The organism is Dyella silvatica (genome assembly GCF_026283955.1).
GTDB classification, from domain to species: Bacteria; Pseudomonadota; Gammaproteobacteria; order Xanthomonadales; family Rhodanobacteraceae; genus Dyella_C; species Dyella_C silvatica.
The window spans coordinates 1-47,603 of record NZ_JAPDPE010000025.1 but is presented as its reverse complement, the minus strand read 5'-3'; the positions used below and the strand labels follow the sequence as shown (position 1 = coordinate 47,603).

General features: G+C 61.2%; 47 protein-coding genes. 27 read left to right on the top strand and 20 right to left on the bottom strand.

The window, feature by feature from the left end; translation table 11 throughout:
* Positions 1–107 precede the first annotated feature (107 nt).
* Positions 108–911, top strand: a complete 804-nt coding sequence (locus OUZ52_RS07215; RefSeq protein ID WP_266157705.1) for an inositol monophosphatase family protein — start codon at positions 108–110, stop codon at positions 909–911.
* Positions 912–1,134: 223 nt separating this feature from the next.
* Here OUZ52_RS07215 and OUZ52_RS07210 read toward each other — a convergent pair whose 3' ends face one another.
* The 6 genes from OUZ52_RS07210 to OUZ52_RS07185 all read right to left on the bottom strand — a co-directional run bounded on the left by OUZ52_RS07210 (position 1,135) and on the right by OUZ52_RS07185 (position 8,089).
* Positions 1,135–3,333: a hypothetical protein gene (locus OUZ52_RS07210; protein WP_266157704.1), complete on the bottom strand. Its 2,199-nt coding sequence runs from the start codon at positions 3,331–3,333 to the stop codon at positions 1,135–1,137.
* Between the two features lie 592 nt (positions 3,334–3,925).
* A complete protein-coding gene (locus OUZ52_RS07205; RefSeq protein WP_266157703.1) occupies positions 3,926–4,420 on the bottom strand; it encodes a hypothetical protein in 495 nt (164 codons plus the stop codon).
* 99 nt (positions 4,421–4,519) lie between these two features.
* Positions 4,520–4,933, bottom strand: a complete 414-nt coding sequence (locus OUZ52_RS07200) for a VOC family protein (RefSeq protein WP_266157702.1) — start codon at positions 4,931–4,933, stop codon at positions 4,520–4,522.
* 55 nt (positions 4,934–4,988) lie between these two features.
* Positions 4,989–5,687 (bottom strand): DnaA regulatory inactivator Hda, encoded by a 699-nt coding sequence (gene hda, locus OUZ52_RS07195; RefSeq protein ID WP_266157701.1) that lies wholly within the window; start codon positions 5,685–5,687, stop codon positions 4,989–4,991.
* Positions 5,684–6,862, bottom strand: coding sequence for an AI-2E family transporter (locus tag OUZ52_RS07190; RefSeq protein ID WP_266157700.1), 1,179 nt, complete (start codon positions 6,860–6,862; stop codon positions 5,684–5,686). Before OUZ52_RS07190 ends, hda begins: the two co-directional genes overlap by 4 nt.
* A 210-nt stretch (positions 6,863–7,072) precedes the next feature.
* Positions 7,073–8,089, bottom strand: coding sequence for a DUF2066 domain-containing protein (locus OUZ52_RS07185; protein ID WP_266157699.1), 1,017 nt, complete (start codon positions 8,087–8,089; stop codon positions 7,073–7,075).
* Between the two features lie 335 nt (positions 8,090–8,424).
* Between OUZ52_RS07185 and purM the strand changes: the two genes are divergently transcribed.
* From purM to OUZ52_RS07170, 3 genes are all read left to right on the top strand, one after another.
* A complete protein-coding gene (gene purM, locus OUZ52_RS07180) occupies positions 8,425–9,453 on the top strand; it encodes a phosphoribosylformylglycinamidine cyclo-ligase (protein WP_266157698.1) in 1,029 nt (342 codons plus the stop codon).
* Between the two features lie 18 nt (positions 9,454–9,471).
* Positions 9,472–10,137, top strand: a complete 666-nt coding sequence (gene purN, locus OUZ52_RS07175; RefSeq protein ID WP_266157697.1) for a phosphoribosylglycinamide formyltransferase — start codon at positions 9,472–9,474, stop codon at positions 10,135–10,137.
* A gap of 146 nt (positions 10,138–10,283) precedes the next feature.
* Complete coding sequence (locus tag OUZ52_RS07170) at positions 10,284–11,003, top strand: DUF3108 domain-containing protein (RefSeq protein WP_266157696.1); 720 nt, start codon at positions 10,284–10,286, stop codon at positions 11,001–11,003.
* A gap of 100 nt (positions 11,004–11,103) precedes the next feature.
* On the opposite strand, the gene murA is transcribed toward OUZ52_RS07170, so the two are convergent.
* Positions 11,104–12,363: a UDP-N-acetylglucosamine 1-carboxyvinyltransferase gene (gene murA / locus OUZ52_RS07165; RefSeq protein WP_266157695.1), complete on the bottom strand. Its 1,260-nt coding sequence runs from the start codon at positions 12,361–12,363 to the stop codon at positions 11,104–11,106.
* Between the two features lie 50 nt (positions 12,364–12,413).
* Positions 12,414–12,653 (bottom strand): BolA family protein, encoded by a 240-nt coding sequence (locus OUZ52_RS07160; protein ID WP_266157694.1) that lies wholly within the window; start codon positions 12,651–12,653, stop codon positions 12,414–12,416.
* Positions 12,654–12,942: 289 nt separating this feature from the next.
* On the opposite strand from OUZ52_RS07160, the gene OUZ52_RS07155 reads away from it, so the two are divergent.
* The 12 genes from OUZ52_RS07155 to ptsP all read left to right on the top strand — a co-directional run bounded on the left by OUZ52_RS07155 (position 12,943) and on the right by ptsP (position 23,334).
* A complete protein-coding gene (locus tag OUZ52_RS07155; protein WP_266157693.1) occupies positions 12,943–13,971 on the top strand; it encodes a KpsF/GutQ family sugar-phosphate isomerase in 1,029 nt (342 codons plus the stop codon).
* 56 nt (positions 13,972–14,027) lie between these two features.
* Positions 14,028–14,579: a KdsC family phosphatase gene (locus OUZ52_RS07150; RefSeq protein WP_266157692.1), complete on the top strand. Its 552-nt coding sequence runs from the start codon at positions 14,028–14,030 to the stop codon at positions 14,577–14,579.
* A complete protein-coding gene (lptC, locus tag OUZ52_RS07145; RefSeq protein WP_266157691.1) occupies positions 14,576–15,178 on the top strand; it encodes an LPS export ABC transporter periplasmic protein LptC in 603 nt (200 codons plus the stop codon). The genes OUZ52_RS07150 and lptC overlap by 4 nt, the downstream gene beginning before the upstream one ends.
* A complete protein-coding gene (gene lptA, locus OUZ52_RS07140; RefSeq protein ID WP_266157690.1) occupies positions 15,135–15,773 on the top strand; it encodes a lipopolysaccharide transport periplasmic protein LptA in 639 nt (212 codons plus the stop codon). The genes lptC and lptA overlap by 44 nt, the downstream gene beginning before the upstream one ends.
* A gap of 3 nt (positions 15,774–15,776) precedes the next feature.
* Positions 15,777–16,496 carry an LPS export ABC transporter ATP-binding protein gene (gene lptB, locus OUZ52_RS07135; RefSeq protein WP_266157689.1) on the top strand — a complete coding sequence of 240 codons (720 nt, stop codon included), beginning with the start codon at positions 15,777–15,779 and terminating at the stop codon, positions 16,494–16,496.
* Between the two features lie 177 nt (positions 16,497–16,673).
* Positions 16,674–18,149 carry an RNA polymerase factor sigma-54 gene (locus OUZ52_RS07130; RefSeq protein WP_266157688.1) on the top strand — a complete coding sequence of 492 codons (1,476 nt, stop codon included), beginning with the start codon at positions 16,674–16,676 and terminating at the stop codon, positions 18,147–18,149.
* Between the two features lie 202 nt (positions 18,150–18,351).
* On the top strand, positions 18,352–18,675 hold the full coding sequence (hpf, locus tag OUZ52_RS07125; protein WP_266157687.1) for a ribosome hibernation-promoting factor, HPF/YfiA family: 324 nt from the start codon (positions 18,352–18,354) through the stop codon (positions 18,673–18,675).
* A gap of 179 nt (positions 18,676–18,854) precedes the next feature.
* Positions 18,855–19,805 (top strand): HPr(Ser) kinase/phosphatase, encoded by a 951-nt coding sequence (gene hprK, locus OUZ52_RS07120; protein ID WP_266157708.1) that lies wholly within the window; start codon positions 18,855–18,857, stop codon positions 19,803–19,805.
* Positions 19,806–19,815: 10 nt separating this feature from the next.
* Positions 19,816–20,724 (top strand): RNase adapter RapZ, encoded by a 909-nt coding sequence (rapZ, locus tag OUZ52_RS07115; protein ID WP_266157707.1) that lies wholly within the window; start codon positions 19,816–19,818, stop codon positions 20,722–20,724.
* A 43-nt stretch (positions 20,725–20,767) separates the two neighbouring features.
* The gene (locus tag OUZ52_RS07110; RefSeq protein ID WP_266157686.1) at positions 20,768–21,160 is read left to right on the top strand and encodes a PTS sugar transporter subunit IIA; all 393 of its coding nucleotides are present in this window, start codon (positions 20,768–20,770) and stop codon (positions 21,158–21,160) included.
* Positions 21,153–21,422, top strand: a complete 270-nt coding sequence (locus OUZ52_RS07105) for an HPr family phosphocarrier protein (protein ID WP_266157685.1) — start codon at positions 21,153–21,155, stop codon at positions 21,420–21,422. The genes OUZ52_RS07110 and OUZ52_RS07105 overlap by 8 nt, the downstream gene beginning before the upstream one ends.
* A 169-nt stretch (positions 21,423–21,591) precedes the next feature.
* Positions 21,592–23,334, top strand: coding sequence for a phosphoenolpyruvate--protein phosphotransferase (gene ptsP / locus OUZ52_RS07100; RefSeq protein WP_266157684.1), 1,743 nt, complete (start codon positions 21,592–21,594; stop codon positions 23,332–23,334).
* On the opposite strand, the gene OUZ52_RS07095 is transcribed toward ptsP, so the two are convergent.
* Positions 23,324–24,262, bottom strand: a complete 939-nt coding sequence (locus tag OUZ52_RS07095; RefSeq protein ID WP_266157683.1) for a LysR family transcriptional regulator — start codon at positions 24,260–24,262, stop codon at positions 23,324–23,326. The genes ptsP and OUZ52_RS07095 overlap by 11 nt on opposite strands.
* Positions 24,263–24,382: 120 nt before the next feature.
* On the opposite strand from OUZ52_RS07095, the gene OUZ52_RS07090 reads away from it, so the two are divergent.
* On the top strand, positions 24,383–25,420 hold the full coding sequence (locus OUZ52_RS07090; RefSeq protein WP_266157682.1) for a YeiH family protein: 1,038 nt from the start codon (positions 24,383–24,385) through the stop codon (positions 25,418–25,420).
* Between the two features lie 101 nt (positions 25,421–25,521).
* Here the strand turns inward: OUZ52_RS07090 and tsaB are convergent, their stop codons facing one another.
* Positions 25,522–26,199, bottom strand: a complete 678-nt coding sequence (gene tsaB, locus OUZ52_RS07085) for a tRNA (adenosine(37)-N6)-threonylcarbamoyltransferase complex dimerization subunit type 1 TsaB (protein WP_266157681.1) — start codon at positions 26,197–26,199, stop codon at positions 25,522–25,524.
* Positions 26,196–27,554, bottom strand: coding sequence for a cell envelope integrity protein CreD (creD, locus tag OUZ52_RS07080; protein ID WP_266157680.1), 1,359 nt, complete (start codon positions 27,552–27,554; stop codon positions 26,196–26,198). The genes tsaB and creD overlap by 4 nt, the downstream gene beginning before the upstream one ends.
* Positions 27,555–27,819: 265 nt before the next feature.
* On the opposite strand from creD, the gene OUZ52_RS07075 reads away from it, so the two are divergent.
* From OUZ52_RS07075 to OUZ52_RS07060, 4 genes are all read left to right on the top strand, one after another.
* Complete coding sequence (locus tag OUZ52_RS07075) at positions 27,820–28,188, top strand: nuclear transport factor 2 family protein (protein WP_266157679.1); 369 nt, start codon at positions 27,820–27,822, stop codon at positions 28,186–28,188.
* An 89-nt stretch (positions 28,189–28,277) separates the two neighbouring features.
* Complete coding sequence (locus tag OUZ52_RS07070) at positions 28,278–28,535, top strand: alpha/beta fold hydrolase (protein WP_266157678.1); 258 nt, start codon at positions 28,278–28,280, stop codon at positions 28,533–28,535.
* Positions 28,536–28,588: 53 nt separating this feature from the next.
* A complete protein-coding gene (locus tag OUZ52_RS07065) occupies positions 28,589–29,389 on the top strand; it encodes a helix-turn-helix domain-containing protein (protein ID WP_266157677.1) in 801 nt (266 codons plus the stop codon).
* Between the two features lie 255 nt (positions 29,390–29,644).
* On the top strand, positions 29,645–30,337 hold the full coding sequence (locus OUZ52_RS07060; protein WP_266157676.1) for an aspartyl/asparaginyl beta-hydroxylase domain-containing protein: 693 nt from the start codon (positions 29,645–29,647) through the stop codon (positions 30,335–30,337).
* Between the two features lie 52 nt (positions 30,338–30,389).
* Here the strand turns inward: OUZ52_RS07060 and yoaA are convergent, their stop codons facing one another.
* The gene (yoaA, locus tag OUZ52_RS07055; RefSeq protein WP_266157675.1) at positions 30,390–32,333 is read right to left on the bottom strand and encodes a DNA repair helicase YoaA; all 1,944 of its coding nucleotides are present in this window, start codon (positions 32,331–32,333) and stop codon (positions 30,390–30,392) included.
* A 54-nt stretch (positions 32,334–32,387) separates the two neighbouring features.
* Complete coding sequence (locus OUZ52_RS07050; protein WP_266157674.1) at positions 32,388–34,097, bottom strand: MFS transporter; 1,710 nt, start codon at positions 34,095–34,097, stop codon at positions 32,388–32,390.
* 139 nt (positions 34,098–34,236) lie between these two features.
* Between OUZ52_RS07050 and OUZ52_RS07045 the strand changes: the two genes are divergently transcribed.
* On the top strand, positions 34,237–35,118 hold the full coding sequence (locus OUZ52_RS07045) for a LysR family transcriptional regulator (RefSeq protein ID WP_266157673.1): 882 nt from the start codon (positions 34,237–34,239) through the stop codon (positions 35,116–35,118).
* Here the strand turns inward: OUZ52_RS07045 and OUZ52_RS07040 are convergent.
* The 5 genes from OUZ52_RS07040 to OUZ52_RS07020 form a co-directional block, all read right to left on the bottom strand.
* Entirely contained in the window at positions 35,105–36,496 is a 1,392-nt protein-coding gene (locus tag OUZ52_RS07040; RefSeq protein ID WP_266157672.1) for a sensor histidine kinase, read from the bottom strand. The genes OUZ52_RS07045 and OUZ52_RS07040 overlap by 14 nt on opposite strands.
* Entirely contained in the window at positions 36,493–37,158 is a 666-nt protein-coding gene (locus OUZ52_RS07035; protein ID WP_266157671.1) for a response regulator, read from the bottom strand. Before OUZ52_RS07035 ends, OUZ52_RS07040 begins: the two co-directional genes overlap by 4 nt.
* Before the next feature lie 151 nt (positions 37,159–37,309).
* The gene (locus tag OUZ52_RS07030; RefSeq protein ID WP_266157670.1) at positions 37,310–38,071 is read right to left on the bottom strand and encodes a phosphatase PAP2 family protein; all 762 of its coding nucleotides are present in this window, start codon (positions 38,069–38,071) and stop codon (positions 37,310–37,312) included.
* Between the two features lie 22 nt (positions 38,072–38,093).
* Positions 38,094–40,406 (bottom strand): TonB-dependent receptor, encoded by a 2,313-nt coding sequence (locus tag OUZ52_RS07025; protein ID WP_266157669.1) that lies wholly within the window; start codon positions 40,404–40,406, stop codon positions 38,094–38,096.
* A gap of 287 nt (positions 40,407–40,693) precedes the next feature.
* A complete protein-coding gene (locus OUZ52_RS07020) occupies positions 40,694–41,203 on the bottom strand; it encodes a MarR family winged helix-turn-helix transcriptional regulator (RefSeq protein WP_266157668.1) in 510 nt (169 codons plus the stop codon).
* Positions 41,204–41,349: 146 nt separating this feature from the next.
* Here OUZ52_RS07020 and OUZ52_RS07015 point away from each other — a divergent pair, with 146 nt between their 5' ends.
* The 5 genes from OUZ52_RS07015 to OUZ52_RS06995 all read left to right on the top strand — a co-directional run bounded on the left by OUZ52_RS07015 (position 41,350) and on the right by OUZ52_RS06995 (position 46,327).
* Complete coding sequence (locus OUZ52_RS07015) at positions 41,350–43,317, top strand: S9 family peptidase (protein WP_266157667.1); 1,968 nt, start codon at positions 41,350–41,352, stop codon at positions 43,315–43,317.
* 196 nt (positions 43,318–43,513) lie between these two features.
* Positions 43,514–44,446 carry a DUF6662 family protein gene (locus OUZ52_RS07010; protein ID WP_266157666.1) on the top strand — a complete coding sequence of 311 codons (933 nt, stop codon included), beginning with the start codon at positions 43,514–43,516 and terminating at the stop codon, positions 44,444–44,446.
* 9 nt (positions 44,447–44,455) lie between these two features.
* Complete coding sequence (locus tag OUZ52_RS07005) at positions 44,456–44,986, top strand: FMN-binding protein (protein WP_266157665.1); 531 nt, start codon at positions 44,456–44,458, stop codon at positions 44,984–44,986.
* Positions 44,877–45,833: an FAD:protein FMN transferase gene (locus OUZ52_RS07000; protein WP_323135322.1), complete on the top strand. Its 957-nt coding sequence runs from the start codon at positions 44,877–44,879 to the stop codon at positions 45,831–45,833. The genes OUZ52_RS07005 and OUZ52_RS07000 overlap by 110 nt, the downstream gene beginning before the upstream one ends.
* A complete protein-coding gene (locus tag OUZ52_RS06995) occupies positions 45,830–46,327 on the top strand; it encodes a hypothetical protein (protein WP_266157664.1) in 498 nt (165 codons plus the stop codon). Before OUZ52_RS07000 ends, OUZ52_RS06995 begins: the two co-directional genes overlap by 4 nt.
* On the opposite strand, the gene OUZ52_RS06990 is transcribed toward OUZ52_RS06995, so the two are convergent.
* Together OUZ52_RS06990 and OUZ52_RS06985 are read right to left on the bottom strand one after the other, a co-directional pair.
* Positions 46,319–47,080, bottom strand: coding sequence for an anti-sigma factor family protein (locus OUZ52_RS06990; protein WP_266157663.1), 762 nt, complete (start codon positions 47,078–47,080; stop codon positions 46,319–46,321). The two genes, OUZ52_RS06995 and OUZ52_RS06990, sit on opposite strands and share 9 nt — an antisense overlap.
* Positions 47,070–47,603, bottom strand: a 534-nt coding sequence (locus OUZ52_RS06985; RefSeq protein ID WP_266157662.1) for a sigma-70 family RNA polymerase sigma factor, incomplete at its 5' end; no start/stop codon positions are given. The genes OUZ52_RS06985 and OUZ52_RS06990, both read right to left, overlap by 11 nt.

Sequence of the window (47,603 nt, the reverse complement as noted above, 5' to 3'; positions counted from 1 at the left end):
GCATGGAGCTTCACGCACCCTCTTTCCCTATTCCCCGTTCCCCGCCGGACCCCTCCCCTGCTAGAATCGCCGGCCGAAACCCCCGTTCTTTTTACAAAGCCGAAGCCATGCCAAGACCCGCCGTCAATGTCGCGGTGCGCGCCGCGCGCTCCGCAGGAAACATCATCCTGCGCTACATGAACCGTATCGACGGACTCAATGTCGTCGAGAAGCAACGCATGGACTTCGCCTCTGAAGTGGACAAACTGGCTGAAGCCGAGATTGTCAAAGAACTCCGTCGCGCCTATCCCACCCATGCTTTTCTCGCTGAAGAAAGCGGTGCCACCGGCAAAGGCCCGCTGACCTGGGTTATCGACCCCCTCGACGGCACCCACAATTACCTGCGTGGTATTCCGCATTTCTGCGTGTCGATCGCCATGCTCGACCGCGGCGAGCCGGTGTATGCGGTGATCTTCGACCCGCTGCGAGATGAGCTCTTCACCGCCAGCAAAGGCGATGGCGCTTACCTCAATGACCGCCGCCTGCGAGTGAGCAAACGCGAGAATCTGGGTGGCGCAATGATCGCCACTGGCTTCCCTTACCGTCAGCGCGCCCACCTCGACTCGCAGCTGGACATGACCCGCGCCCTGCTCGGCCAGGCGGAAGATCTCCGCCGCTCGGGCTCTGCCGCGCTGGATCTGGCCTATACCGCCGCCGGTCGCTATGACGGTTATTTCGAGATTGGCCTCAAGCCCTGGGATCTCGCCGCCGGCGTGCTGCTGGTGCGGGAAGCAGGCGGCCGCTATTGCGATTTTGCCGGTCGCGATGGCATTCCCGAGAGCGGCAATATCATCGCCGGCAACTTGAATGTGGCCCAAGCCATGGTCGACGCCATTGGCCAGCAAGCTACGCCAGGGCTATTGAAGGCGTAGTCCCTGAGGCGTATCCGACTTCAGGTCTAGCTGGTCTGGCATACGCTAGGTAAGCCCTAACGCCACTCGAAGATGGATTGCACAAGCAAAAAAGGCGCTCCGAAGAGCGCCTTTTTTTGTTGCAAGAACAGAAGCCGCGATAGCGTCTCGTGCCGCAAAAATCGCCTGCCGCAGCATGCCGGTCACCGCGCCAGTGCTTCTGTGCGCGGTGACCAAGCCACGATCAAGGTGTGCCGAGGTAAGGCGTAGCCTGAACGTAGGTGCCTTGGCCGAGCTGCAAATTGAGAATCAGGCTAAGTACCGAACTCATGGTGAAGCGTAAACGCCGGTTGGTAAGCGTCAGCGGCGTGTTGACCGGGAAGCTCACCGTTTGCGAACCCAGGCAAAGCAGCGGCTGGCCCGTCTGCCCAAGCACTTGCACGTCATTGCCATTGGCATCGGTGCTATCAAGCTCATAGGTGCCGAGCTTCAGGCCGAGCAAGCAAGGCAAGGTGAACTGGAATGACGCCCCTTGTGGAAAGCTGCCGTTGAGAACATCAGCGGTATACCACTGTGGCGCATCGAGCAGATTCAATGCCAGCAGTTGTGAGGTAGCGGCCTGCTGGCTCATCACAAACGTACCGGGAACGATCGGCGGCAAGTCCGTGCCGTGCAGGTAATAGGTCAGGGTATGCGGTGGCGGGCTTACCGCGGTAATCGCCGCACTGGCCGTGTTATTGCTGGGGTTGGGATCGTTGGTCAGGCTCTGCGCCGAGGCAGTATTGACCAGCGTGGTGCCTGCGGGCGTATTGGCCGCCAATAGAACGGTCAAAGTGACGGTACCGCTGCTACCCGCCGCAAGATTGGCAAAACTGGCCTGGAAGCTATTGCCATTGGCGCCACAGGTGCCACCGGAGGCATTACATGAAATAAAGCTCAGTGACGATGGCAAGGCATCGTTAATCACCACGCCTTGCGCCACCTGCGGGCCGTTATTGGTAACGGTCAAGGTATAGCTAAAGGGCGTGCCCGCGGTAATCGTGGAAGCCGAAGCGGTTTTGCTCAGCGACAAATCTGCCTGATCGCCAAGATAACGGGCCAGCGCGAAGTTGCTGGCACTGCCGGCAGCATTGTTTGACCAACCCGCAGCGACGATCTTGCCGTCAGACTGCAAGGCCAGCGCACTGATGCCATCGACGCCGCCAGAGAAATCCGTCTGCACCGCACCGCCGCTAAAGCTTGAATCCACACTACCGTCGAGGTTGTAGCGAGCCAGGATAAAATCACTCTTGCCGTTGACATCCGTGCCACCAGAACCGCCGGCCACCAATCTTCCATCGCGCAGTGCAATCACGCTGTTGGCGGCACTTGTCGAGGCACCGAAGACGGTGGAGACATAGCCCACACCACCGCCAAAACTTGTGTCCAGGCTGCCGTTAGGCTTGTAGGCAAGCACCAACACATTGCCCTGAGCCGAACCATCCCCGCCGGCCGCCGCAATATCGCCATTGGCCTCGATCGCCAGGCTATTGATGCTGGCATTGGGCGTGACGGTGGTGATGACTTTGCCGCCCGTACCGAAGCTCGCATCCAGGCTGCCATCGGTATTGAGGCGAGCCAACGCCGCACCGACACCGGGGGCGGCGCCGCCCACCACAATCTTGCCATCGGACTGAAGCACCAGCGCTTTCGCGTTATCGGTACTCGACCCGGCATCGATCGTCGTAATACCGCCGTTACCGAAGCTGGTATCCAACGAGCCATCGGGATTCATGCGGGCAACCACCAAATCATAGTTGGTGCCGCTTTGCGGAAAAATTAGCAACGCACTTGCCACGATTTTGCCGTCGCTTTGCAAGGCCATCGCAGAAAAACCATAAGTGGCGCTGGTATAGGGGAGTGCCACTCTGACCCAGCCGTTACCGCCACCAAAACTCGTGTCCACGCTACCATCGGCGTTGAAGCGCGACAAAAAACCAAATCCTGTGGCCGGATTGATTCGATTAAATCCACCTACCAATAGCTTGCCACCTGGCAATACGAGCACGGCGGTACCGACGGAATTGGCGATACCAACGACTTCGCCACCATTTCCAAAGCCAGCATCTACACTGCCATCGGCATTTTGCCGCGCCAGCGCCAGGTACTTTAGTCCAGCATTCGATGCGTACCCGGTCGTCACGACTTTTCCGTCGGCCTGCACCGCAACGCCGCGACCGACATTGGGGTTATAGCCAGGGAGATTAAGCACCACTTTGCCGGTGCCATTGAAACTTGAATCGAGACTACCTGGCAATCCATTGGACTGGGTTTGAGCTGACGCGCCGGATGTCGATATCGCAAGCATCAACAACGAAGACGAAAGCACGGCAAGCGCAGATGGGGCAGCACGGCGGGCGGAACCCTTTTGCCATACCCGTAACAGCGATGTTTTCACACTCATTACACACTTCTCCTCATTCCTTTATTGACCTGCGACGGGCAACGCCTACCCCACACGCGTAACCATCCCGGGTGATTCGGGTAAGTCGCGTTGCATGATTCAGCGGGAAAAGTCTTATTAACTACGGATGTGACAAACGAATAGCCATGCAAGACAGGCACCACAACAAACGGGCGTGCATTGGTACGCCCATCAAAATCTGACTGAATAGCCGAAAAAATACATGGAAAAACATCTTCGTCAGATCAAATTTGTATTATTAATTCATTAATTTTAAAAATAATAATAATTCACACATCACACACAATCCAAAAACGATCATCACGCAGATAACCATTATCTTAAAAACCACCAGTAATGCCCCAGAAAAAGCGACTAAAAGATCGCCACAAACAGTCGTGCGCCTGACACGCAAAGCGATCTGCAAAGCAGACCTAAGAAAACACCCGCGATTTCATCAAAGACACTGCGCTACGGCTGGCGCCTGCCGCCACAGAGCACTTGGCCCCCATTAAAAGGGCATAGAGACGTCTTCTATGGAAACATTGCCCGGCGCTGAAGAGATAAAGATCTCGTCACCGCGCCACCGTGATCACTCGACCTGCACCAGCACCGTCATCAATGTTTGTTCGGCCAGCTTCACCACGCATCGATGTGCCACTACAGCGGTAAGCCGCTGCACCGCCGGTTCGCGCGCCTTGTCGGTGGCGAGATGCCGCTCGGACTGAAAGCCCTTGCCCGGCATAGTCATCATGCCGCCACGACCGTCCGCCGCACGGCTGACAGGTGTGCAAAGCATACTCAGCGGCCGGCCCTCGTAACTGCCGGAAAGGCCTTTCTCGGCCAGATCATCGGCGCCAGACAGCACTTTCGATTCGGCCACACCAAAGCTATAGACGTCGTGTTCGGCGTCCTCGCCGCTGACACATAGAGAGCCTTTGACGGTTTTGCCCGCGACGATCACCCCATGCGACTGACATACCGTACGGCCCGGCGCCACGGTGAGGGCAGAAATTCTCTCGGCCTCATCCACCGATGCATGGACGTTCTGCATCATCGCCCAGAGCACGAGAACAGAACCGATCATAGACAACCTCATAGGGCTCCTTGGTGTGATGGAAAGCCAGTCGCCGAACGATACAAAGCGGGTACAGCCTTGGTCGAAAACCATCCGCTCATAGACCGCTCAGCTATCGTAGATATCGCCGCGATAGACGATGTGAATCTTGTTGCCATCCGGATCGCGCAGATAAGCGCCGTAATAACCCACCCCGTAATGAGGCCGTGGCCCGGGCGCCCCCTCATCCGCCCCACCCTTGGCCATGCCCGCGGCATAGGCGGTATCGACCGCCTTGGCCGACAATGCCGCAAACGCGACCATGACACCGTTACCCGCCTGGGCGGCCCTGCCATCGAAGGGCACGTAGACGTAAAACCTCGGCAAAGGATGCCCGGGCTCGACCCAGCAAGCGGCCTGCGGACCACCGTCGGGTATGACGACTCGGCGCTGCAGCCCTAGTGGCATCAGCACAGCATCATAGAAGGCCGCCGCCTGTTCGAGATCGTGACACCCCACGGTAACGTGGCTAAACATGGCCATGGAACCCTCACGCCAGAGTTGAAACGGGAACCGTCATGCCGACAGCGGACAAGGACTAGGCGTTCCCTTCGCGCAGCAAGTTGCGCAAAAAATGTACGGTCACGCGACGCTGCGCGGCGAGCGAGGCCTGATCCAGCCGGTCGAGCAGATCGAGCAATGCGCCAAGGTCGCGCGCATAACGGGCGAATAGCCAGTCCAGCACGGTTTCGTCCAGCTCGATGCCACGAACCGCCGCCTGATTTTTCAGCACGGTACGCCGCTCGGCATCGTCCAGCGGCTTCAGCAGCACTTGCTGGCAAGCACCAAGACGCGAGCGCAAATCGGGCAAGCCCAGGCCTAGCGATGCCGGCAGCGCCTCAGCGGCGAACAGCATCGCCGCACCTTCGGCCTTGGTCTGGTTGTAGAGATCGAACAAGGCATGCTCGGCTTCGCGATCGCCGGCAATGGCGCCAAGATCATCCAGCGCCAAAAGTTCGCTGCCGGCCACGCCACGAATCGCCGCCGCCTTATCGCGCAGGCTGGCGAGCGGCAGATATTGCACTGTGCGACCCGTTTCATTGGCGGCCTGACAGGTCGCCATCAAAAGATGGCTTTTACCACTGCCACTGGGGCCGCTCAGATATAGCCAGGGTGAGCCGGGTTCGCGCGCCAGCGACTCCACCGCAGCCAGAGTAACGGCGTTGGCGCCAGCATAGAAATGTTCAAAACGCTGGCGGCGTGGCCAGCGCAAGGCAAGCGGTAATTGCGGAATCATCGTGGTGTGCGTGCGCCGTCGTCGCTTGCCGAAGTCACGACGGTTTCGGTCGCGACGCGGCCATGGGCGGTCTCCACGGTTACCTCGACGTCGGCGATCACCGGATCGGTCGGCCCCTCTTCGGTGTAGAGCTGGCTATGCCGATAGCGATCAGCCAGATAGCGCAACAGCACCATGATGACCGAGGCTGCGGGCAGCGCCAGGAGTACGCCGAGAAAACCAAATAGATAGCCACCCGCCAACACGGCAAAAATCACCGCCACCGGATGCAGGCCGATCTTCTCGCCCACCAGGCGCGGAACCAGCACATAACCCTCCAGCAGCTGGCCGACGACAAAGATGCCGATCACAATCAATACATGGGTCCAGTCGCCGTATTGCACCAGCACGGCGATCAAGGCCGAGCCAAAGCCGACAATAAAACCCAGGTAAGGCACGAAGCTGAGCAAGCCAGCGACCATGCCGATCAACGGCCCCACGGAAAGACCGGCAATGGACAGCGCGGCACCGTAGAAAATGCCCAACGCCAACATCACCAACAGCTGGCCGCGAACAAACGCGCCCAGCACTTTGTCGGCCTCGCGCGCCAGATGCGCAATGGTCGGCTCGATCGAACGCGGCAGAATGCCATCGATCCACGCCACCAGACGATCCCAGTCGCGCAGCAAATAAAACGCCACGACCGGGATCAGCACCAGATTGGTCAGCCACATCACCACGCCAAGACTGGAGCGCGAGATCTGCCCCAGCACCGTCGATGCCACCTCGCCGATTGAACCGATGTGCTCCTTGATCGCCGCCACCAGGCGACTGGAATCGAATGCATGTGCATCCAGGTGCAATTTGGCTTCCACCCATGGCAACGCGGTTTTATGCACCCAATCGGCGTAGCGCGGCAGATTTTGCACCAGGTTATCGACCTGCCCGGAAATCAGCGGGATCAATAACAACAACGCGCCCACCGCCACCAACACCAGCACGATGAATACGATGCTTACCGCCAGCGTGCGCCCCATGCCGAGCCGTTCGAGACGATCGGCCAATGGATCGCCCAGGTAGGCCATCATGCCGGCGAATGCAAAGGGCATCAGCACCGGCGACAACAGCCAAAGCACGTAGAAGATGCCCGCGGCAATCGCAAGCATTTGCCAGCGGCGAGAGGAGTCGTGGCTCATGGATGGCAGCGGATTCATCGGCGAAAAGGTCTCGGTGAGTAGCGGAGCCGGTCCGCAAGTGTCGCCTATGTCGCCGCGGCTGTCAGCGCATGCTGCGCTGAGCCAATAGCCATGCGAATCCACAAGGGCGAGGCCGGCGATGTCCGCTACCGCGCGTCGGCCCGCGCGGCCTAAGCCTGAACCGCCTATGGCAAGGCAACCTACGGCCGGTTAGTGAACCCAGCGCAGGCTGATGTCCGCGCCGCTATGTGCATCGGCCTGCAATAACCGGCCATCGGCCGTGAGATTGGCCGCGAGAGAGGTCATCGGCAGCCCAGCCTTTACGCCAAGCAACATGCCATCGCCTTGCGCGCTCAGCGTCACCACCTGATGCACCATCGGGTCGGCGCGCAACGCCGCCAGCAAGTTTGCGTAGTCCATCGCCGAACGCACGTCCGACACCCACACCTTGCCGTCGATATTGCCTGCGCCGATGACATTAAGTTGTTTGCCTAGACGGTCGGCCAGCGCATTGCCCGCATCGGAGAGCAGCGCCATATTGTCGGCTGCATTGCTGGTCCAGCGTTGCTGTGGGCCACCCGAGACCAGGTTCCAGTCCGCCGTATTGCTGCGCAACTGACCCAGCAGGATCAAGCCGGTTTTGTATTGACGCGCCAGCGTTACCAGTTCTTCGGGATCAGCATTGCTTACCGTCGGCGTATCGGCGACCTTGGACGGATCAGCCAGCACCACGCTGTATCCGCGAGTGGCCGCAGTCTGCGCCAGCGCGCCCAGCGCATCGCGGGTCAAGACGCTGCCGTCCTGGTCGCGCACCAGCAATAGCACCGGCGGCTTGCTTGCCGAGTTGCTGGCAACCCCCATCTGCGACACCGCCCGCTGCACCGCGCCCTGGTCGAAAATCACCTGCAGGTTGATGCCCCCCTGCGCCGGGCTACCGCGCTGGTAGTGGTATTGCTGCACCATGCCCGGGGCATTTTTCAGCGCGTCGGCGTAACCGGCCTTGCTGCGCAAATCCTGGCCGCCGGCGACCCGCACCATGACCTGGCTTAAAGCGACGCCAAACGCCTCATCGCGCTGCGCTTCACTGGTGTCCTTGACCGGCACGATCACCGTATACGGCGAAACCTGGCCCTGGGCATGCCCCACCCGCGGTGCGGCGAAGAACCCCAGCCCCAGCAGGCCCAGGCATAAGCTGACGATGAGCAGACGTGGCAAGCGCATAAGCATAAGTACATCCATGGAAACTGCCGGGAGTCTGCCCAATCCAGGCGGCAGCGTCCATCCGGGCGGGGAACGGGGAACGGGGAACGGGGAACGGGGAACGGGGAACGGGGAACGGGGAACGGGGAAAAGCGTAAAAAGCAGGAGCTAAAAAGCAAGAGAAAAAAGCAAAAAAGACAAAAAGATCAAAAAGAGCGCTGCACCATCACCACCACTCGACCTTCGTGTTCCCCGCCCCCCATTCCCTGTTCCCCGCCTTCGACTCCATTCCCCGCTCTTAACCTCCAAGCCCTACCCCACATCCTGCTATCATTCGTCGTTTCTTCACGCCCGGTTCCGCTATGTCCGACGCCCTTACCTACCGCGCCGCTGGCGTCAACATCGACGCGGGCAATGCTGTGGTCGAACGCATCAAGCCCTTGGTCAAGCGCACATTTCGCCCGGAGGTTATGGGTGGGCTGGGTGGCTTCGGCGGATTGTTCGATCTAAGCGGCCGTTATAAAGAGCCCGTCCTGGTCTCCGGCACCGATGGCGTGGGCACCAAGCTCAAGCTGGCGCAGCAACTGGGCCGCCACGACACCATCGGCATCGACCTGGTCGGCATGTGCGTCAACGATGTGCTGGTGCAAGGCGCCGAACCTTTGTTCTTCCTCGATTATTTCGCCACCGGCAAGCTGGACGTGGACACCACGGTCGCGGTGGTCGGTGGCATCGCCAAAGGCTGCGAACTGGCCGGTTGCGCACTGATCGGCGGTGAAACCGCCGAAATGCCGGATATGTATCCGCCGGGCGAGTACGACCTGGCCGGGTTTACGGTCGGCGCAGTGGAGAAGTCGGCCCTGCTCAGTGGCGAGGCGATTGTCAGCGGCGATGTCATTCTCGGCGTGGCTTCGTCCGGCCCGCATTCCAATGGCTATTCGTTGATCCGCAAGATTGTCGACCGTGCCGGCCGCCCACTGGACCTCGACCTAGGCGGCGTGACCCTGGCCGATGCGCTGATGGCGCCGACCACGATTTACGTCAAAGCGATGCTGGATCTGCTCAAGAGCCAGCCCGTGCATGGCATGGCGCATATCACCGGCGGCGGACTGAAAGAAAACATCATCCGCGTGGTTCCGCAAAACCTCGGCGTGGCCCTGGATGCTTCCAGCATCGTGCTACCGCCGGTGTTCGAGTGGCTGATGCGTGAAGGCAACGTCGCTCGCGAAGAGATGTGGCGCACCTTCAATTGCGGTATCGGCTTCACGGTAATTCTGTCGCGCGAGAACGCTGCCGCCGCCAGCGCCCTGCTGAGCAAGCACGGCCTGGATAGCCGGGTGATCGGTGAAATCGTGCCAGCCCAGGGCGATGAACGCGTGCATATCGGCTGACCGACTGCAGCCCCGCGCATGTCCTCGCCACTTCGTATCGCCGTACTCGCCTCCGGGCGCGGCAGCAATCTGGCCGCCTTGCTCGCCGCGCATGAACGCGGCGAGTTGCCGGTCGAGTTTGTGCTGGTCGCCAGCGACAAGGCCAACGCGGGCGCACTTCGCCTGGCGGAAGCGGCGGGCATTCCTACCTTGGTGCTCAACCCGCGCGCCTATGCAGACCGTCTTGCGTTTGACCTGGATCTGTTTGCCCGGCTCGATGGCTGCGGCGCCGATGTGCTGGTGCTCGCCGGCTTTATGCGCATCATCGACGGCCAGGCACTCAAGCCCTGGGTCGGCCGCATGATCAATATCCATCCCTCCCTACTGCCCAAATATCGCGGCCTGCACACGCACCGTCGCGCACTGGAAGCAGGCGACGCCGAGCACGGAGTCAGCGTGCACTATGTCACCGCCGAGCTGGATGGCGGCCCGGTGATTGCCCAGGCACGCCTGGCCATACAGCCCGGCGATGACGAGCACACCCTGGCGCAACGCTTGCTGCCTTATGAACACCGCCTATTGCCCGCCGTGCTCAAGCTGATCGCCGACAAGCGCCTGCAGCTGGCTTCGCCCGATGGCGTTGCATTCGATGGTCGGCAGCTGTCAGCTCCTTTGCGTTTGCAAGGCGATCAACTCATCGGTTGATGGCTGCAGGTCATCGGTCAGCGACGCGAACTCCATCAATTCGCATCGCTCAATTTGCATCGGCGATGCTGGGGTCACGACGCACACCAGCAACCTGCGTTGTGCTCCATCACACGTTCAGCTGTGCAGCGTAGACTGCGGTCCTCATGACGACCCTCACATCACCCCGCAAACTCGCCGGCCTGGTGCTGGCCCTCTCAACCAGCGCAGCCTTCGCTGCCACCGCCCCCTCCACACCAACACCCTTCACCGCGACCTATCAGGTGTTACAGGGTGGCGAGGCGATTGGCGAAGCTACCTTGCATCTGACCTCCAGCGGCGACAACCACTGGGAATACAGCAACCAGACGCAAGGCACCTCGGGCATGGCAGCCGCGCTGGGTGCGAGCTCGAATGAAACCACACATTTTCGCTGGAACCAGGGCAGCGCGGAAACGGAAAGCTACGACTACCGTTTGAACGCTGCGATCAAAAACAAACAACGACACATCAAGGTCGACTGGACCACCAACCAGGTCAGCGTGGACGAAGGCAAGGGGCCAACTGTCTACGCCAGCGTTCCCGGCCTGATCGATCGCAACCTCGCCCCTTTCGCGGTCGGCCTGGCGCTACGTGACGGCAAGCAAGCCGTAACGCTGCCTGTCGCGGTCAGGCACAACGTCGAGAATCAGCAATTCAAGGTCGCCGGCAAAGATAGCGTGAAGGTACCGGCAGGTCAGTTCCAGGCCGTGCGGGTGGAGCGCGCCGATGCCGACAAATCGTTCAACGCCTGGTATGTACCGCAGAAGTATCCGGTGCCGGTAAAACTGGCACAAAGCGATGGCGGTAATCTGGTGCTGCAACTGGTGAGCTATCGCCAGCCGTAAAGCCAAACATCCCATCTCGCAGATCTGCAAGCAAAACGGGCCGCATATGCGGCCCGTTTTATATCCGGGGGCGACAGCACCCTCGGCTACGCCGCCATCATCAAGACGGCAAGCGACGAATCTTCGCCCCCAGCACGCCGAGCTTCTCTTCAATATTCTCGTAGCCGCGATCAATGTGATACACGCGATCCACCGTGGTATCTCCTTCGGCCACCAAGCCGGCCAGCACCAGGCAGGCCGAGGCACGCAGGTCGGTGGCCATGATCGGCGCGCCACTCATCTTGGGCACACCCTGGATGATGGCGGTATTGCCTTCAAGACGGATATCGGCCCCCAGACGCTGCAATTCATGCGCGTGCATGAAGCGGTTCTCGAACACCGTCTCGGTGATGACACCGACGCCTTCGGCCACGCAATTGAGCGCGGTGAACTGGGCCTGCATGTCGGTCGGAAACGCCGGGTAAGGCGCGGTGCTGATATTGACGGCTTTCGGGCGACGCCCCTGCATGTCCAGCTCAATCCAGTCCGCCCCGGTGGAGATATGCGCGCCAGCTTCCTCTAGCTTGGCCAACACCGCTTCCAAGGTATTGGCGCGGGCATTGCGGGCGCGCACCTTGCCGCCGGTCATCGCAGCGCCAACCAGGAAGGTGCCGGTTTCAATACGGTCAGGCAGCACTTCGTACTCGGCGCCATGCAAGCGCTCGACACCATGAATCACCATGGTGGAGGAGCCGGCGCCTTCGATCTGCGCACCCATGGCGATCAGGCAATGAGCCAGGTCGACAACCTCAGGCTCCTGCGCGGCATTTTCGATAATGGTGGTGCCGGAGGCCAATGCCGCCGCCATCATGATGTTTTCGGTGCCGGTGACGGTCACCATGTCCATCACAATGCGTGCGCCCTTCAAGCGCTTGGCCTTGGCCTTGATGTAGCCGTTCTCCACCGTAACCTCGGCGCCCAGCGCTTGCAGGCCACGGATGTGCTGATCCACCGGACGCGAGCCAATCGCGCAGCCACCCGGCAACGACACTTCGGCCTGGCCGAAGCGCGCCACCAGCGGCCCCAGCACCAGGATCGAGGCACGCATGGTGCGAACCAGGTCGTACGGTGCGATATGGCTATTGATATGGCTGGGGTCGACATGCATTTTCATGCGATCGTCCAACACCAGCTGCACACCCATCTGGCCAAGCAGCTCGATGAACGTAGTGACGTCATGCAGATGCGGCACATTGCTGATCGCCACCGGCTCATCGGCCAGCAAACAAGAAGCGAGAATCGGCAGCACCGCGTTCTTGGCGCCGGAAATGCCGACCTCGCCATGCAGCGGCACGCCGCCGCTAATCAGGATCTTGGCCATCGTTGTCCTTACAAAATGGTGGAGTGGAAAGTCGCGTGGCGGGCCGCAGGTCAGCGGCGCGACGCGGCTTCCTCTGGGGTCAGGGTTTTCAGCGCCAGCGCGTGAATCGCGCCACCCATCAAATCCCCTAGCGTGGCGTACACCAGCCGATGCCGCGCTAGCGGCAGCTTGCCGGCGAATTGGCTAGCGACCACTTCGGCTTCGAAATGCACTCCGTCGTCGCCATTCACGTCAGCCTGCGCACCGGGTAAGCCGTTCTCGATCATTGCCTGGATGGTGGCAGCGTCCATGGGGGTTCCTACTTGGAATATCTACTGGGAAAAGCTGTACAACAACGGCGTGAATTCGAGGCAAACCGAACCCAATGCGTCGTTATATGACGGTAAAATGCGAATGTGCCATGGTAATGGAAATCTTCTGTCACAGAAACGACAGGTTAAGCTTCCGACCAGCCGGCAAGCGCCGACCGACACCGGCCAGGCCAGTGTTTATGCGATGAATCACAGGGTAGTGAGATGAAAGACTATCATTCGCCCCGCGCCGTGATGACTTACCGGTTCGACCAACTCCCGAGGATGCATGAACGCACACATTGCCAGCCCCACTAAGCCCGCCCCCGAGCCAGCCACGGCCATCAACGGCGAGGCGCTGGTGCGCAGTGCGCGCACCGTCATCGCCACCGAAGCCGCAGCGATCCACGCGCTGGAGCCGCGCATTGGCCAGGCCTTTGTCGAGGCTTGCCGGTTGATTCTCGGTTGCGCCGGGCGAGTCGTGGTGACCGGCATGGGCAAATCCGGGCATGTGGGGCGCAAGATCGCCGCCACCCTCGCCTCGACCGGTACCCCGGCGTTCTTCGTCCACCCGGGCGAAGCCAGCCATGGCGACCTGGGCATGATCTTGCCGCAGGACGTGGTGCTGGCCCTGTCCAACTCCGGCGAAAGCGATGAGGTGTTATTCATCTTGCCGGTGATCAAGCGCCAAGGCATCCCGCTGATTGCCATCACCGGCAACGAACAGTCCTCACTGGCGACTCAGGCCGACTTGCACCTGGACACCAGCATCTCCGTCGAGGCGTGCCCGCTGGGGCTGGCCCCCACCGCCAGCACCACCGCCGCCCTGGTCATGGGCGATGCGCTGGCGATTGCCCTGCTGGAAGCCCGCGGCTTCACCTCGGAAGATTTCGCCCGCTCGCACCCCGCCGGCAGCCTTGGCCGCCGCCTGCTGATGCATATCAGTGATGTGATGCATACCGGCGACGGCATCCCGGTCGTCACCCAGGATGCCAGCCTGACCCAGGCCCTGGTCGAAATGACCCGCAAGCACCTGGGCATGACCGCCGTGGTCGACGCCGAAAACCACCTGCTGGGCGTGTTCACCGACGGTGACTTGCGCCGCGCACTGGATGACGTCGGCGTGGATTTGCGCGGCGCCACTGTCGCCTCGCTGATGACCCGCGGCCCGAAGACCATCAGCGCCGACAAACTGGCGATCGAGGCGGCCCAGTTGATGGAAAAGCACCAGATTCACGCTCTGCTGGTGGTCGACCACGAACACCGCGTCGTTGGCGCGTTGAACATTCATGATCTGCTCCGCGCCCGCGTGGTCTGATAGCTGACTCAGGGGCAGCCCAGCGCCCCTTCCACTCCCTCACTTAGACCCGCCTCGTGCCGCCTACCCCTTATCTCGCTCAGCTTCCTGCCGACCTGCTTGCCCGTGCCGCAAAAATTCGCGTCGCGGTCTTCGACGTGGACGGCACCCTCACCGATGGCCGGTTGTGGTACAGCGAAGGTGGCCATGAAACCAAGGTATTCCACGTGCACGACGGCCTTGGGCTGAAGCGCTTGCAAGCCAACGGCGTGCAGGTGGCGATCATCTCGGCACGCATCAGCCATCCGGTCGCCCTGCGTGCCGAAGAGCTGGATATCAACCACGTCTACCAGGGCCAGAACGACAAGCGCGCCTGCTTGCTGGAGCTGCTCGACGCCTTGAAACTGACCCCGGATCAAGCCGCCTTCGTCGGCGACGACCTGCCCGACCTGCCGCCGATGAACATCGTCGGACTCGCCGTGGCGGTAGCCAATGCTCACCCATGGGTTGCCGAACAGGCGCATTGGCAAACAGAGCGCAAAGGCGGCAAAGGCGCCGCGCGCGAGGTTTGCGACCTGATCCTCGCCGCGCAAGGCAAAAGCGCTGCAGAACGAGCACATTGGCAATGAAGCTCCCCGGCTTTCTGCGTGATCGCGGCCTACCGACAGCAATCGTCCTGCTCGGACTGGCCACCGCCCTGGTGCAATTTCTGTACTGGTGGATCGCCCCTGCGCCCAAGGTCAACGAATTCGTCGGCCCGCCGCGCTCCGGCTACACCCTGACCAATTTCAAGCTGTACGCCTACGACGTCGACGGCCTGCCCAGCTTTCGCATGCACGCGCCGCACCTGGAGCGCCGCGAAGGCGACGAGTCGCTGTATATCAACACGCCAAAATTCGAGCTGCCTTCCAACGAGCCGACCGTGCCCAACTGGGAAGGCGAATCGCTTTACGGCTGGGTCGACAAGGCCGGCACCCTGCTCAAGCTGCAAGGGCCGGTTTATATGCATCGCCCCGCTTATGCCGATGGACCGGCGGCGGACCTGCACACCACCGACGTCACCGCCTGGCCAAAAGAAAACCGCATGGAAACCGCCGCGTCGGCACAGATGACGCAAGGCGACAGTAGAATGAACGGCGTCGGCATGCGTGCCAACCTCAACGATAATCATCTGGAGCTGCTCGATGAAAGCCACGGCTCGTTCCCGCCGCGCAAACCCAAGTCTTAAAGGTCTGGCCCTGCAAGGCTTCGGCTTGCTGTGCCTCGGCCTGCTCATCACGCAGCCCGCCCTGGCCAAGAAGGAAGACCGCCAGAAGCCGATGGACTACGTGGCCAAATCCACCGAGGCGTTCAATGCGCCCAACACCATCAGCACGCTGACCGGCAATGTAAAAATCACCCAGGGCACCCTGGTCGTGACCGGCGCCGTGGCCAAGATTCACCTGGATGCCGACCAGCAGATTTCGCGCGTGGTGGTCACCGGCACGCCCGGCACCCCCGCACACATCCAGCAGCTCGATGAAAACAACAATCTGATGCAAGGCGATGCCGCCACCCTCGACTACGACAATATCAACGGTATTGCCGTACTCACCGGCAACGCCGTGGTGACGCAGGCGACTCGTGGCGAATTTCACGGCGACAAGCTCACCTACAACACCGACACCAGCCTGATCACCGGCGAGTCGGCCGGTCAAAAGCTGGTCTCGGGTACCTTCCTGCCCAAGCCCAAGCCCGCCACGGCCAAGCCGGCCGCGCCGGCCACACCGCCCGCAACCACGCCTACGCCCCCACCCGCTGCCGAACCGGCGCAGGGCAAATAACCCATGCTGTCAGCTGAAGGTCTGCAGAAAAGTTTTCGCACACGCCAAGTCGTACGTGATTTCGCATTTTCGATACGCGAAGGTGAAGTCGTCGGCCTGCTCGGCCCCAACGGCGCGGGTAAAACGACCTGCTTCTACATGGTGGTCGGGCTGATCGAAGCCGATGCCGGCACGATCAAACTCGACAAGCAGGACATCACCAGTTTGCCCATGCACGCTCGCGCCAAACTCGGCATCGGTTATCTGCCGCAAGAGGCCTCGGTGTTTCGCCGGCTCAGCGTGGCCGACAACATCATGGCGGTGCTGGAGTTGCGTGAGAATATCGACGCCAAGCAACGCTCCATGGAACTGGAAGGATTGCTCGACGAATTGAAGATCGGCCACATCGCCACCCAAAAAGGCATCAGCCTTTCTGGTGGCGAGCGCCGCCGTGTCGAAATCGCCCGCGCACTGGCCGCGCAACCGCGCTACATGCTGCTGGACGAACCCTTTGCCGGCGTCGACCCGATCTCGGTCGGTGAAATCCAGCGCATCGTGCGCCACCTGAAAGAGCGCGGCATCGGCGTACTCATCACCGATCACAACGTGCGCGAAACCCTAGGCATTTGCGACCGCGCCTACATCCTCAATGATGGCGAAGTGCTCTCCCGAGGCACCCCCGCGCATATTCTTGCCGACGAAAAAGTGCGCGAAGTCTATCTGGGCCGCGAGTTCAAGCTATAAGGCCCCAGACCACCGGCATGCCCTCCGCCATGAGGGCATCCCGATAACTGTTCTATCTGCCATGGTGCGGGCGGCATCACAATGCCGTTGGCATTTCGTGCGCTGTGTGTGCTTCTGCATATAGCCGCATCCCCCGCTTAGGGTTACGATGAGCCGAGTTTATTTGACCCGGCTGGTATGAAACCCGGACTGCAGTTTCGCCTCAATCAACAGCTCACCCTGACGCCTCAGTTGCAACAGGCTATCCGCCTTCTGCAACTTTCGCAGCTGGAGCTGGAGGCAGAGTTGCGTCAGATCGCCGAAAGCAATCCGCTGCTCGAATTTTCCGAAGACAGCGAAGAGAGCAGCGACGATGCCGCAGAAGATGCCGGCTTCGAGCCCGAGCCTGTTCCCGCGCAAAAAACCAGCAGCGACGACAGCGGCGATAGCGGCGACGCCGATATTCCCGACTGGGCCGATAGCCGCGGCGAAGATCCGATCGATTTCTCAAGCAACGGCAGCGGCAACAGCCTGACCCGTGCGAACAACAGCGGCGACGAAGACAACCTCGAGCCGCAAAATGCCGCGCCGGTAAGCTTGCAAGAGCACCTGCTGTGGCAGCTCAATCTGGCGCACTTGAGCGCGCGCGAGCTAACCATCGCCACGGTGCTGATCGATGCCCTCAATGCCGACGGTTACCTGGCCGAGGGCTTGGATGCTGTCGTCAGCGCCCTGCCTCCGCACTTCAAGGCAACCGCCGAAGAAGTGGATCAGGTACGCCGCCAACTACAGCGCTTTGACCCCACCGGCGTGGCCAGCCTGGATCTGCGCGATTGCCTGCGCGTGCAGCTGGAGCAGTTCGACCGGGCCACGCCACAACTCGAGCTGGCATTACGCATCGTCGACAACGAACTCGAACTGCTGGCACGCAACGACATCGCCAAACTGGCCCGTCGCCTGCGCGCCGACACCGACGATACCGCCGCCGCCGCCGTCTTGATCCGCAGCCTCGATCCGCGCCCCGGCGCGGCCCTGGACACGACGCCGGTGGAGTATGTCGCTCCCGATGTTTACGCGCGCAAAGAAGCCGGCCGCTGGCGCGTCAGCCTGAATCCCGATTGCCAGCCACGGCTGGGCTTGAACCAGCACTATTGCAACCTGATCGCTCAAGCACGCGGCGAAGACGCCAGCTGGATGCGCGGACAGATGCAAGAAGCCCGCTGGCTGATCAAAAGCCTGGAATCACGCGCCGAAACCCTGATCAAAGTCGCCGACGCCATCGTGCGCAGGCAAAGCGCCTTTCTCGACTACGGCCCCGAAGCCATGCATCCGCTGGTGCTGCGCGAAGTCGCCGAAGAAGTAGGCATGCACGAGTCGACGATTTCACGTGTAACTACACGTAAATACATTCACACACCGCGCGGCACCTTTGAGCTCAAGCACTTCTTCTCCAGCGGTGTGGCCACCGAGGACGGCGGCAGCGCCTCGGCCACCGCCATTCAGGCCATGCTGCGCAAGCTGATCGACGCCGAAGACGCGCGTAAGCCGCTATCTGACCAGGCGATTGCCGCTGAACTGCACCGCAAAGGCATTCAGGTGGCTCGCCGTACCGTCGCCAAATATAGGGAGGCCATGCGTATTCCAAGTTCCAGTGAACGCCAGCGCGGCGGCTAACAACCTGTTCAAAGCTGCTGTGCCGGTCACACCGTAGCGTGCAGAAAATCACGCAACAACATACGGCTAACCATTGCGGAACTTGCTTGTGCGATAAACGTCCCATACCTCAATGATTGAGGGTGCGCAGCCAAGGCTTCACTTCACGACTCGCGCATCGACCCACGCCGCGCAATGCGGTTAGCACTAGAGGAGGCGCAACATGCAATTCCAACTCAGCGGTCAACAGATCGAGATCACTCAAGCCCTGCGGGATCGCGCGACGAGTAAGCTGGATCGACTCACCCACCTCGACGACAAGATTCTCAGCCTGAGCATCGTGCTCTCGATCGACAAACTGCAGCAGTGCGCCGAAGGTACGCTTGCCGTCAAAGGCACGACCCTGCACGCCGAGGCCAAAGAGCCTGACATGTATGCGTCCATTGATTCCTTGATTGAAAAACTCACCCATCAGCTGCGCAAGCATCGCGAGAAGATCAACGACAAGCACCAGCGCGAAGTGCGCGAGGAACGCCAGTACGGTTGATCCGCGGCGATAACGCCATGAAAAGCCCGCCTCCCGCCGAGGCGGGCTTTTTTATGCGCCCCATCGGCCGCCGTACCCCAAGCGGCAGCTTAAAAAAGCATCATCCTGGCCAAACTGGCACAATGTGCCCTGCTGCCGCAGCTGCCGCCAGGCTTGTCACGCGGTACAAAGGACCGGGATTGGATCGCCTTACTGCACGACAACTCTACGATGGCGTTCACGAGCGCATGGCCCTGCGCTGGGTTTCCGGCATGCGCGGCGAGTCGCGCGTGCTCGAGCAAAACATCACCAAAAGCCGACGCCCCTCGCTGATTGGCTATCTCAACGTCATCTATCCGAACAAAATCCAGATCATCGGCACCGAAGAGCTGAATTTCCTCGATGGCCTCGACTCACGCCAGCGCTGGGAAGCGATCAACAAGATCGCCGCCTACCAGCCGGCCGCGCTGATCGTCACCAAAGACCAGACCATTCCGGCGGATCTGCGGGAAGTTGCCGAAGAAACCAACACGCCCCTATGGATCAGCTCCAAACGTGGTCACGAGCTGCTGACCTGGATGCAGTACTACCTGGCCCGCATGCTGGCTCCGCGCATCACCCTGCACGGGGTGTTTCTCGAGGTCTTTTCGATCGGCGTGCTGATTACCGGAGAATCGGGCTCGGGCAAAAGCGAGTTGGCGCTGGAACTGATCAGCCGCGGGCACCGCTTGGTAGCGGACGACGCGACCGAATTCACCCTGATCGCACCCGACGTCATCGACGGCACCTGCCCCGAGTTGCTGCAGGACCTGCTGGAGGTTCGCGGCCTGGGCGTGCTCAACGTACGTGAGATGTTCGGTCACACGGCGGTCAAGCCATCCAAATATCTTCGTGTGGTGATCCATCTCAAACCACTGCGAGACGGTGAAGATACCGACGGCATGACCCGCCTCACCGGCGACGTCGGCCAGCGCGAAATCCTGGAGGTACAAGTGCCGATGATTACCATCCCGGTCGCGCCTGGCCGCAACTTGTCGGTACTGGTGGAAGCGGCCGTGCGCAACCATGTACTGAAGAGCAAAGGCATCGATCCGGCGCAGACCTTTATTGACCGCCAGGCGCACCAGATGCGCCGGCTGCCACCTTGGTGATCTCGTGAGCATGAACGAAAGCGACACGTCACTGCTGGTTCCCGCCATCGAGCCGGATGACGTCCATCTCATCGTACTCACCGGCATGTCCGGCGGCGGCAAAACGGTAGCTCTGCGCGCGCTGGAGGATCTCGGCTTCTATTGCGTCGATAACCTACCCACGCCGCTGCTATTGCAACTGGTGCGCTCGGTGATTCAGAACGATGGCACCCAGCAGCACCGGCATATCGCGGTGGGCGTGGATATTCGCAACCGTGGCGGCGGTTTTCAAAACATGCCCGCCGTACTGTCGGAATTGGCCGGCGCCGGCGTACATGTCCATCTCATTTTCATCGACTGCCGCGACGATGTGCTGATCAAGCGTTACTCCGAGTCGCGGCGGCGACACCCACTGTCGGTCAAAGGCTTCTCGCTGGCCGATGCCATTGCCGAAGAGCGCCGCGTGCTGCGTCCGCTGACGGCACTCGCCGAAAAAGTGATCGACTCCAGCGAACTCAACGTGCACCAGCTGCGCCGCTTGATCACCACCGGCTACGCCGAGGCGACCAAGGGCATGACGCTGATGTTCGAGTCGTTTGCATTCCGTCGTGGCCTGCCACCCGATGCCGACTTTGTCTTCGACGCGCGCTGCCTGCCCAACCCACACTGGGACGCCAAACTGCGCCCCTACTCCGGCCGCGATGCGCCGGTGCGCGAATACCTCGACCAGCAACCACTGGTAAGCGAGTACTTCGCCGATACCGCGCGCTGGCTCGATGCCTGGCTGCCACGTTTCGAGCAGGACGATCGCAGTTACGTCACCATCTCGGTCGGTTGCACCGGGGGCCGTCACCGCTCGGTCTACCTGACCGAAAAACTCGCCGCCTACTATCGCGCTCACCGCGATAGTGTGCTTACCTTTCACCGCGAACTTGAGTAACCACCATGCCTGTTAATCACCATCATCAGGAAGGTACGCCCTCATGAGCGTCGGTGTGCTGCTAATGACACATGAGGCGGTCGGCAAAGCACTGATCTCGGCCACCCTGCATGTGTTGCCCAAGCTGCCGTTGCGTGTAGAAGCCGTCGAAGTACCGGCGCAAGCCGATCCCGATGTAATGCGCACGCTTACCGCGCGCCATGCACGCGAACTGGATCAAGGCGACGGGGTGCTTGTTTTGGCTGATTTGTACGGCGCCACACCGTGCAATATCGGTTTATCGCTCAGCTCGCTGGGCGTTCGCTTGCGCTGCGTATCGGGGCTAAACCTGCCGATGCTGCTGCGTGTACTCAACTATGCGGAAAAACCATTGGATGAGCTGGCGGAAGTTGCCGCCAGCGGTGGCCGCGGAGGGATATTCATAGATCATGCTTGAGAAAGAAATTATCGTATCCAACAAGCTCGGCCTGCATGCGCGCGCCTCGGCCAAGCTGGTACAACTGGTGCAAGGGTTCAAATCCACGGTCTGGCTCATCAGCAGGGGGCGCGAAGTCAACGCACAAAGCATCATGGGCGTCATGATGCTGGCTGCCGGCATCGGCACACCGTTGACCATTCGCGCGGAAGGTGCCGATGAAGAAACCGCACTCAACTCGGTAGTCGCGCTGTTCGATCGCAAATTTGATGAAGGTGCTTGACCTAATTTAACGCGGGGAACAGGGCGTAGGAAGCGGGAAACCGCATACTCACCTTCAACCGTCGATGCCGGGTGGCGGCTCATTGACCGATGTCCGGGCGATGAACTCCACCAGCCAAGCTGCCGCACCGAACCACTCCCCCTTCCCTGTTCCTCGTTTCCAGGCACCTATGAGACATCTTCTAACCGGCACTACCGCTGCGCGAGGCATGGCCCTGGGCCGCGCTCGCCTGGTGCAGCCGAATCGCCATCTGGTCGATAAGCGCCCGCTGGCCGAAGAAGAGATCGAAACCGAACTGGCTAACCTGCACCGCGCGCTGGAAGCCGCCCGCCTGGAACTACGCGAGCTACGCGAAAAACTGCACGGCGCGCTGGCCTGCGAAGTCAGCGAGTTCATCGATACCCATAGCCTGCTCCTGGACGACCAAGAGCTGCTGCGTGGGCTGGATGACTTGGTGCGCATCGGCCATTACCGCCCCGGCGCGGCATTGAAAAAACAGCGCGACCGCCTAGTCGCGGTCTTTGAGGCCATGGACGACCCCTATTTGCGCAGCCGCAAAGAGGACATCGACCAGGTCATCAACCGGGTGATCTCCGCGTTGCAGCGACAAACCAGCGTGGAGGAACGCAAGCTCGCCGCACGCGTCGGCGAAATCTTGATTGCCGACACCATCGCCCCTGCCGACATGGCCCATCTGGTCGGCAACGGCCTGCTCGGTGTCGTCGCCAGTTCCGGCAGCGCGTATTCGCACAGCGCCATTCTCGCCCGCAGCCTCGACCTGCCCATGTTGGTCGGCGTGCGCGATGCACTGTCCACCATCCACGACGACGATCTGATCCTGCTCGACACCGAGCGCGGCGAAGTGGTGGTGCACCCCACCGCCCAAGACCTCGCGCTATATCGGGCCAAGCAACGCGAAGCCGCGCAGGAAGGCCGCCGGCTCGCCACCCTGGCGAACGCACCGACGCGCACGCTCGACAAAGTCGACATCCGCCTGCTGGCCAATGCCGAGATGCCTGCCGACATCGCCATGGCGCGTGCGCGCGGTGCCGATGGCGTCGGCCTCTACCGCACCGAGTTCCTGTTTCTGCGACACAAAGGGCTGCCCTCGGAAGACGAGCAATTCATCGCCTACCGCGATCTGGTGCTCGGCATGGGCGGCCTGCCCGTCACCATCCGTACGCTGGACCTGGGCGCCGACAAAGCCGACGCCGCCGGCTTGGTATTGCGCGGCGAAGACAACCCCGCCCTCGGCGTGCGCGGTGTGCGCTTGTCGTTGCGCTACCCGGCCGTGTTCACCACCCAGATCCGCGCCATTCTGCGCGCCGCCTGCTACGGCCCGGTACGCGTGCTGGTGCCGATGGTGACGCAGCCCGACGAACTCATCGCGGTGCGCACGCTGTTCAAATTGGCGCGGCAGGATTTGAAACGAGAGAACATCGACCTGCCGGAAAAACTCGCACTCGGCGCGATGATCGAAGTACCCGCGGCAGCGATCAATGTACGGGCACTGCTTGAGCATGCCGATTTTCTGGCTATCGGCACCAACGACCTGGCCCAGTACGTGCTCGCGGCCGACCGCGGCAACGATGGCCTGGAGAATATCTACAACCCGCTGCAACCGGCCCTGCTTCGCTTGATTTCACACGTGATCGGTGCCGGTCGACGCGCTAAAAAGCCGGTCAGCCTGTGTGGTGAAATCGGCGGTGACGTGAACTTCACCGCGCTGCTGCTTGCGCTGGGCCTGCACGAATTCAGCATGCATCCCAGCCAGCTGCTGCACGTACGCGACCGCCTCGCCACGCTCGACCACGGTGCGCTGCGCCGGCTTGCGCCGCACCTGATGCGCGCGCATACGCACGAACAAGTCGAAGCGCTGCTGACCCAGCTCGCCGGCGAAACTACAACCTGACCGCCCGCGCCTTCTTTCGTCCCGTTGGGGCGAAAGAAGGCAGTACATCGCCATCGGCTTTCGCCAGAAAAGCGTCGATCAACGCCCCACGGTATTTCTGCCGATGCAGCAGCAGCGAAAGCTTACGGCGCAAATCGAGAAACGGTGTCGTCAAAGCCTTCAGCCGACCCGCCGCCAAGGCATCGATGACTGCGACCTCAGGCAAGCAAGCGATGCCCAGCCCCGCCACCACGGCCTGCTTGATCGCCTCAGCCTGATCCAGTTCCAGCGCTGTTTCGCCCGGTGGCAGTTGCGCCAGCACCCGCTCGGTGGTCGCGCGGGTCGCCGAGCCCGGCTCTCGCAATACCCAATGCGCACCGGCGAAATCGCTGGGCCGCAGACGGCTTTTGCGCGCCAGCGGATGATCAGGCGGCGCGCACACCACCAGCACATCGTCACGCCAAGGGCGCAACTCCAACATCGGGTGCGCCACCGGCCCCTCGACACACCCCACGTCCAGCGTGTGATCGAGCAAGGCGGCGGCGATCGCATCGGTATTGGCCACGCGCAAACGGATGGCCACATGCGGGTGGGCGCGCACAAAATCGCCAAGCAACTCACCCACACGATAATTGCCCACCGTATTGCTGGCGCCGATCCGAAACTCACCGTTCAAGGCCTCGGTGCTGCCGCTGCCGAGACGGCCAAATTCCGCGTGACGCTCCAGCAACTCCTGCGCCAACGGCAGCAGCTCGCGCCCGCGGGTATTCAAGCGCAGACGGCCCCGCTCGCGGGCAAATACCGGGGTGCCCAGCAGTCGCTCCATTTCCGCCAACGCCATGCTGGCGGCAGGCTGGGTTAGGTGCAGTTGCTCCGCCGCGGCGCGCACGCTGCCTAACGATGCGGTTTGTACAAACACTTCAAGCTGGCGCGGGCTGATGTTGATCATGGATGGATTCTATACAGAATTCCGCCTTTACATAAAATACATTTATACAAACCATCAGATATTCCAAGTTTTACTGATGGATGACGGCGAGGACAATGGCCCCATTGCCAGGAGCTCGTCATGTCCGCCACCACCCTTCCCCTTGCCACCCCCTCGCTGCGCCAACGCACCCCCGGCCTGCTGCTCACCGTCGCCATTGCCCTGGCCGCTCTGGGGCTGGGTCGCCTGGCACCGCTGATCGGTGGCCCGGTCTTCGGCATCGTGCTTGGCATCCTGGTACGCAACCTGGTGTCTCCTGGCGGCCACTACACCGCGGGCATCCAGTTCGCCGGCAAGCAGGTGCTGCAATGGTCGATCATCGCACTCGGCTTTGGCCTGAGCCTGGATCAAGTAGCAAAGACCGGCCTGGAATCGCTGTCAGTAACCCTGGTGACCATGACGGTGGCCTTTCTGACCGCCTGGCTGCTTGGCCGCGTGCTTGGGGTGCCGGACAAGCTGAAGATCCTGATCGGTGTCGGCACCGCGATCTGTGGCGGCTCGGCGATTGCCGCGGTCACGCCAATCATCAAGCCAGACGATCACGACACCGCCTTTGCCATCTCGACCATTTTTCTGTTCAACCTGGTGGCTGTGCTGCTGTTCCCCCTGCTGGGCCACCTGATGCATCTGTCGGATCTGGGCTTTGGTTTGTGGGCCGGCACCGCCATCAATGACACCTCCTCGGTCGTCGCCGCCGGCTACAGCTTCAGCAAAGAGGCCGGCGACTACGCCACCATCGTCAAACTGACCCGCGCCACCCTGATCATTCCCGTCTGCCTGGCGCTGGCCTTTGCCGTGGCCTGGCGTGAAAAACGCAAAACCAGCGCCAGCGGCGTTGCCAGCGATTTCAGCCTGAGCAAGATCTTTCCCTGGTTCATCCTGTGGTTTCTGGTCGCCTCGGGCGTGCGCACAATGGGCCTGATCCCGACCGCGATTCAACCCGCCATCCATCTTGCCGCCGAGTTCCTGATCATCGTCGCACTGACCGCGATCGGCCTGTCCGCCAACCTGCGCCGCATGGCATCGACCGGCGCCCGCCCCATCCTGCTTGGCCTGGGCGTATGGGTCGCGGTATCGGTGAGCAGCCTGCTGGTGCAGCTGGCGATCGGGCAGCTGTGATTAGGGCGGGGAACGGGGAACGGTAAGAGCATCGCGCTCCGTCACCTTCGAAGCGCTTTCCGCCGCACTACCTCGAGCACCTGAATCTGTTGCCGCACGCCTCAGCTTCGCCGCTCCCCGTTGCCGGTTCCCCGCCCCTGCTCCATCAGGGTCAACGCGACCTTGTCGCGCAGATAAACCGGCAAGGCGAGTTCGGGCGCCTGGGCGCGGCCGGCCTTGAATTCACGGGCGGCCAATTCGGCGATATGCCGGGCTTGCGGGTAACGCACGCCATCGGCCTCGCGCAGGCTTCCGGTCAAACGGGTGCGGATGACTTCGGCATAAGTCGCCCAGCCGCTGCCGACCACTTGCCAGGCCGCGGCGTCGGGCAGGGTCAATGCCTCGGCGCTACATACGCGCTCGGTGTCCAGGGCGATCAGACCGCCGTTATCGTCACGACGATAACTGGCGGCGTAGATTTCACCCATGCGGGCGTCGATGACCGCCAGAATCGCCGCGTCATCGTCGGGCGCCTCCAGCGCCAGTGCCGCCAGTGAGGAAATGGTGATCACCGGCAGATCCAGCGCCAGCGCCATACCCTGCGCCAACGACACGCCCAGCCGCACCCCGGTAAATGCATGTCGACCCAGACCCGCCTCGGCAAGCAAGGCATCGGCCATCGGCAACACCAGTTCAGCATGGCGGCGCGGGGCAAGTTCACTGCGGGCAATTACTTGATCACCATGGATCAAGGCAACGGAGCAGGCTTCAGTAGCAGTTTCAATGGCGAGCAGATTCATGATTTCCCCATGGTAACCGCTTCGACTGGCGAAGCCGATGCGGTCGCGGGCGCGTAGGCGTACCAATCGATGCGGCGAGTGAGATACATCATCAGTGCCAAGGTGACGAGCAATACCATGGCGCCCATCAACAAAGCGTATTGCTCAGCGACGATCAAGCCATAAAGCATGGCGTAGATCAGCGCCAGCACGCCGCCCAGCAGCAAGCCCGCGCGACGCGCCTGCAACATGGCTGTCGCATAGCCACTGACCATGATCACCACCGCCATCGACGCGACGACATAGGCCCAGTCAAAGCCGATTTGTTCGGACAACGCCAGTAGCAGCACATAAAAGGTAGTCAAGGCCGCACCTACCAGCAGATATTGCAACGGATGCACGCGCAATCGTCGCAGCACTTCGAGCAGAAAAAATGCGACGAAGGTCAGCGCAATGAATAGCAAACTGTATTTACTGGCGCGTTCGTTGCGTTGATAAACATCCGCCGGTTGATACAGCTGCACGCCGAATGCCGATGACTGCAAATCGCCGGCATCCAACTCGCTCTTGCCACCCCAGTGCTGGCCATAGCTGCGATTGAGATCAAGCATATGCCAGCGCGCACTAAAACCTTGCGCATCGACCGACCGCTGTTGAGGCAATAGCGCACCGACAAAACTGGGATCAGGCCACGGCGCTTGTATATGTACATCGGTGGTGCGTGCCAACGGCAGCAGCTGCAACGACTCCGTACCGGCCACTTTGAGCTTGACCACGAACTGAATGGGCTGATGGCCCAAGGCGTTCAAATCCACCGGCACCACCACGCTGGATAAACCACCGGAGTGCTCCGCCGACGAAGCAAAGCGGCCAGGCCGTCCATTGATCGTCAGCTCGGTCACCTCCTGCAAACCGCGTAGATCGCTCAACAACAAGCGCAGCTCCGCTTTGTCGTTTTGCCATTCTGCCGAACTCATATGCCGAAACTGCGCCAGATCCTCCGGCAAAAAACGACCGCTCATCTGCACCGTCGACACATACACCGGCGCGCTGTATATGCCGTAGCTACGTGTATGCACCGCCATGACGACATCCATCGTCACGCTATCGGCCAGCACCATTTCCGTGGATGTCTCCACCTTGGGTATCGAATCTTGCGTCGTGCCCACCAAGCGTTGCGCCGGCACCGCCAGCATCAGCCCGCCCAGTACTTGGGGGCCACCCCAGCCCTGGGCAATTTTTGCCACTGTCGTCTCGCGTAATTGCTGCCGCTCGGCGATCAAGCCATGAACCTGCAACAAGGGAATCAACATCAGCAACGCCAGTAAACCGACGCCCAGCACCTTGGCCGTCAACGTGCGCATCCAGCTTGCCATGCCGTCCTTCCTTTGAGAATCGAGGCCTCGATCAAAACAAAGCCAGCGGCGATCAGGCTGACCATATCGGGCGATGTTGGGCCCGCAACATGGCAGAACCCTGCTCAAGACGGCACCCAAAGCCGTCTCAAAAAACGCCACGGCACAACCCGCCAGGCGTAAGGCCATGACGGCGCCATGCGAGGTCATTACCTGTGACGTAATCGACGCGCTGCGATAGCGGCTGCAATCTAGCCACATCAACCACACACACAGGAGCTACACCATGCACCACGCCAACAACCTCGTCGAACGCTACATCCAGAGCTGGAACGAAACCGATGCATTGCGCCGCCGCGCGCTGATCGAAGACATCTATACCGAGCACGCCGGCTACACCGACCCGATGATTTCCGCCAAAGGCTGGGAGGCCATCAACGCCACCATCGGAGCCGTGCAGAACATGTTTCCCGGTCATATTTTCAGCCTGGCGGGCGAGGTCGATGCACACCACGACATGCTGCGCTTCCAGTGGCATTTGGCGACACCCGGTGCCGACGAACCGCTGGTCATCGGTTTCGATGTGGCCGCACTCAACGAGGGCCGCATCCAGCAGATCTATGGGTTCCTCGACAAAGTCCCGCTCGCCGCATAAAGCCGCATGCCGGTGCGCGGCCAGCGCCGCGCACCGAATATCTGATCCAGGTTCATCAGCCCACCCGCGATCACATCGGCTTGATCCAGATGCTGCAACTCAATTTCAACAACGATGTGCGACGTGAAATGCATGTGTTCAAGATGCCGACGCTAATCATTCAAGGCGGTCGCGACAGCAACCCGCCCAAGCTCACCGGGCTGCGTACCGCGGCGATGATTCCCGGCAGTCAGCTGGGTTTTTATGCCGATGCTCCGCACGGGCTGATCGACACGCACAAGCACGCCTTGAACAGCGATTTGCTTGCCTTCATCAGCGAAGCGCCATCGATCAAAGCCGCGGCGTGAGCGTGTGCCTTCTTGCACACTCAGTGTGCATGCGCACTGGCTAAGATCGCTCGATGAATGCCCTCATGTCCGATACCTGCCGCCCTGTCGGCGACCTACTCCGCGAATGGCGCCGTCATCGGCGCCTAAGCCAACTTGACCTTGCCTCCGGCGCCGAGATCTCGACCAGGCATTTGAGCTTTGTCGAATCAGGTCGCTCACAACCGAGCCGCGACATGATTCTGCACTTGGCCGAATACCTCGATGTACCGCTGCGCGAACGCAATGCCCTGCTGGTTGCCGCCGGTTTCGCGCCGATATTCAATCAACGCCATCTGCACGACCCCGCGCTGGATGCCGCCCGGCATGCGATCGATTTGCTGCTCAAAGGCATGGAGCCCTACCCGGCCCTGGCGATCGACCGTCACTGGCACTTGGTGAGCAGCAACCAGGCCGTGCTGCGTTTGCTGGCGGGCGTGCCCGAGGCGCTGCTGCAACCGCCGATCAACGTGCTGCGTTTAAGCCTGCACCCGGCCGGGCTCGCACCCAGAATTCACAACTTGCCGCAATGGCGTGAGCACTTGCTAAGCCGTCTGCGCCGTCAGATCGATGCCAGCAACGACCCGCAACTGATCGAACTGCTGCGCGAACTGCAAGCACTGCCCGCGCCGCCATATGAGCCGGGCAGCCCATCCTCGGACATCGCCGTGCCCCTGCAGTTGGAGATCGACGGCCGCATGCTTTCCTTGCTCAGCACGACCACCGTATTCGGCACACCGGTGGATATCACCCTCGCCGAACTGGCGCTCGAAGCCTTCGTGCCGGCAGACGAAGCCACCGCCGAACACCTGCGCGATATGGCCAGACCAGGCTAAAGCCGGCCACGGCCACCCTCCATGCATCGATTGAAACCCGGGGCGGCCGGGTGGTTATCGCTGGCCATCCGGCCTGCGAATGAACTTTCGACCGGCCGCAACGCCTGGCGAGCTGGCACAACGCGCGCTGTATCAATCGTCACGGCCCCCCTGACCGGCCATAGCCAGATCCCCGGCGATTGGGCAGGATAGCGCCGCCACACCGGTACCGCAGGCAGTGGTGCCGCCAACCCTACGGAGAAAGCGTCGATAACCATGAGCGTCCTGTACGATCTTTCATCACGCGCAGTAAGGTCTCTTTACGACGCGCGTATCTCGACACCACCGGTGCTGGACACAGAGGCATGGTTCCCGGACGCAAAGAAATTCGTCGATGCCTGGCCGCTGTTACGTGACGAGGCACTCGCCTTGGCCAACCGCCTGCACACCGTGCCGCGCTTCCATGAGCTGATGGCCGAGCAGGCCGATATCTCCGCCAATGACGGCCGCGACTGGCGTATGTTCTTGTTGAAAGTCTACGGCGTCGATGTGCAGCAGAACATGGCGGTCTGCCCCGAACTGGCCAAACTGGTCTCGTCGATACCTGATGTGTTGTCGGCCACCCTGTCATTTCTGGCGCCACATAAACATATCCCGCGTCACCGCGGCCCTTTCAAAGGTGTGCTGCGTTTTCAGCTCGGCCTGTCCGTGCCGCTGGCGGCCGATGGCCGGCCCGCGGCAATATTGGCGCTGAACGACCACGAACATTTGATCGGCGACGGCGAATGCCTATTGTGGGATGACACCTATCCGCATGAAGTCTGGAACCATAGCGACCAGGTGCGTATCGCGCTGCTGCTCGATGTACGCCGACGCAGCATGCCGATGGATATGGCCCTGCTATCACGGCTGTTGATCGCCGCGATCGGCGCCCATGTCAGGTGGCGAGGCGTACCCGGCGTTTCATGACCTGGCTGCGCGGATGGCCCCGGCGCACGCGCCAGCAGCAAGCCCCACGCGACTAGGCATCTTCGCCCGCATCGGCCGCCACCTGCGCAAAAAACGCCTGCACCTGGGTCAGCTCGCGCGTGCGCGGCATCGGTGGCAGGCTGGCCATAAATAGACGTCCATATCCTTTACCGGTCAAGCGCGGGTCGCACAGCACCAGCACACCGCGATCGTTGACGTCGCGAATCAACCGGCCCACCCCCTGCTTCAGGGCGATCACCGCACTCGGCACCTGCCAGCCCATGAACGGGTTGATGCCGGCGTGTTCCAGTGCATATAAACGCGCCTGCAGCACTGGATCATCCGGTGCCGCAAACGGCAGCTTGTCGATAACCACCACCGACAACGCCTCACCTGCTACGTCCACGCCCTCCCAGAAACTTGCCGCGCCCAACAACACACCATGGCCGCTGGCGCGAAACTCTTCCAGCAAACGGTGCCGTGGTGCATCGCCCTGCACAAACAGCGGCCACGGTACGCGCGCTTGCAGCAGCTCCGCCGCTCGACGCAACGCACGGTGCGAGGTAAACAGCAGAAACGCACGACCGTTGGATGCGTGCAACACCGGCAGCACCGCATCGATCACCTTCTCGGTATATTCGCGCGCCGCCGGGTCGGGTAACGCCGACGGCAGATAGCACAACGCCTGGGCGGCGTAGTCAAACGGGCTTTCCAGACTTAGCGTGTGCGGATCGTCAAGACCGAGCTGGCGGGCAAAGTGATCGAAGTTGCCCGCCACCGACAAGGTGGCCGAGGTGTGAATCCACGCCGCCTGGGTCCGCTCGCGCATGCTGCGTAACGGTGCGGCGAGATCCAGCGGCGTGGCATGCAGTGAAAACCCGCGCGGAAACTGCTCGTACCAGCGCACGTCTTGTTCGCCCTGCTCTTCGACGATGCGATCGAGCCGCTCGGTCAGATTCGATGCGCGCTCGTGCACGTTGGCGAAACCACGCGAACGTTCCGCCTGGGCCGCCAGCACATCGGTCAATGTCGCCATCAACTCACGTAGATCATGCAAGGCAACCCGTACCGACGCGCTGGCCTCCAATTGCTGAAAGGCACCGCGCTGCGGTAACGGGTCCAGCGCCAGCCGCAACTTGCGCACGGCCTCCTGCAAGGCCTCCACCGGCTCCAGCAACATACCGATCGCACCGGTGATGCCAGTGCATTCATTCAAGCTGTCTTGCGCCAGCTCGGTGACCTGGCGCGCGCTGATGCTTTGCGAAAAAAACTGCCCGGCCAGCTCGGGAATTTGGTGCGCTTCATCCAGAATGAATGCTTGCGCCCCCGGCAGAATCTCGCCGAAGCCTTCTTGCTTCAGCGCAAGATCGGCGAACAGCAAATGATGATTCACCACCACCAGATCCGCCTCTTGCGCCTCGCGCCGTGCCTTCACCACATGGCAGTCGTCGTAGAACGGGCACTCCACGCCCAGGCAATTTTCTGGCGTGGAGGTCACTCGCGGCCACAGCGGCGACTCCTCTGGCACTTCGGCCAGCTCCATCCGATCGCCGCGCCGCGTGCGTGCCGACCACGCGCGAATCGCCGCCAATTGCGCCGCCTGCGTACGATCAAACGTGGCGCCTTCACGCACGGTTTGATCAAGCCGATAAAGACACAGGTAATTGGCCCGGCCTTTGAGCAAGGCGGTTTTCAGGCGCGCATCGAGTACCGAGCGCACCTTGGGCAGATCGCGAAAATACAGCTGATCCTGCAAGGCCTTGGTGCCGGTCGAGACAATCACCCGCTGCCCCGACAACAACGCCGGCACCAGGTAGGCATAGGTTTTACCGGTGCCGGTGCCAGCCTCGGCAATCAGCGTTTCACGTTCTTCGATGGCGTGCTGCACGGCGCGCGCCATCACCTGCTGCGCCTCGCGCGGGGCGAAATTGGGTAACTCGCGGGCAAAGGGGCCATCCGCGCCGAGCAGCGCGGACATGTCGTCGTGGTCAGTCATCGGTGCAGTATCGCCGAGTACAGCCACTACCGCGAGCAAGCGGCAACGCTCAGCTCAGCGCGCGCCCTCAGTCTTCACCTTCGCCGCATGCACCAACACCTTGCTCGGCCCGAAAATCACCCAGCTGACGCCAGCCAGCACCCAGACACCGATCGCGCCATAAAGCATGACCACGCCGAAGCTGTGCGCGAGCGCGGCGCGCACCACCGAAGCCGCCCCCTCCAGTCGGAAAAGCTCAGGCATATCGTGACCGAGCGAAGCAGTGTTTCCGGCGGCTATGCTCTCTGCCAGTAAGCGCAGTTGCGCCGTATTCAATGCGCCATGAAAAGCGCTTTTTACCTGCGCGAAAATACCTTCCAGCAAGAGCAACCCCATCAGCGCGATATTGATCGCCAGGGTGATCAACCGAGCGCTCATATCCATCCCCGAAGCCATGCCCGCACGAGCACTCGACACTGAGCCGGTTGTCGTATTGGTCACCGGGGTATTGGTTAAACCCAGCCCGATTCCCGCCAGCAGACAACCGGGAAGCATAGTCAGCCAGCTGGCATGCTCGGCCCGACTGCCGTACCTCATCAAAAAAAAGCCCAGGCCGATGGTGAACAGCCCCCACGGGATCACCACGCGCGGCTGGTAACGCAACGAAAGCCGCTCGGCCAGCGGCGGCATCACCAAGGTCGGCAGCGTATAAGCCAGCAGCGACAAACCCGCGGCGACGATGCCGTAGCCCAACGCACTCTGGAAATAAATCGGCAGATAAATCATGAACGGCCAGAAGCTGAAATTCATGCCGATCGATCCGATCAAGGCGCCCGAAAAATTGCGTATCTTGAAAACGGAAAAATCAAACATCGGATGCGGATGCAGCTTTTCCACGCAGATAAAAGCGATAAAGCTCACCACCGAGGCCGCGATGATGGCAATGGCCTTGCCGCTGCCGAAACCCAGATCCGGCCCCTGCGTAATGAAATAAGTAAGCCCCAGCACCGACAACGAAAGCGTGACGATGCCGAGCCTATCCAGCTTTTTCGCCTGCGGATCGCGCGACTCCTCCACGCCACTGAAAACCAGCATCAAGGTCAACGCCGTCAACAAGACATGCACCAGAAACACCCACTGCCAGTTCGACAGCGCAACAATCATCCCGCCGATGATCGGCCCAAAACCCAGCCCGACACCAAATACGATGCCCCAGATAGCAAAGGCCCGGCTACGCTGCCTGCCGTCCTGGAATTGATGCGAAAGCACCGCGATCTGACAGATCAGCATCACCCCGCCACTCATCCCCTGCAAAAACCGGCTGGCGATCAACACCGAGACGTTTTGCGCCAAACCGCAGATCAGCGAAGTCATGCCGAACAACGCCAGGCCGATCACCAGCATGCGCCGCCGGCCGTAGCGATCAGCCAAGGTGCCGGCCGCCATCAACACGGTGGTGCAGGCAATCGTGTAGGCATTCATGATCCACTGCATGTCTTTAAAATCGCCACGCAGCACCGTTTCAAGCGTAGGCAAAATCACCGGCACGCTGGAAATTTCCAGGCCGAACATCAGCGCGGTCAAACAAATCGCCGCTAAGGCGACGGTGTTTTTCCTGGCGGGGGAGAAGGTCATGGTTCGCGCTTTCCAACGTGGGTTTAGCCCTCCCAGCAGACTGCCGGCGGGTGTGCTGATAGCGCGATTCATGGCGACCAGCACCTCGGCGCCGCCGAGGCTGATCGGCGAGCCAGCGACAAACGCTTGACCACGGCTCACCGCCGCCATGGCTGAGCTGCATCGATTCCGGGTTCAGCGTTAGAGCAGCATCGGGAGGGGATGGCGGCGATTCTGGGGCAAGCCACTTCATGATAGAAATGATTTAATTTTGTAGAATTCATTAATAACCATCATTTATGTCGCGACCATGGACTTCGATCCGACCCTGCTGCGCGCCTTCGTCGCCGTCAATGAAAGCGGTGGCTTCACTCGCGCGGCACAACGCTTAAACCTCACCCAGTCCGCGGTCAGTCACCAGATCCGCCGACTGGAAGAACACATCGGCCGGCCCCTGCTCCACCGCACCACCCGCAAGTTGACGCTGACTGAGGACGGCGTCGATTTCCTGCGTTATGCACAGCAGATCCTGCTTACCCTCGATGCGCTGAGCCGGCGCTTTCTGCCGTCGCCGGTGTCCGGCAGCGTGCGCTTTGGGGTGCCTGAAAATTTCATGGGCGAGCGCTTGCCGACCCTGCTATGTCAGTTCGCCCGCGCCTATCCCGCGGTGCGGCTGGATGTAAACGTCAGCATGAATCTCGACCTGCGCGCGCTGATCGAGGCCGACGAACTCGACCTTGCCGTGGTGATCTCCGTGCCCAGGGGCAAAGACGGCATGCTATTGCGGCGAACCCAGCTGGTGTGGGTCGCTGCCGAGACTTTCGAAAAACCAGGCGGGCCGTCGCTGCCGCTCGCGTTCTTTCCGGCCCCGTGCATTTATCGCCAGGTCGGCGTGACGGCGCTGGACAAGACACCGATCGAGTGGCACGTGGTCTTTACTTCACCCAGCCAGCAAGGCATGCGTGCCGCAGTGCTGGCAGGGCTGGCAGTCACTGTACTCACTCGCGACGACCTGGAGCCAGGGATGAAAATCGTCGACGGTCAGTTCGGCCTGCCGCCGCTACCGCAAGCCGACTTCACCCTGATCTGCGGCAAAGGCGGCAAAACACCGGCGGCGCGCGAGTTCGGCGAGTTGATCTTGAACTTGCCCGAGCCAGTGCTCACACCGGGCCGGCCGCTCAAACGGGGCTAAGCGGAATCGCCACCCGCACTCTCAGGCCGCTGCCAAACGGCGAGTCGAGCAATTCGATGCTGGCCTTATGCAGCTCCGCCGCGCGCTGCACGATGGATAAGCCCAGCCCATAACCTTCGCCGCGACTGGAGCGCTCGCGGTGAAAGCGGGCAAATACCGCCGCACGATGTTCGGGGGGAATACCCGGGCCATCGTCGATCACATCCAGCGTGGCCTCTTGCTCGCCTTGCTCAATGGTCAACTGCACCTGGCCGCCGGCCGGCACATGCCGCAGCGCGTTCTCCAGCAAGTTGCGCAGCAAGGCCGCAAGCGCCGCTTCATAACCTTGCACCACCACCCGCTCGCTCAATTGAGTGAAGCCAAGTTCGACCCCGCTATCGGCAATCACCGACACCAGCTCCTCGATCACCTCGCCGGCGACCTCCGCCAGGTCGACCGTGCCGCGCTGATTCGAAGCCACGCCCGCCTCCAGCTTGGCCAACGCAAGCAGTTGCTCGATCCGGTGCGCCAGCGCACCTACGCTGTGCTGAGCCCCAGCCAGGCTGTCATGCACTTCGGCCGGGTCGGCGGTGGCCATGGCGCTCTCGAGATTGATCATGATCGAGGCCAGCGGCGTGCGCAGTTCATGCGCCACATCGGCGCTGAAACGACGCTCGCGCTCAATGGCATCTTCCTGCCGCTCCAGCTGTTGGTTGAGCGCGCTCAACACCGGCTGCAACTCCAGCGGCGCATCGTCGAGCCTGACCGGCTCCCGGCTGCCCGGCTCGCGCGCCGACAGCGCGCTGGCCAGCGTAGCCAGCGGCAACAGGCCACGCCTGACCGCCCAACTGACCAGCACCGCCAGCAAAGGCAGGCCCAGCAATAGCGGCAGGCCATGATCCAGCCACAGCGTGTGAATGATTTCCTGGCGACTGTCGTAACGCTCAGCCACGCGAATCACTACATCGCTGGATGGATCGACCAGGGTAAAGGCCCGCCACGTATGGCTGCCCTTGCGCAGATCCTGATAGTCGGAACGATCGGTTTTCGGCGGCGGCAGCGGCGCCAGGTTGACCGTGGCAAGAATGATCCGCCCTTGCCTGTCGAATACCTGAAAACCCACTTCGGATTCATAGGTGCGCGTTTGCCCGGTCAGCTTGAGCACCGACTTTTTCAATACCGGCACTTGCACGCTGTCCTGGCCAAGCAACGCGCGCAGGCCGGCATGATGGACCAGCGCGCCGATCGTTCTGGCCGCCTCGGCCAAACGCCCGTCCGACAGCTCGTCCATCTCCGAGGTCGTCCGCCGCAAGCTGTAGGCGCCCAACGGCAACAGCACGACCGCCAGCATCGCCACGATGAGCCAGCGTAGCCTTGCGCGCAGGCTGAGAAATTTCACCGCGGATCTCGCGGAATCATGTAGCCGAAGCCACGTACATTCTGGATCGTCTCGAAACTCAACTTGCGCCGCAGCGTATGCACCAAGACATCCAGGGCACCGTCGCTAACGGCTTTTTCTGGCCCATAAAGCGAGCTTTCCAGGCTATCGCGACGCACCAGCCGCCCGGCGCGCTCCATCAAGGCCTGCAACAGCGAAAACTCGCGCTTAGTCAGCTCGATCCGCTCACCGCGGAAGCAGACTTCGAAGGTGGCCAGATCCAGACTGAGCGCGCCGATTTCGATCCGGTTCGCCGCCAGGCCCTGCATACGCCGGGTCAACGAGCGGATACGCGCGCCCAGCTCGTCCAGATGAAACGGCTTGATCAAATAATCGTCCGCCCCGGCATCCAGGCCATGCACCCGTGCCTCCAGCGCATTGCGCGCGGTCATGATCAGCACCGGGGTCTTGATGTTGTTGCGGCGAGTCTCGACCAGCACGTCAAGACCATCCTTGCCCGGCAGCCCGAGATCCAACAGCACCAGATCCGCGGTTTCTTCGCGCAGCGCGGTAATGGCCTGACAACCGTCGAGCAGCCAGGTAACCGTATACGAAAGACGCTCCAGCGCACGCTGTATGGCCGCGCCGAGCTGCGGGTCGTCTTCCACCAGGATGATGTGCAACGGGGTCTCCTTCGATAGCTGTGGCGTGGCTTTCAGCAAGCCACGCCACGATGCCGCCCGCGATTATCTTGCCGGTCGCTTATCAACGACTTATGCGCCATAACCCGTTTCCACGGCAAGCTACCGCCCTCTTGCCCCTCACCGCCTAGGCTCAAGGGGTGCTCGCAGGGCTCGAAGCGACGACGCCGCCCTTGCTCAGATCAACCGCCTTGAGCTCGGCCATGGCCGCCGCCAGGTCGTGCTGCATCGCCGGGCTGGTCAGCATGGCGCTGACCAGGGCTTGGCCAAACACCCGGCCGGCGTAAATGTCCTCAGGCGTGTGCACGCCTTTGACCACACGGCGCCAGCCGATATCGCGCGACTGTTGCAGCAGCGCATCCGCATCCTGCGGAAACAACTGGGCCAGCAGCAAGGCGTCGACCGTAGCGCGGCTGGAGTGCCCGCTCGGATAGCCAAAACTTTTCTTCTTCGCCTGCTCCGGGTTGCGTGAGCAAGCCGACTCCGGCGGACAAGGGCGCAGCCGTTTCCAGGCGTTCTTCGAGGTATCGACGGCGTCCTTGGTTTCCAGCTCCGCCTCTTTGAACAAGGCCGCGACGTGCGGCAACTTCTCGGCCTGGAATCCAGGGCCGATCAGCGGCGCGAAAGCGAACGCATCGAACTTCTCTTCTTGGGTGGCCTTGGCGATATCCGCGGCGGGCCGTGTCGCGAATGCGCGATCGGTCATGGCGCGATCCGCCAGATCTTCCGCGCTGCCAGGCGCACTCGGCGGCGGCAGCACCGCGAGCACGCCATGCAGCTGCGCCGGGCTCAGATACGCATCGGTGGCATGAGCGCCGGCGCTAAAGCAAAGCGCCAGTGCGAGGGAGAGTGTGTGGGAGAACGCCGGCACATACCGGCAAGTGGTGAGTTTCATGATTTGCGTTCCCTGGCCGTGCTTACAAACCAAACGACACGGAGGCGAACCAGCTGCGTCCCGGCAAGACGTAATACGAACCCGTGTTGTTGCTGACCGAATTGATCACCAGGTTGTGCGCATCGAACAGGTTATCCACCTGCAGGCGCACCTTGTAGCTCTTGATAAACGAGCCATTGATGTTCTGCCCGTAACCCAGGCTCATCGCCGCCTGCCAGAAGCCGCCGCTGCCCACGGTCGAGGTCACCGAACTGGCCTGATCGGGGTTGAAGTTGGAGTTGTAGGCTTTCTGGCTGCCCGCGTACTTGTCATACAGCGAAGCGAAGAAACCCTGGTTCTCGTACAGCACACCGATCGCCGCCGTGCGATTGGGCACATTCGGCAGATCCAGATTCGACCCCTTGAACGATGCATCCTGCAAGGAGGCATTGGCGAACACGCTGGCGCCGGCGCCGACGTAGTAGGTCATCTCGCCTTCGATACCTTTGATGTAGGCACCCTTGGCCAGGTAGTACACCGGGTCGGTGGTGCCCGGAACCGTGGTGGAGAAGGCGTAGTTCTTGAAGTTGATGAAGTAGACGTCGGCATCGGCGTTGAAACGGTCGGTCTTGTAGACCGTACCGAACTGGTAGTTCATCGTCTGCTCGGGGCTGGCCTTGTTCAACCGCGGGTTCGGCACGTAGAACTCATTGAGGTTGGGCGCCAGGAAGCCCTGCGCCGCGGTGGCGTAGATGCTCCAGTCATCGCGCAGCAGATAGTTGGCGGTGAGGTAGCCCAGCGTCTTGTGCCAGGTCTGGCTGTAGTACAGCGGCGTCTTGGTGCCCTGGTTGATTGGCGCCTGGATATCGCGAGTGATATTGAGGTTTTTGATACCCGGGGTGATGGTCAGGCCATCGGCCGCCAGCCAGGCATACTCGGCGTAGATCTGTCCGGTATGCAGCTGATCCTGCATGGTGTATTTGTACGGGCCGCTATACACGCCCTTGGCGTTGAAGCTACCGAACAGCGGCGCCCCGGCCTTGACGTCGACGGCACCGTTACGGGCATAGTCGATGGCCACGCTGCTGCGGCTGTTGGTGGTGTATTCGTACCAGCCACCGGTACGGAACTGGCCGTAGTCATCGGTGTGGGTGAGCTGGAGTACATCACCCCAGGCACGGTAGTTATTGATCTTGATATAGCCGCCCATATTGGTCGGCGAAGCCTTGGTGCCCACATGCGGGCTTTCGTGGCTGGTGTTGTCGTAAGCGTAGGTATAGACCTTGTTGTCCAGCGTCCAGGTATCCGACAACGCGCTGTGCACACCGATGTATTCCAGATCGGTCTGCTTAGCCTGGTAGTTGTAGCAAGCGCAGTTGGTGGTGCTGCGGTCGTTGTTGAGACCGAAGTTGCGGCCAAGCGTGGCGATCTGCTGCATGGTCAGCGAGCTGAGGTCGGGGTTGTTGAAGCGGATGTAGTTGTAGTTGCTGAGGAAGGTGATCTCGGTGCTAGTGCCGATCGGCTGCACATATTTGATGTAGCCGGTCTTGCGCGAGGAGTCCCCATTGGTCTTTGCCGTATCGGTGCTGATGTACTGCGCGCTGGCAATCAATTTGCCGCCGCCCAGATCGTCCAGACGGCCGGTGTTGAGCTCCAGGTGGGTCAGCGAGGTGTCGTAGCTGCCAAAGCTCTGCGTCGGAATGAATGAGAACGTATCGCGCGGGTCTTTCGAGCTCAACGCGACGGTGCCGCCGAAGGTCGCCTCACCAATCGTGCTGGCGTTGCCCGGGCCGCGATCGACCAGCACCTGGCCGATCATCTTGGCCGGGAAATAACTGCTGGTGTGATGGCTGAAGTCGTTGGTGTCGCCGAACGGAATACCGTCATAAGTGACGTTGTACTGGTTGTCGTTAAAGCCACGCAGGGTCATCTGCTTGGATTCGCCCAGGCCCGGGCCGGCGGTACTCAAGCTGGTCACACCCGGGGCAATCGCGGCGATCGCGGCGTAGTCGGCGGTCGGCGCGACGTGGTTGCTGATCCAATCCAGGCCGATCACCGATTGCGGCTGGGTGATGGTCAGATCCGCCTGCGTCGGCGCCTGGGTCAGGGCCGAGTTGCTGACGTTACCCTGCACCTCGATTTCTTCAAGCTGCTTGGGCGGCTTGGCCTGGTTCACCGTCTGCGTCGGCTGCACGGCGGCCGCGTCGGTATCCGTCGCAAAAGCCTGGCCGCTCAGGCACAGACCGGCAAGCATCATCCAGCCCAGCGGAGCATGCCACTGACGAATGCCTCGAACGATGGGACGCAATACAAACGAATGGGCGGGCGTGGACGCGCTGCTGAATCGGCTTTGCATGATGCTCTACGTAGTGGCTGGAATAGCCCGCTAGCGTGGGGTGATCGTTTGACAGTTCTGTTGCAGGCGCGTGATGCGCCCCGACCGTTTCTTTAGTCTTGTCTTAGTAACCGGGTCGAGCAGGCTGAAGAATGGCTCCAGGGCTCGCGCACGGCAGGTGGTTTAGCCACGCGGGAATGCAGAAAGCGCGTACGCACCCGCATGGATTGTCCAAGTGGGCGCCCTTTCCCGCTGCCGATATCAGCAGCCGTGGACCGCAAGATAGGGCATCGATGATGAGCAAGATGTCAATGCAAAGAGATGCCGAGTTTCCGCAGCAGCTTGGACAGCTCAGCCTGTTCGCCACGGCTTAATGCGGCAACCGCCTGCTCCGCCTCGGCAAATCGCACGACGATCGCCCGATCGATCAGCGCCAGCCCTGGCGCGGTCAGCGCTGCTGCCAGCGAGCGGCGGTCATTATCCTCGGGATTGCGCGAGATCAAGCCGGCTTTCTCCAAACGATTGAGACATGCCGTCATCGCGCCCGAGGTAATCAACACCGATTGCCGCAACACCGTAGGCGTAAGCCGATAAGGTTTACCCGAGCGCCGCAGCGTCGCCAGTACATCCAGATCGGTGTAGTGAATGCCCAGCGCCTTGAGGGAATCGTTGGCCCTGGCCTCCAAGGCACGGCCCAGATTAAGGATACGGCCGACCACGGCCATGGCCGTGACATTCAGGTCCGGGCGCTCGCGCTGCCAATCGCGCAACAGCTGATCGACGAGATCCTTGCCGGCTGCGGCGGAGGTCTTTGGCATGTTTCAGTCTCCTCGGTCATTTATGTCAATATAAAGTATCTTTACATCAAGATATTTTCAAAGTAAATTCATTCCATTCAACGGAAGCAAAATACGCCGTTCCCATCGCTTCATCGCTGTGCATCCACGTTCCAGTGAGGCCTGCCATGAAATACGCGTTGCTGGTTGTCGCCCTGCTATCCCTCTACACCCCGTGGTCAAGCCACGCGCAGTCGAGCCCGCAGCGTGTGGAAAAAGGCAATCGCATTACCGAAGGCATCCCCGAGCTCCCCGGCGAGCTAGGCGATCGACTGTTGCGATACCAGGGCCTGCGCCGGGCGGACTTCGACGGCTGGCTTGCCGATGGCCAGGGCGCGATCATTTCCACCCGTTTCGCTGACACCTATCAAGTGCACTGGGTCGATCACCCAGGGGGCGCGCGCCAGCAACTGACGTTCTACAACGAACCGGTCGAGAGCGTCAGCGTCAACCCGACGCGCCATGGTTTTGCGTTTGGCAAAGACATCGGCGGAAACGAATTTTTCCAGATCTACTACTTCGATCTGGATACCCGCACGGTGCAATTGCTTACCGATGGCAAGTCACGCAACGAAGGGCCGCTGTGGTCGCATCGCGGCGATCGCATGGCATTCGAAACCACCCAGCGCAACGGTAACGACACCGATGTGCATATTGTCGGGCTGGACGGCAAACCCAGCAAAGCCGTGCTGGAGCGCAGCGGCACCTGGGACCCGATGGACTGGTCGCCCGACGACTCTCGCTTGCTGGTGCGGCAGTACTTTTCAGATGAAGATTCGCGTCCGTACCTGGTGGACCTCGCCAGCGGCGCCGTGACCGCACTCAGCGATGCGACGCATAAGTCCGCCTATACCAAGATGAAGTTCGCCCACGACGGCAAAGGCATTTACTACCTTGCCAATGAAACGGGGGCGAAGGGAACCGGCGAGTTCGCCGAGCTGCACTATCGTGATTTGGCGACGGCGGCAACGCGCAGCCTTAGCGCGAATATTCCGTGGGACATCGAAGATTTCAGCTTATCGCACGACGGCCGATATCTGGCGTTTGTAGCCAACCAGGATGGCATCGATGCGCTCCATCTGATCGAGCTTGCATCAGGCCATGAAGTCGCCCTGCCGGCCTTGCCGAGCGGCCTGGTAGAGGCGATGGCCTTCAGCGCCGATGACAAGCGTCTTGGTTTCACCTTCATGTCCGCCGTTTCGGCCGGCGACATCTACGCCATCGAGCTGGACCACCCGGCGCTGGTGCGCTGGACCACCAGCGAAGTCGGCGGCCTCGACGCCAGCCGCTTTGTCCAGCCCACGCTGGAACGCTACCCGACGTTCGATCAAGTCGATGGCAAGCCACGGCGTATTCCAGCCTTCTACTATCGACCCGCCGGCAAAGGGCCGTTCCCGGTGATCATCCAAATCCACGGCGGGCCGGAAGACCAGGCCCGGCCATTGTTCAACTCGCAGATAGCCTTCTGGGTCAACGAACTGGGCGTGGCCGTCATCATGCCGAACGTGCGCGGCTCGACCGGCTACGGCAAAACCTATCTCGGGCTCGACAACGGCTTCAAGCGAGAGGATGCGGTCAAAGACATCGGCGCCCTGCTCGACTGGATCGCCACTCGCCCAGAACTCGACGCCAAGCGCGTCGGTGTATACGGCGGCTCCTACGGCGGCTTCATGACGCTGTCGGCGCTTACCCACTACAGCCAGCGCCTGCGGGCCGGCATCGAGCTGGTCGGGCAAAGCAACTTCGTCACGTTTCTGGAGCATACCGAAGGCTATCGGCGCGACCTGCGCCGGGCAGAATACGGCGACGAACGCGAACCCAAGATGCGTGCCTTTCTTGAGCGCATCGCACCGACCACCAATGCAAAAAACATCAGCGCGCAGCTATTCGTTGCCGTCGGTGCAAACGACCCTCGCGTGCCACCGGCGGAAGGCCTGCAAATCGCCAACGCCGTGCGCGCCAATGGTCACGACGTGTGGTTTCTTGAGTTCAAGGATGAAGGCCACGGCTTCCAGAAGAAGCAAAACAGAAACTACTTTGAAGCAGCCTCGGCGTTGTTCTGGCAAACATACCTGTTGCCCCAGAAGCAGCCATAGGCCGCAGCAGCATTCGATGTTTCCAGCCTCATACGGGCAACGCCAGCGTCGATGGCGATCCGGATATTTTTCAACACAGGCAAAACATCCAGTCGATGCGGATACGTAAAATCTTACGATTTCAACGAGATGAATTGCATATGCGAATCACTATCAATCACAATAAGCCCCTTGGCAGCACCACCCCGGGGATTTCATGTCGCACGCTTTTGCCCGCCGCTCTCGCGGCCTGCTCGCCTTGTTGGCGCTCGTCACGCTCAGCTTGAGTTATCTGCCGAACGCGCGGTCTGAAGAGAGCCAGTTTGGCTACGTTTACACCACCGACTTACTGCCCAAGGGCGCAAAAGAGGTGGAACAGTGGGCGACTTGGCGGCGACAGAAAGTCAGCGGCTACTTCGACCAGATCGACGGCCGTACCGAATTCGAATATGGCCTGACCGACAAATTGCAGGTGGCCTTCTATGCCAACTACGTCTGGGCACGCGCTTATCACAACGGCCCATTCGGCGAGACCACGCCACCGGAACCGCTGTCTTACGACCGTCCAGGGCCGGACGATCACTACAACGCCAAGCGCTTTGTCGGTTTCTCCGGCGAGGCTATTTATCGCCTGTGGAGCCCCTACACAGACCCGCTCGGCGTCGCCGTTTACATCGAACCTACGATAGGCCCCGCGTTCCGCGAGCTTGAGGCCAAACTGATTCTGCAGAAGAACTTTCTCGATGATCGTCTGGTGACGGCAGTCAACGTCACCTATGCGCCAGAGTGGCGGTACGACATCGTCGACGGTGACCCATCGCGAAAAAAATGGGGCTATGAAACCGACGTCAATGTGGATGCCGCCGCCTCATATCGTTTTGCGCCGAATTGGTCAGCCGGTGTCGAGCTGCTCAACGAGCACGAGTACAACAGCTACACCTTCAGCAAGGAAACCAACAACGGCTACTACTTCGGGCCGGTGATCCATTACGGCGGCAAGAGATTTTTCATCACTGCGACATTCCTCGAACAGATGCCATGGGCGACCGAGCACGCCGAAACCGTGCCTGGTGCCATCGTTGGCCGGCGGGTCTACGACAATGACTTCGAGAAGTATCGCGTACGCATCAAAGCCGGCTGGTACTTCTGAGGTGTACTCATGAAATCGCGATTTTTATTGATCCCCGCCTATGCCTTGGTGATAAGCGCGCCGGTGCAGGCTACGGTGTATCTCAGTGTGGAGCAGGCACAAGCCGTGATGTTTCCAGGCGCCAGCTTCACTCCCGACTTTCTCACCCTGACGCCCGAACAGATCAAGGCGATCGAGAAATCCTCCGACGTCAATGTGCTTTCGTCCAGCCTCAAGGCATGGCGCGTTTCCACCGGTGGCTGGTTTATCGCCGACCAAGTCGTGGGCAAACACGAATTCATTCCCTTCGCGATGGCGATCGATGCACAAGGTGCCGTGAAAGCGGTGGAGATTCTCGAATACCGCGAAACCTATGGCGATCAGGTGCGCAACGAATCGTGGCGTGCTCAGTTCATCGGCAAGACCAAGGATGCGCAGCTCAAGCTCGGCGATGACATCAAGAACATCTCCGGTGCCACGCTATCGAGCAGGCACATCACCGATGGCGTCAAACGTCTACTTGCGACCTATGATCTTGTGCTCGCCCATCAAAAAGATTGAACGCGCACGGCCACTGCTCGGCACAACGGCAAGCATTCGCGTCGAGTGTGTAGACGAAGCGCTCGCGCATCGGGCCATCGATGCGGCGTTCGCCGCGATGGCCCGGGTTCACACATTGATGAGCTTCCACGAAGTCGGTAGCGATCTCTCGCGTGTGCACGCGGCAGCGCCCGGTGAGCGCGTCGTGGTCGATGCACAGACCGCCGAGGTGTTACGTGAAGCGTTGCAACTTTCCGAACGCAGTGACGGCGCCTTCGACATAACCATTGCCGATCAATTGGTCAGCCGCGGCTTGCTGCCTGCGCCAAAGAGCCAGACGATGCCAAACACCGCTGCGAGCTGGAGAGATATCGCCGTCGACGACAGTCATGGCGTTCATCTGCGCCGTCCGCTGTGGATCGATCTGGGCGGCATTGCCAAGGGTTTTGCCGTCGATCGCGCGATCGAGGCTTTGCGCGCGAACGGCATCTCGCACGCCTGCGTCAATGCCGGCGGCGACCTGCGCACTCTGGGTCAAGGGCCACACCTTATTGCGATCGCTACCGATGAATGGCAGCCATCGCATTACCCGGTGCTTGAACTGGGCGAAGCGTCCGTGGCCAGCAGCAGCGGACGCGCGTTTGCCGCCACCGGGGCGGGGCCACACCTTGACGGCCGACACCGCACCAGCATCGGACTAGCGCAAAGCGTTACCGTGGTGGCCGAGCACTGCATCCATGCCGACGCCCTGACCAAGGTTGTCATGGCGATGGGAACGCACAGCGCCGATCTGCTCCGGCATTTCAACGCGGTGGCTTATCTACAAGACGCAACGGGCCATTGGCTCGCTATCGGGAATACCGCATGACGCCGGTCATCCATCCTCATGGCGTGGTGGGCCAGCACCGAACATCACTGCGGCTATCGCGTCGCCGCCGCCATATGGTTTATGCCATCGGCTGGACGCTATGGCTAAGCGGCGTGCTGTGGTTGATTTTTCACTATGGCTTGATGCGCAAAGGCACGTTTGGCGACGAACCGCATCCGCTGGAACCATGGTGGCTACGGCTGCATGCGGCGATGGCCTTTGCGACCTTATGGGCCTTCGGCCTGACTTGGGGCGTGCACATTGTTGCCGGTTGGCGCACGCGAAGGCAGCGCCTCTCCGGCGGGTCTGCCGTCGGAGTCTTGGTCTGGCTGTCGGCCACCGGCTACCTGCTGTACTACCTGACCGATGACTATTGGCGTGGCATCAGCGCGATGGCTCACTGGACCATCGGCCTTGCCCTGCCTGGACTCTTGGCCATGCATATTCTGCTCGGACGTCGACGGCCGAAGAGCCCGTTCAAGGGCTCATCGTGACGCGTTCAGCAAATCCCTGAAGCGATCGAGCTCGGCCGGCCCCATATCCGAAACGATGGCCGCAGGCTGACCGCCGAGGGTAACCACATCGAGCCCATATCCTTGCGACTGGATCGGCTTGCCGATGTCCGCCGCGCTGGACTGGGGCAGCACGAAAACATCGATCAGATGCTTGCCGTGGCGATAAACCAGCACCGGCACGCGCTCGCTGCCAACGTAGTCGATACGCCCGCCGATCAACGCATACCCCTGCTCGGCAAAATCCTGCACCAGCGGGGCCACGGCGATTTTCCCCGCGAACCAGGGTTTGACCGTGTGCTGATCGGTGGACACGACATCGATCGGCGCGGCGGCGGCAAGCGCCCGCCAATGGCTGGCGAACAAGTCGCGCGTCAGCTGGGCCTGCTCCTGCCCGGCCTGGGTTGTATGGCTCCACATCGCAACCAGCGCGCCACCGGCGATAAAGGCAAGCACCCACGACGCCGCCAGCGCAAGCCAGCGCGCAGGTGCTCGCCGTGCAGCAGCCGCTGCCGAAGACCTGGTGAGTTTTTGAATACGGGCGCGCAAGATATCCGGCGCGCGATAGCGCGGTGCTTCTTCGCGCAACATGTGCCGCAATCCATCCAGCTCGATCAAGGCGGCACGACATTCGGCGCAGGCATCGAGATGCAGCTCGAATTCGCGGCTGGTGGCACGATCCAGCTCGCCATCGAAATACAGCGGCAGTAAATCACGGGCGGTCTTACAGTCCATACGGAGCCTGCATAGTGACGTTATCGGCCAAGGCCTTTTGCAACATGGCGCGTCCGCGAGCCAGGCGTGACATCACGGTACCGATGGGGGTTTGCAAGACGTCGGCAATTTCACGGTAAGACAATTCCTCGATCTCACGCAGGATAAGTACCTCACGAAAGCTGTCCGGCAGGTTTTGCAGATGCTGTGTGATCAAGCGCTGGCGCTTGGCGCTATCGATGCGCTCGCCGACATCATCGGCATCGGTCTGCGGCATCCAATGCTCGGCGGCAGCCGGGCTCTGGTCGATCGCCAGATTGCGCTTTTCCTTGTTGCGCGTGGCCAATCGGGCCAGACAACAATTGCGCACAATGGCCAGCCACCACGCTCGTGCATTACCGCCCGCATAGCTGTCCGAAGCACGCGCGGCGCGCAGATAAGCGTCATGCACCGCGTCGGCCGCATCCTGCTCATTGCCGAGCAGCCAGCGGCCGAGGTTGTAGGCAGCATCGAGATGGCGCAAGGCCAGATCGTCGACAAATGC

Coding starts and splice junctions, on each gene's coding strand:
- lptC (WP_266157691.1), top strand. CDS start 14,576: ATGAAGCTCCCCGGCTTTCTGCGTGATCGCGGCCTACCGACAGCAATC.
- tsaB (WP_266157681.1), bottom strand. CDS start 26,199: ATGAATCTGCTCGCCATTGAAACTGCTACTGAAGCCTGCTCCGTTGCC.
- OUZ52_RS06990 (WP_266157663.1), bottom strand. CDS start 47,080: ATGGACTGTAAGACCGCCCGTGATTTACTGCCGCTGTATTTCGATGGC.
- OUZ52_RS07005 (WP_266157665.1), top strand. CDS start 44,456: ATGAAATCGCGATTTTTATTGATCCCCGCCTATGCCTTGGTGATAAGC.
- OUZ52_RS07155 (WP_266157693.1), top strand. CDS start 12,943: ATGAACGCACACATTGCCAGCCCCACTAAGCCCGCCCCCGAGCCAGCC.
- OUZ52_RS07015 (WP_266157667.1), top strand. CDS start 41,350: ATGAAATACGCGTTGCTGGTTGTCGCCCTGCTATCCCTCTACACCCCG.
- lptB (WP_266157689.1), top strand. CDS start 15,777: ATGCTGTCAGCTGAAGGTCTGCAGAAAAGTTTTCGCACACGCCAAGTC.
- yoaA (WP_266157675.1), bottom strand. CDS start 32,333: ATGACTGACCACGACGACATGTCCGCGCTGCTCGGCGCGGATGGCCCC.
- OUZ52_RS06995 (WP_266157664.1), top strand. CDS start 45,830: ATGACGCCGGTCATCCATCCTCATGGCGTGGTGGGCCAGCACCGAACA.
- OUZ52_RS07200 (WP_266157702.1), bottom strand. CDS start 4,933: ATGGCCATGTTTAGCCACGTTACCGTGGGGTGTCACGATCTCGAACAG.
- hpf (WP_266157687.1), top strand. CDS start 18,352: ATGCAATTCCAACTCAGCGGTCAACAGATCGAGATCACTCAAGCCCTG.
- OUZ52_RS07060 (WP_266157676.1), top strand. CDS start 29,645: ATGAGCGTCCTGTACGATCTTTCATCACGCGCAGTAAGGTCTCTTTAC.
- OUZ52_RS07090 (WP_266157682.1), top strand. CDS start 24,383: ATGTCCGCCACCACCCTTCCCCTTGCCACCCCCTCGCTGCGCCAACGC.
- OUZ52_RS07065 (WP_266157677.1), top strand. CDS start 28,589: ATGAATGCCCTCATGTCCGATACCTGCCGCCCTGTCGGCGACCTACTC.
- OUZ52_RS07075 (WP_266157679.1), top strand. CDS start 27,820: ATGCACCACGCCAACAACCTCGTCGAACGCTACATCCAGAGCTGGAAC.
- lptA (WP_266157690.1), top strand. CDS start 15,135: ATGAAAGCCACGGCTCGTTCCCGCCGCGCAAACCCAAGTCTTAAAGGT.
- OUZ52_RS07105 (WP_266157685.1), top strand. CDS start 21,153: ATGCTTGAGAAAGAAATTATCGTATCCAACAAGCTCGGCCTGCATGCG.
- OUZ52_RS07000 (WP_323135322.1), top strand. CDS start 44,877: ATGACATCAAGAACATCTCCGGTGCCACGCTATCGAGCAGGCACATCA.
- OUZ52_RS07110 (WP_266157686.1), top strand. CDS start 20,768: ATGAGCGTCGGTGTGCTGCTAATGACACATGAGGCGGTCGGCAAAGCA.
- OUZ52_RS07050 (WP_266157674.1), bottom strand. CDS start 34,097: ATGGCGGCGGTGAGCCGTGGTCAAGCGTTTGTCGCTGGCTCGCCGATC.
- rapZ (WP_266157707.1), top strand. CDS start 19,816: ATGAACGAAAGCGACACGTCACTGCTGGTTCCCGCCATCGAGCCGGAT.
- purN (WP_266157697.1), top strand. CDS start 9,472: ATGTCCTCGCCACTTCGTATCGCCGTACTCGCCTCCGGGCGCGGCAGC.
- murA (WP_266157695.1), bottom strand. CDS start 12,363: ATGGCCAAGATCCTGATTAGCGGCGGCGTGCCGCTGCATGGCGAGGTC.
- hda (WP_266157701.1), bottom strand. CDS start 5,687: ATGATTCCGCAATTACCGCTTGCCTTGCGCTGGCCACGCCGCCAGCGT.
- OUZ52_RS07190 (WP_266157700.1), bottom strand. CDS start 6,862: ATGAGCCACGACTCCTCTCGCCGCTGGCAAATGCTTGCGATTGCCGCG.
- purM (WP_266157698.1), top strand. CDS start 8,425: ATGTCCGACGCCCTTACCTACCGCGCCGCTGGCGTCAACATCGACGCG.
- OUZ52_RS07070 (WP_266157678.1), top strand. CDS start 28,278: ATGCTGCAACTCAATTTCAACAACGATGTGCGACGTGAAATGCATGTG.
- creD (WP_266157680.1), bottom strand. CDS start 27,554: ATGGCAAGCTGGATGCGCACGTTGACGGCCAAGGTGCTGGGCGTCGGT.
- OUZ52_RS07160 (WP_266157694.1), bottom strand. CDS start 12,653: ATGGACGCTGCCACCATCCAGGCAATGATCGAGAACGGCTTACCCGGT.
- OUZ52_RS07215 (WP_266157705.1), top strand. CDS start 108: ATGCCAAGACCCGCCGTCAATGTCGCGGTGCGCGCCGCGCGCTCCGCA.
- OUZ52_RS07010 (WP_266157666.1), top strand. CDS start 43,514: ATGTCGCACGCTTTTGCCCGCCGCTCTCGCGGCCTGCTCGCCTTGTTG.
- OUZ52_RS07205 (WP_266157703.1), bottom strand. CDS start 4,420: ATGATCGGTTCTGTTCTCGTGCTCTGGGCGATGATGCAGAACGTCCAT.
- OUZ52_RS07095 (WP_266157683.1), bottom strand. CDS start 24,262: ATGATCAACATCAGCCCGCGCCAGCTTGAAGTGTTTGTACAAACCGCA.
- OUZ52_RS07030 (WP_266157670.1), bottom strand. CDS start 38,071: ATGAAACTCACCACTTGCCGGTATGTGCCGGCGTTCTCCCACACACTC.
- OUZ52_RS07025 (WP_266157669.1), bottom strand. CDS start 40,406: ATGCAAAGCCGATTCAGCAGCGCGTCCACGCCCGCCCATTCGTTTGTA.
- ptsP (WP_266157684.1), top strand. CDS start 21,592: ATGAGACATCTTCTAACCGGCACTACCGCTGCGCGAGGCATGGCCCTG.
- OUZ52_RS07210 (WP_266157704.1), bottom strand. CDS start 3,333: ATGAGTGTGAAAACATCGCTGTTACGGGTATGGCAAAAGGGTTCCGCC.
- OUZ52_RS07020 (WP_266157668.1), bottom strand. CDS start 41,203: ATGCCAAAGACCTCCGCCGCAGCCGGCAAGGATCTCGTCGATCAGCTG.
- OUZ52_RS07045 (WP_266157673.1), top strand. CDS start 34,237: ATGGACTTCGATCCGACCCTGCTGCGCGCCTTCGTCGCCGTCAATGAA.
- OUZ52_RS07130 (WP_266157688.1), top strand. CDS start 16,674: ATGAAACCCGGACTGCAGTTTCGCCTCAATCAACAGCTCACCCTGACG.
- OUZ52_RS07185 (WP_266157699.1), bottom strand. CDS start 8,089: ATGCTTATGCGCTTGCCACGTCTGCTCATCGTCAGCTTATGCCTGGGC.
- OUZ52_RS07170 (WP_266157696.1), top strand. CDS start 10,284: ATGACGACCCTCACATCACCCCGCAAACTCGCCGGCCTGGTGCTGGCC.